Source organism: Nocardia sp. NPDC050793, assembly GCF_040654065.1.
In the GTDB taxonomy this organism is placed as follows: Bacteria; Actinomycetota; Actinomycetes; order Mycobacteriales; family Mycobacteriaceae; genus Nocardia.
This window is the reverse complement of record NZ_JBFAHG010000006.1, coordinates 229241-286911: the sequence shown is the minus strand read 5'-3', so window position 1 is coordinate 286911 and position 57671 is coordinate 229241. Positions and strand designations below refer to the sequence as shown.

51 protein-coding genes (2 of these 51 running past the window's edge) are annotated in these 57671 nt (G+C 67.9%); 16 read left to right on the top strand and 35 right to left on the bottom strand.

Features of this window, described 5'->3' with window-relative positions:
• The 7 genes from AB0H50_RS22670 to AB0H50_RS22640 all read right to left on the bottom strand — a co-directional run.
• Nucleotides 1-3043, bottom strand: the 5' portion of a protein-coding gene (locus AB0H50_RS22670; RefSeq protein WP_357455905.1) for an amino acid adenylation domain-containing protein. Its footprint begins 2000 nt before the window's first position; 3043 of the gene's 5043 nt are visible here — the first part of the coding sequence; it begins with the start codon at nt 3041-3043; its stop codon lies beyond the left edge, outside the window.
• A 41-nt stretch (nt 3044-3084) separates the two neighbouring features.
• Entirely contained in the window at nt 3085-7668 is a 4584-nt protein-coding gene (locus AB0H50_RS22665; RefSeq protein WP_357455902.1) for an amino acid adenylation domain-containing protein, read from the bottom strand.
• Between the two features lie 13 nt (nt 7669-7681).
• On the bottom strand, nt 7682-10798 hold the full coding sequence (gene nbtC / locus AB0H50_RS22660) for a nocobactin polyketide synthase NbtC (protein WP_357455899.1): 3117 nt from the start codon (nt 10796-10798) through the stop codon (nt 7682-7684).
• Nucleotides 10791-12113 (bottom strand): polyketide synthase, encoded by a 1323-nt coding sequence (locus tag AB0H50_RS22655; RefSeq protein ID WP_357455896.1) that lies wholly within the window; start codon nt 12111-12113, stop codon nt 10791-10793. Before AB0H50_RS22655 ends, nbtC begins: the two co-directional genes overlap by 8 nt.
• 28 nt (nt 12114-12141) lie before the next feature.
• Nucleotides 12142-12897 carry an alpha/beta fold hydrolase gene (locus AB0H50_RS22650; protein WP_357455893.1) on the bottom strand — a complete coding sequence of 252 codons (756 nt, stop codon included), beginning with the start codon at nt 12895-12897 and terminating at the stop codon, nt 12142-12144.
• 238 nt (nt 12898-13135) lie between these two features.
• Nucleotides 13136-14077, bottom strand: coding sequence for a methionyl-tRNA formyltransferase (locus AB0H50_RS22645; protein ID WP_357455891.1), 942 nt, complete (start codon nt 14075-14077; stop codon nt 13136-13138).
• Nucleotides 14078-14125: 48 nt separating this feature from the next.
• A complete protein-coding gene (locus tag AB0H50_RS22640) occupies nt 14126-15424 on the bottom strand; it encodes a SidA/IucD/PvdA family monooxygenase (protein WP_357455888.1) in 1299 nt (432 codons plus the stop codon).
• Between the two features lie 156 nt (nt 15425-15580).
• Between AB0H50_RS22640 and AB0H50_RS22635 the strand changes: the two genes are divergently transcribed.
• The 3 genes from AB0H50_RS22635 to AB0H50_RS22625 all read left to right on the top strand — a co-directional run bounded on the left by AB0H50_RS22635 (nt 15581) and on the right by AB0H50_RS22625 (nt 18481).
• Nucleotides 15581-16048, top strand: coding sequence for a hypothetical protein (locus AB0H50_RS22635; protein WP_357455885.1), 468 nt, complete (start codon nt 15581-15583; stop codon nt 16046-16048).
• Between the two features lie 99 nt (nt 16049-16147).
• Complete coding sequence (locus tag AB0H50_RS22630) at nt 16148-16855, top strand: siderophore-interacting protein (RefSeq protein WP_357455883.1); 708 nt, start codon at nt 16148-16150, stop codon at nt 16853-16855.
• Between the two features lie 996 nt (nt 16856-17851).
• Nucleotides 17852-18481 (top strand): helix-turn-helix domain-containing protein, encoded by a 630-nt coding sequence (locus AB0H50_RS22625; RefSeq protein WP_357455880.1) that lies wholly within the window; start codon nt 17852-17854, stop codon nt 18479-18481.
• Here AB0H50_RS22625 and AB0H50_RS22620 read toward each other — a convergent pair.
• The 5 genes from AB0H50_RS22620 to AB0H50_RS22600 form a co-directional block, all read right to left on the bottom strand.
• Nucleotides 18405-18764, bottom strand: coding sequence for a MafI family immunity protein (locus AB0H50_RS22620; protein ID WP_143861410.1), 360 nt, complete (start codon nt 18762-18764; stop codon nt 18405-18407). The two genes, AB0H50_RS22625 and AB0H50_RS22620, sit on opposite strands and share 77 nt — an antisense overlap.
• Nucleotides 18765-18780: 16 nt before the next feature.
• The gene (locus AB0H50_RS22615) at nt 18781-20157 is read right to left on the bottom strand and encodes an EndoU domain-containing protein (RefSeq protein ID WP_143861409.1); all 1377 of its coding nucleotides are present in this window, start codon (nt 20155-20157) and stop codon (nt 18781-18783) included.
• Between the two features lie 6 nt (nt 20158-20163).
• Nucleotides 20164-20481 carry a WXG100 family type VII secretion target gene (locus AB0H50_RS22610; RefSeq protein WP_357400934.1) on the bottom strand — a complete coding sequence of 106 codons (318 nt, stop codon included), beginning with the start codon at nt 20479-20481 and terminating at the stop codon, nt 20164-20166.
• Nucleotides 20482-20513: 32 nt separating this feature from the next.
• Nucleotides 20514-20840, bottom strand: a complete 327-nt coding sequence (locus AB0H50_RS22605; RefSeq protein WP_097245081.1) for a WXG100 family type VII secretion target — start codon at nt 20838-20840, stop codon at nt 20514-20516.
• Nucleotides 20841-21265: 425 nt separating this feature from the next.
• Nucleotides 21266-22354, bottom strand: a complete 1089-nt coding sequence (locus AB0H50_RS22600; RefSeq protein WP_357455877.1) for an IS630 family transposase — start codon at nt 22352-22354, stop codon at nt 21266-21268.
• 292 nt (nt 22355-22646) lie between these two features.
• Here AB0H50_RS22600 and AB0H50_RS22595 point away from each other — a divergent pair, with 292 nt between their 5' ends.
• Nucleotides 22647-24029 (top strand): hypothetical protein, encoded by a 1383-nt coding sequence (locus AB0H50_RS22595; RefSeq protein WP_357455874.1) that lies wholly within the window; start codon nt 22647-22649, stop codon nt 24027-24029.
• A gap of 123 nt (nt 24030-24152) precedes the next feature.
• Nucleotides 24153-24860, top strand: coding sequence for a siderophore-interacting protein (locus AB0H50_RS22590; protein ID WP_357455871.1), 708 nt, complete (start codon nt 24153-24155; stop codon nt 24858-24860).
• A 198-nt stretch (nt 24861-25058) separates the two neighbouring features.
• On the opposite strand, the gene AB0H50_RS22585 is transcribed toward AB0H50_RS22590, so the two are convergent.
• Together AB0H50_RS22585 and AB0H50_RS22580 are read right to left on the bottom strand one after the other, a co-directional pair.
• Nucleotides 25059-26795 carry an ABC transporter ATP-binding protein gene (locus tag AB0H50_RS22585; protein ID WP_357455868.1) on the bottom strand — a complete coding sequence of 579 codons (1737 nt, stop codon included), beginning with the start codon at nt 26793-26795 and terminating at the stop codon, nt 25059-25061.
• Complete coding sequence (locus tag AB0H50_RS22580; protein WP_357455866.1) at nt 26792-28642, bottom strand: ABC transporter ATP-binding protein; 1851 nt, start codon at nt 28640-28642, stop codon at nt 26792-26794. Before AB0H50_RS22580 ends, AB0H50_RS22585 begins: the two co-directional genes overlap by 4 nt.
• Nucleotides 28643-28910: 268 nt before the next feature.
• Between AB0H50_RS22580 and AB0H50_RS22575 the strand changes: the two genes are divergently transcribed.
• The 3 genes from AB0H50_RS22575 (at nt 28911) to AB0H50_RS22565 (ending at nt 30758) form a co-directional block, all read left to right on the top strand.
• Nucleotides 28911-29105: a hypothetical protein gene (locus tag AB0H50_RS22575; protein WP_357456142.1), complete on the top strand. Its 195-nt coding sequence runs from the start codon at nt 28911-28913 to the stop codon at nt 29103-29105.
• Between the two features lie 67 nt (nt 29106-29172).
• Nucleotides 29173-29625 carry a TIGR03667 family PPOX class F420-dependent oxidoreductase gene (locus tag AB0H50_RS22570; protein WP_357455863.1) on the top strand — a complete coding sequence of 151 codons (453 nt, stop codon included), beginning with the start codon at nt 29173-29175 and terminating at the stop codon, nt 29623-29625.
• A gap of 203 nt (nt 29626-29828) precedes the next feature.
• Nucleotides 29829-30758 (top strand): RluA family pseudouridine synthase, encoded by a 930-nt coding sequence (locus tag AB0H50_RS22565; protein WP_357455860.1) that lies wholly within the window; start codon nt 29829-29831, stop codon nt 30756-30758.
• Nucleotides 30759-30848: 90 nt separating this feature from the next.
• Here AB0H50_RS22565 and AB0H50_RS22560 read toward each other — a convergent pair whose 3' ends face one another.
• A complete protein-coding gene (locus tag AB0H50_RS22560) occupies nt 30849-31256 on the bottom strand; it encodes a hypothetical protein (RefSeq protein WP_357455857.1) in 408 nt (135 codons plus the stop codon).
• Nucleotides 31257-31630: 374 nt separating this feature from the next.
• Here AB0H50_RS22560 and AB0H50_RS22555 point away from each other — a divergent pair, with 374 nt between their 5' ends.
• The 3 genes from AB0H50_RS22555 to AB0H50_RS22545 all read left to right on the top strand — a co-directional run bounded on the left by AB0H50_RS22555 (nt 31631) and on the right by AB0H50_RS22545 (nt 35131).
• Nucleotides 31631-32374 carry a CPBP family intramembrane glutamic endopeptidase gene (locus AB0H50_RS22555; RefSeq protein ID WP_357455854.1) on the top strand — a complete coding sequence of 248 codons (744 nt, stop codon included), beginning with the start codon at nt 31631-31633 and terminating at the stop codon, nt 32372-32374.
• A 75-nt stretch (nt 32375-32449) separates the two neighbouring features.
• Entirely contained in the window at nt 32450-32845 is a 396-nt protein-coding gene (locus AB0H50_RS22550; protein ID WP_357455851.1) for a VOC family protein, read from the top strand.
• Nucleotides 32846-33022: 177 nt separating this feature from the next.
• Nucleotides 33023-35131, top strand: coding sequence for a hypothetical protein (locus AB0H50_RS22545; RefSeq protein WP_357455848.1), 2109 nt, complete (start codon nt 33023-33025; stop codon nt 35129-35131).
• A gap of 224 nt (nt 35132-35355) precedes the next feature.
• Here the strand turns inward: AB0H50_RS22545 and AB0H50_RS22540 are convergent, their stop codons facing one another.
• The 14 genes from AB0H50_RS22540 to rpsJ all read right to left on the bottom strand — a co-directional run bounded on the left by AB0H50_RS22540 (nt 35356) and on the right by rpsJ (nt 44679).
• The gene (locus tag AB0H50_RS22540; RefSeq protein ID WP_357455846.1) at nt 35356-37575 is read right to left on the bottom strand and encodes an MMPL family transporter; all 2220 of its coding nucleotides are present in this window, start codon (nt 37573-37575) and stop codon (nt 35356-35358) included.
• 28 nt (nt 37576-37603) lie between these two features.
• Nucleotides 37604-38047 carry an EXLDI protein gene (locus tag AB0H50_RS22535; protein ID WP_357455843.1) on the bottom strand — a complete coding sequence of 148 codons (444 nt, stop codon included), beginning with the start codon at nt 38045-38047 and terminating at the stop codon, nt 37604-37606.
• A gap of 262 nt (nt 38048-38309) precedes the next feature.
• Nucleotides 38310-39104, bottom strand: a complete 795-nt coding sequence (locus AB0H50_RS22530) for a phosphatase (protein WP_357455840.1) — start codon at nt 39102-39104, stop codon at nt 38310-38312.
• A 322-nt stretch (nt 39105-39426) separates the two neighbouring features.
• A complete protein-coding gene (gene rpsQ / locus AB0H50_RS22525; protein ID WP_357455837.1) occupies nt 39427-39696 on the bottom strand; it encodes a 30S ribosomal protein S17 in 270 nt (89 codons plus the stop codon).
• On the bottom strand, nt 39693-39932 hold the full coding sequence (rpmC, locus tag AB0H50_RS22520; RefSeq protein ID WP_011207272.1) for a 50S ribosomal protein L29: 240 nt from the start codon (nt 39930-39932) through the stop codon (nt 39693-39695). The genes rpsQ and rpmC overlap by 4 nt, the downstream gene beginning before the upstream one ends.
• The gene (gene rplP / locus AB0H50_RS22515) at nt 39932-40348 is read right to left on the bottom strand and encodes a 50S ribosomal protein L16 (RefSeq protein WP_357455834.1); all 417 of its coding nucleotides are present in this window, start codon (nt 40346-40348) and stop codon (nt 39932-39934) included. The genes rpmC and rplP overlap by 1 nt, the downstream gene beginning before the upstream one ends.
• Before the next feature lie 3 nt (nt 40349-40351).
• The gene (gene rpsC, locus AB0H50_RS22510; protein ID WP_357455831.1) at nt 40352-41158 is read right to left on the bottom strand and encodes a 30S ribosomal protein S3; all 807 of its coding nucleotides are present in this window, start codon (nt 41156-41158) and stop codon (nt 40352-40354) included.
• Nucleotides 41159-41557: a 50S ribosomal protein L22 gene (gene rplV, locus AB0H50_RS22505; RefSeq protein ID WP_062983231.1), complete on the bottom strand. Its 399-nt coding sequence runs from the start codon at nt 41555-41557 to the stop codon at nt 41159-41161. It abuts the gene before it with no gap.
• Nucleotides 41554-41835 carry a 30S ribosomal protein S19 gene (gene rpsS, locus AB0H50_RS22500; RefSeq protein WP_067785343.1) on the bottom strand — a complete coding sequence of 94 codons (282 nt, stop codon included), beginning with the start codon at nt 41833-41835 and terminating at the stop codon, nt 41554-41556. The genes rplV and rpsS overlap by 4 nt, the downstream gene beginning before the upstream one ends.
• A 15-nt stretch (nt 41836-41850) precedes the next feature.
• A complete protein-coding gene (gene rplB / locus AB0H50_RS22495; RefSeq protein WP_067785345.1) occupies nt 41851-42687 on the bottom strand; it encodes a 50S ribosomal protein L2 in 837 nt (278 codons plus the stop codon).
• A gap of 33 nt (nt 42688-42720) precedes the next feature.
• Entirely contained in the window at nt 42721-43026 is a 306-nt protein-coding gene (gene rplW / locus AB0H50_RS22490) for a 50S ribosomal protein L23 (RefSeq protein ID WP_011207266.1), read from the bottom strand.
• Nucleotides 43023-43697: a 50S ribosomal protein L4 gene (gene rplD, locus AB0H50_RS22485; RefSeq protein WP_357455828.1), complete on the bottom strand. Its 675-nt coding sequence runs from the start codon at nt 43695-43697 to the stop codon at nt 43023-43025. The genes rplW and rplD overlap by 4 nt, the downstream gene beginning before the upstream one ends.
• Nucleotides 43694-44359 carry a 50S ribosomal protein L3 gene (rplC, locus tag AB0H50_RS22480; RefSeq protein ID WP_357455825.1) on the bottom strand — a complete coding sequence of 222 codons (666 nt, stop codon included), beginning with the start codon at nt 44357-44359 and terminating at the stop codon, nt 43694-43696. Before rplC ends, rplD begins: the two co-directional genes overlap by 4 nt.
• Nucleotides 44360-44373: 14 nt before the next feature.
• On the bottom strand, nt 44374-44679 hold the full coding sequence (gene rpsJ, locus AB0H50_RS22475) for a 30S ribosomal protein S10 (RefSeq protein ID WP_003938093.1): 306 nt from the start codon (nt 44677-44679) through the stop codon (nt 44374-44376).
• Between the two features lie 605 nt (nt 44680-45284).
• On the opposite strand from rpsJ, the gene AB0H50_RS22470 reads away from it, so the two are divergent.
• Nucleotides 45285-45761 (top strand): hotdog fold domain-containing protein, encoded by a 477-nt coding sequence (locus tag AB0H50_RS22470; RefSeq protein WP_357455822.1) that lies wholly within the window; start codon nt 45285-45287, stop codon nt 45759-45761.
• 67 nt (nt 45762-45828) lie between these two features.
• Complete coding sequence (locus AB0H50_RS22465) at nt 45829-47025, top strand: lycopene cyclase family protein (protein WP_357455819.1); 1197 nt, start codon at nt 45829-45831, stop codon at nt 47023-47025.
• Between the two features lie 104 nt (nt 47026-47129).
• Here AB0H50_RS22465 and AB0H50_RS22460 read toward each other — a convergent pair whose 3' ends face one another.
• Genes AB0H50_RS22460 through AB0H50_RS22450 form a run of 3 tightly spaced genes read right to left on the bottom strand, consistent with a single transcriptional unit; the run spans nt 47130 to nt 49812 of the window.
• The gene (locus AB0H50_RS22460) at nt 47130-47984 is read right to left on the bottom strand and encodes an ABC transporter permease (protein WP_357455817.1); all 855 of its coding nucleotides are present in this window, start codon (nt 47982-47984) and stop codon (nt 47130-47132) included.
• A gap of 2 nt (nt 47985-47986) precedes the next feature.
• The gene (locus AB0H50_RS22455; protein WP_357455814.1) at nt 47987-48805 is read right to left on the bottom strand and encodes an ABC transporter permease; all 819 of its coding nucleotides are present in this window, start codon (nt 48803-48805) and stop codon (nt 47987-47989) included.
• 2 nt (nt 48806-48807) lie between these two features.
• A complete protein-coding gene (locus tag AB0H50_RS22450) occupies nt 48808-49812 on the bottom strand; it encodes an ATP-binding cassette domain-containing protein (RefSeq protein WP_357455811.1) in 1005 nt (334 codons plus the stop codon).
• A 459-nt stretch (nt 49813-50271) separates the two neighbouring features.
• On the opposite strand from AB0H50_RS22450, the gene AB0H50_RS22445 reads away from it, so the two are divergent.
• A complete protein-coding gene (locus AB0H50_RS22445) occupies nt 50272-51738 on the top strand; it encodes an aldehyde dehydrogenase family protein (RefSeq protein ID WP_357455808.1) in 1467 nt (488 codons plus the stop codon).
• Here AB0H50_RS22445 and AB0H50_RS22440 read toward each other — a convergent pair.
• Entirely contained in the window at nt 51715-52974 is a 1260-nt protein-coding gene (locus tag AB0H50_RS22440) for a TetR family transcriptional regulator (RefSeq protein ID WP_357455805.1), read from the bottom strand. The genes AB0H50_RS22445 and AB0H50_RS22440 overlap by 24 nt on opposite strands.
• A 130-nt stretch (nt 52975-53104) precedes the next feature.
• Here AB0H50_RS22440 and AB0H50_RS22435 point away from each other — a divergent pair, with 130 nt between their 5' ends.
• Together AB0H50_RS22435 and AB0H50_RS22430 are read left to right on the top strand one after the other, a co-directional pair.
• The gene (locus AB0H50_RS22435) at nt 53105-53917 is read left to right on the top strand and encodes an enoyl-CoA hydratase-related protein (RefSeq protein WP_357455802.1); all 813 of its coding nucleotides are present in this window, start codon (nt 53105-53107) and stop codon (nt 53915-53917) included.
• A gap of 247 nt (nt 53918-54164) precedes the next feature.
• Nucleotides 54165-55190 (top strand): SDR family oxidoreductase, encoded by a 1026-nt coding sequence (locus tag AB0H50_RS22430; protein WP_357455799.1) that lies wholly within the window; start codon nt 54165-54167, stop codon nt 55188-55190.
• An 80-nt stretch (nt 55191-55270) separates the two neighbouring features.
• Here AB0H50_RS22430 and AB0H50_RS22425 read toward each other — a convergent pair whose 3' ends face one another.
• Together AB0H50_RS22425 and AB0H50_RS22420 are read right to left on the bottom strand one after the other, a co-directional pair.
• A complete protein-coding gene (locus AB0H50_RS22425; RefSeq protein WP_357455796.1) occupies nt 55271-56293 on the bottom strand; it encodes an alpha/beta hydrolase family protein in 1023 nt (340 codons plus the stop codon).
• A 184-nt stretch (nt 56294-56477) separates the two neighbouring features.
• Nucleotides 56478-57671: the final stretch of an amino acid adenylation domain-containing protein gene (locus AB0H50_RS22420; RefSeq protein ID WP_357455792.1), read on the bottom strand. Its footprint extends 15531 nt past the window's final position; only the last 1194 of its 16725 coding nucleotides appear in the window; its start codon lies off the right edge, out of view; its stop codon occupies nt 56478-56480.

Genomic DNA, 57671 nt, shown 5'->3' with positions numbered 1-57671 from the left:
CGCCGAGTTCGAAGAACGAGTCGTCGGCGCCGATCCGGTCCCGGGTGAAGAGGGCGGCGTACAGCGCGGCGACGCGAATCTCGGTGGGCGTCTTCGGCTCCCGGTAGCTGCGGGCCACGGCGAGTTCGGGGGCGGGCAGCGCGCGCTTGTCGAGTTTGCCGTGCGCGGTCAGCGGCACTTCGTCGATGACGGTGAGCGCCGCGGGAACCATGTACTCCGGCAGTCGCGCGGCGACGAACGCGCGCACCTCGTCGAGGTCGAGTTCCGTCCCCGGCACGGGCACCACGTATCCGGCCAGGATCGGGCCGAGCGATTCGTGTTCGGTCACGATCACGACGCAGTGCGCGGCGCCCGGGTAATCGGTGACGGTGGACTCCACCTCGCCGAGCTCGATCCGATGCCCGCGCACCTTGACCTGTTCGTCGGCGCGACCGATGAATTCGATCTCGCCCGCGGCATTGCGGCGCGCCAAATCGCCGGTGCGGTAGAGCCGTTCACCGGGCAGGAAGGGGTCGGCGACGAAGCGCTCGGCGCTGAGGCCCGGCCGGTGCAGATAGCCGCGGGCCAGCTGACGACCACCCAGGTAGATTTCGCCGACGACGCCGTTGGGCACGAGTTGCAGCGCACCGTCCAACAGGTACGCGTAGACGTTCTGGTTCGGCAGGCCGATCGGCACGATCCCCGTGCCCTGCGGCCCCTCCACCGGTATGTGGGTCGAGCACACGACGGCCTCGGTGGGGCCATAGTGGTTGCGCAGTTCCGCGTCGAACTGGGTCGCGAACCGGTCGGCGACCTCGCCGGGCAGCGCCTCGCCACCGACCGGCACGTGCCGCAGCGTGCGCCAATCGTTGACCTCCGGCAGCACAAGGAACGTGGCCAGCATCGAGGGCACCATGTGCAGCACCGAAATGCCGTGGCGGGTCACCAGATCCGCGACGTAGGGGATGTCGCGGTAGGCGTTCGGTTTGGGCACGACGACCCGAGCGCCCGCCGTCAGCGTGACGTAGATGTCCAGCAGCGAGGCGTCGAAGCTCACCGAGGTCGACTGCAGCACCCGGTCGTCCGGGGTGAGGTCCCACTCGTCGTTGAAGCCGATCAGGTGCTCTGCGATGGCCTCGTGCGGGACCGGCACGCCCTTGGGTTTGCCGGTGGAGCCCGAGGTGTAGATGACATAGGCCGTGTTCGACGGGTGCAGCGGCGCGCGGCGGTCCATGTCGGACGGGTTGGCGTCGAGGCGATCTACGGCCTCGGCTTCCGCTGCCGCGAGTGCGTCGACATCGAGGACCAGCTCGGGCCGGGCGTCGGAGAGCAGGTACTCGATGCGGTCGGCCGGGTACGCGGGGTCGATCGGCAGATAGGCCGCACCGGCCTTCAGCACCGCGATGGACGCGAGGATGAACTCGACGGAGGTCGCCATGCGCAGCGCGACGATGTCTTCCGCACCGACGCCGCGGCCGATGAGCCAGTGCGCCAAGCGGTTCGCGCGCCGGTTCAACGCGTCGAAAGTGAGCTCGATGTCGTCGGAGGCCACCGCGACGTGCTCGGGCGCGGCGGCGACGCGGTCCTCGAGCATGGCGACCAGGGTGGTCGCCGGAGTCGGGACGAGCGGGCCGTGCGAGACGGCCAGCAGTTCGGCGCGGTCGGCATTGCCGAGAATGTCGATGTCGCGCAGGCGAAGTCGAGGGTCGCGCAGCGCGCTGTCGAGCAATTGCACGTAGTGGTCGAGGAATTGGGTGACCAGGTGCTCGTCCAGCGCGTCGACCAGGTAGGTCGCCTCGACCCGCGCGCCCGCGCTGTCGAGCACCACCATCAGGCCCAGCTCCTCCTGAGCGACCGCGCTGCCAAGCGGCAGTTCGGCGGATTCGACGCCCGCCAAGTCGAAACCGTTGGCCTCGCCACGCACGCTGAAGCTGAGCTGCACCAGCTGCGCCATCGCGTCGCGGCCCGCCACCCGCTCCGGGCCGACCTCGCGGACCACGCGGTCGATGCCGATCCCCTGGTGGCCGAACGCGCCGACACAGGCGGTGCGGGTCCGCTCCAGCAGCGCGGCGAAATCGGCGGACCCGTCCAGGTCGGCGCGCACCAGCACGGCGTTGCCGAAGTAGCCGATCAGGCCCTGCGCGCCCGCGCCTCGGTTGACCACGGGCACCGAGACGAGGAAATCGGTGGCGGCCGTGTACCGGTGGATCAGCGCTTCGAACGCGGCGAGCAGCACCATGAACGGCGTGGCCGAGTGCTCGCGCGCGAGCTCGGCGACCTGCGCCATGAGCTCCGGCGCGAGCGGCCGGGCGCGCCGGTCGGCGTTCTTGGACGGGCTGCTCACCGCCGCCTTGCTCGGCAGTTCGAGGCGTTCGGGCAGCGGCGTCAGCGTCTCGCGCCACCAGGCCAGATCGGCCTCGGAGCCACTGCTCGCGCCGACCTCGACGTCGACGTACTGGGCGCGCAGTTCCGGCAGGTCCGCGCCGCGGTAGGCGGCATTGACCTCGGCGAAGAACACCGGCCACGAGTCGTCGTCCCAGCCGACGTGGTGCACGACCAGGATCAGCACGTGCTCGTCGGCCGCGGTGCGCGCCAGCGTCGCGCGCAGCGGCAGGTCGGTGGTCAGGTCGAAGGGCCGCGCGAACTCGCGGCGGGCCAGCACCTCGACCCGCAGGTTCCGGCTCGCCTCCGGCAGCGCGCTGAGATCGTGTTCCTGCCAGAGCAATTCGGCGTCGTCGCGGGACACCTGGAACGGCTCGCCGTCCGCGTCGACGCCGTAGGTGGTGCGCAGCACCTCGTGCCGCGCGAGGACGGCGGCGCAGGCCGCGCGCAGCCGTTCGGCGTCCAGCGATCCGGTCAGCCGATAGGCGACGCACACGTTCAGCGTGGTGTCGGCCGGGTCGAGGCGCTGCACGAACCACATGCGCCGCTGCGCGTCCGACAGCGGGCTCGGCTCGCCACTGATGCGGGCGGGCACCGGTGCGGGCGCGGCCGCTTTCACGGCGTTTTCGCGCAACCGGCGCTGCAGCAACTGCTTACGACGCTCGAGAATGTCCTCTGACATGGTGGTCCTTCGATTCAGCTGACGGGCTAGGGGTTCCGGGTTCACGCGGGTGTCGCGGGAGGTCCGCCGACGGCGACGGGCGCGATCGCGCACGTCAGCGCGGCGACGGCGGCGTGCCAGATCTCGGCGAGCCGCGCCACGTCCGCGGCGGTGAACAGGGCATCGCTCCACCGCAGCAGGGTGACCAGCTGCGGCCCGGCGTCGGTGGGCTGCACGCCCGCGATGACGTCCATGGCGTACCGGAGCGGGAAATCGGGTTCGGGTGCGGTCGGCAACTGGGTGAACAGTTCCACCTCGTGGACCGGCGACCACGGCTTGCGCGCGACGGCTAGGTCCATCCGGCCGAGGTAGTCGAACAGCACCTGCGGCTCGGGGGCCGCGGCGAGTTCGGCATCGGCCTCGAGGTAACGCAGGACGCCGTAGTCGACACCGTTGTTCGGCACCGCGGCGAGCGTCGACGCGACGGAGTCGAGCAGGGCCCGCGCCGCAGCCGGATCCTGTTCCGCTGCTGCCACATCCACCGCGTCCGCGCCCGCGCCGAAGCGCGCGGGGAAGACGCTGGTGAACCAGCCGACCGTCTGCGCGGTGTCGACATCGGCGCCGAGCACCTGGTCTTCGCGGCCGTGGCCCTCCATCGCGAGGTACGCGCCGCCGGTGGCGTCCTGGCCGCGTTCGCGGCGCCAGGTGGCCATGGTCGCGGCCAGCGCCGCGAGCAGGAATTCGCGCACGCCGAGTTCGCCGGTCAACCCGTCGAGCACCGCCGCGGTCGTCTCCGGCGCGGTGAACAGCGGCTGCACCCGGTAGGAGGACCAGGTGTCGGTGCTCGGGTCCGGTCGCCTGGCGGCGAGCACCGGGTCCGGCGCGGTCGTCTGGGCGATCCAGTACTCACGCTGCGCTGCGACCTCCGCGCTGCCCGCGCGGGCGCGGGTCCGCTCGGCCCAGGTGCGATACGCGGTGTATTCGACCGGCGGCGTGAGTTCGGCCACCGGTGTGCCCGTCACGACCTGATCCCACGCCGCTGCCAGGTCCGCGCAGATGATGTGCCAGGACACCGGATCCACCGCGAGGTGGTGGATGTCGATCAGCAGCAGATCCGGCGCGTCGGCGCGGGTGAACCAGACCGCGCGCACCAGATCGCCGGTGAGCGGGTCGATCTCGTCGGCGACCGCTTGGGCGTGCACGCCGAGTTCCATCGGGAAGTTCTGGCCCGCTTCGATTTTCGTCAAGATCTCCGCGGCGCGCACGACACCCGGCTCCCGGGTGACGACGTCGTAGCCCGTCGCGGTCTCGACGAAGCGGGCACGCAGCATGTCGTGGCCGTCCAGCAGGGACTGGAGCACCGCTTCCAGGCGGGGGCCGTCCACGTCGGCGGGCAACTCCAGCAGGGTGTTCAGCGCCAGTCTGCGGTAGTTGCCGTACTCGTGCATCCAGGACAGGATCGGCACCTGACCGACCGAGCCGTACTCCGCGACGGTACCGGTCTGTTCGCCGCCCGCGCCCGCGTCGACGGCCGCCGCGAGCTCCCGGATCGATCCCGCGGTGAGCACCGCACGCGGGCTCGTGGCGATGCCCTTGCGGCGCAAGGCGTTCACCAGCGAGATCGCGACGATGCTGTCCAGACCCAGCTCGACGAGGTGGTCGTCGATACCGGGTTCGGCGCCGCCGGTCAGTTCGGCGACGGTCGCGCAGAGCGCGCGTTCGGTGTCGGTGGTCGGCGCGGTGGTCGGCGCCGCGCTGTCCAGCGCGGCGTTCGCGAGCGCCTCGAGCCTGCGCGCGTCGAGCTTGCCGTTACCGGTGACCGGCAGCGCGCCGACGGCCAGGATGCGATGCGGCACCATGTAACCCGGCAGCTTGTCGGCGAGTTCCGCACGCAGCCGGACAGATTCGATCTCCGCGCCGACCACGAAGCCGACCAGCACCGGTCCGCTCGGGCGACGCAGCACCAGGACCGCGGCCTCCCGCACGCCGGGCAGCGCGTGCAGCGCTGCCTCGATGTCGCCGATCTCGATCCGATACCCGCGGATCTTCACCTGATCGTCGGCGCGCCCCAGGTAGGCGAAATCACCAGAAGGCAAGCGCCGCACCAGGTCGCCGGTGCGGTACATGCGCTGACCGGGCCGGAACGGATCGGCCACGAAGCGCTCTGCGGTGATGCCCGGCTGGCCCGCGTAGCCGCGCGCCAGCTGGGTGCCGGAGAGGTACAGCTCGCCGATGACACCGTGCGGCACCGGACGCAGCCGGGAATCGAAGACGTAGCCGGTCATTCCGGTGGTCGGCGGTCCGATCGTTGGCGTCGCCTTCGGGTCCGACACCGACGCGACCACCGCTTCGACCGTGGTCTCGGTGGGGCCGTAGCAATTGTGCACGGCCGTGTTCGGCAAGGCGCACAGCTGCTTCCACAGCGGCACGCCGATGGCCTCGCCGCCGAGCGCGAGCACCGCGAGACCCGCGCCGCGCTCGTCGACCAAGCCCGCGGCGGCCAGCTGGGCGAACATCGACGGTGTGGTGTCGATCATGTCGATGCCGTGCCTGCCGATGCCGTCGACGAGACGCTGCGCGTCCCGCATCTCGTCGGCGTCGAACAGGTGGATCGATTGACCGTCCAGCAGGCCGATCATCGGCTGCCAGGACGCGTCGAAGCTCAGCGACCAGGCGTGCGCGATCCGCAGCGGCCTGCCGAGCCGGGCCGTCGCGGGCCGGTACACCCGGTCGCGGTGGTCGGCGAAGTAGGCGGCCAGTGCGGCATGAGTGCCCATGACGCCCTTGGGTTCTCCGGTCGAGCCGGAAGTGAAGATGAGGTACGCGCGCTGTTCCGGATGACCGGCCACCGGGGCCGTGAGCGCGGCGGAGTCGGTGACGACCGCGCCGAACGACTCGACGGGCGGCAGCGACTCGATCTTGTCGAGTGCGGGCACGCCCGCGCCGTCGATCAGGATCAGGCGCGGATCGGACTGCCGCAGGATCGATTCGATCCGCGCGGCGGGCAGCGTGATGTCGACGGGCACATAGGCCGCGCCGGCGGCCAGCACGCCCATGATCGCGATGATCGATTCCGCGGAGCGCGGCATGGCAAGGGCGACAACGTCTTCCGGACCGATGCCGCGCGCGGACAGCCCACCGGCCAGGCGCAGCGCGGCCTCGGACAGCTCGCGGTAGGTATAGCGCTCGTGCTCGGTGCTCAGCGCCAGTGCGTCCGGTGTCGCGGCCACCTGGCGGGCGAACAGCTCCGGCACCGTCACGCCGAGCACGTCGTCGGCGATGGCCGCGGGCGGCTGCGGCCGCTCCCCCGGCAACAGCACGTCGAGCGAATCCTGGCCCGCGTCACCGATGTCGGGCAGCTGACGCAGCACCTCGACCAGCCGCGCGCCGAGGTCGGCGGGCGAGATCTCGCCGAGCACCGCTTCGACTGCCTCCACCACGACGGCCAGTTCGCCGTCGAGCAGGTAGGAGACGACCGCCAGCGGGTAGTGGGTGAGGCTCTCCGACGCGGTCGGCCGGAATGTGGTGCCGTCCGCGGTGGTGATCGCCTGAAGGACGTCGGCGACCGGCGCGTTCTCGTACACGAAGAGCGTGTCGAACAGGGCGCCGCGCCCGGTGGCCCGCTGGATGGCGGACAGACTCAGATATCCGTTGTCGCGCATGGCCGCCGACGCGCGCTGCAACTGGGCGCAGCCGCGCGCCACCCCGCCCGCGGCCTCCAGCTCGTCGAGCCGGATACGCACCGGAATGGTGTTGATGAAGAGCCCGATCATGGTCTCCACACCGGCCAGCTCGTCCGGCCTGCCGGAGACCGTGGTGCCGAAGACTACGTCGCTGCGGTCGGTCAGTCTGCCGAGCACGATCGCCCACGCGAACTGGACGACCGTGTTCATGGTCAGTCCGTTCGCGCGGGCCCAGCGCTGCACCAGATCGGTGTCGGCGCGGTCGAGCGCCACCTTGTGGATGGTCGGCACGATCGTGTTCACCGCCGCGTCGGCGCGGTCGGCGAGAATCAGCGGGTCCACGTCGGCGAGGTAGCCGGCCCAGGTGTGCAGGGTGGCCTCGGCGTCGCGGGCGGCCAGCCAGCCGATGTAGTCGCGGTAGGGGCGCGGCGCGGGCAGCGCGGCGGCCGACCCGCCCGCCTCGTAGACCGCGAACAGCTCGCGGAAGAACACGCCCAGCGACCAGCCGTCCATCAGGATGTGGTGGGCGGTGACGATCATCCGCCGCGTCCCGTCCGGCAGCGCGACCACCGCGACGCGCAGCGCGGGGCCGCGAGACAGATCGAATCCGTGGCGCGCCTCGGAGGCCACGATCGCCTCGAGTTCCCTTTCGTCGGCGGTCCTTTCGAACCACGGCAGCTCCACCGAGCTGGGCACGATCTGCACCGGCTTGGGCACGTCGCGGTCCCAGAACGCGGCGCGCAGGTTGGCGTGCCGACGCAGGATCGCTTCGACGCTGCGGCGCAGCAGCGCGACGTCGACCGGGCCAGCGACCTCGATCACGAACTGCATGTTGTACAGGTCGTCGTCACCGGCCAGCTTGGCGAGCGAGAACAAGCCCTCCTGCAACGGGCTGAGGGCGAGCACGTCCTCGATCTGCGGGGGCGCCGCCTTGCGCTCGGACGCCTGCGTGGTCTCCGACATTCCAGCGGACTCCTCAGCCTTTGTTCTCGGACATCAGCGACACGACGTCGTCAAGGGACGCGCCGCCGAGGATGGCGGCGACCGGAAGGTCGCGGTTCAGTTCGGCCTTGAGCCGTTTGCGCAGGTCGAGCGCCTGCAGCGAGTCCATGCCCAGCGAGACCAGCGGGACCGAGCCGTCGATGGTCGCGCTGCCGTCGGAGAGCATGACCCGGTCCAGCTCCCTGCGGATGCATTCGGCGAAGCCCGCTTCGGGAGCCTGGGGCGCGGAAACCGCCGGAGCCGTGATGGTCTCGGCTTGCGCGTGTGCCGCAGGGGCAGCAAGCGGCGTGGACGTGGCAGGCGCTGTCGGCGTGGCAACCCGCTCGGCCAGCGCGTCCAATGCGGGCGCGAAAACCGGCTCCAGCCCGACGGTTTCGGTGACGCCGCGCAGCTTGGCCCAATCCGCCGCGAGCACGAGGCTGTTGGCGGAGGTGTCGGCCAGTCCGGCCGCCACCGCGTCGGCGGCGGCCATGGGCAGCAGCCCGGAGCCTTCGATCCTGGCCTCGACCGCCGCGTCCGCCGCCGCGGGCAGCACCCACAGACCCCACTGCACCGATGTGCACGCGCGGCCCTCGGCGCGCAGCCGCCAGGCCATGGCGTCGAGCATGCGGTTGGTGCCCGCGTACAGCGCCTGCCCCCAGCCGCCGAGGGTGGCGGCGAAGGACGAGCACAGCAGCACGGTCGCCGTCGGCGCCATCGGCAGGGAACGCAGCACCTCGCCGAAACCGACCACCTTGGCGGCGGCGGCCTGCGCCACGGCCTCGGCGTCGGAATCGGTCGCGGCGGAGTACACGTAGTCGACGGCCGCGTGCGCCAGCAGGGTCACCGGACGGTCCGCGTAGCGGGCGGCCAGCTCGGCGACGGCGGCGGAGTCGCCGATATCGCAGGCCAGCACGTCGATCTCGGTGTCGCCGAGCGCGCGAACGGCGCGCAGCCGCTCGGTCAGCGCGGCGGTCTCGCCGCTGCGGTTCACCAGGGTGATCCGGGCGGCGCCGTCGCGGACGAACCGCGCGCAGAACTCCAGGCCGACGTGTCCGGTGCCGCCGAGAATCAGCACCTCGGCGAGGTCGGGAGCGGCGGACGCCTTGGCCTGCTCGGCCACGCCGAGTCGCTTGGCGTGCAGCTTGCCGTCGCGCATCGCGAGTTCGGGCTCGCCCGCCAGGTGCAGCGCCTCCAGGATGCGATCGGCGGGCAGCTTCTGCTCCAGCGCCGGGTAGTCCGCGGGCAGGTCGATGCGGCGGAAGGCGACGCCGATGCGCTCCAGCGCGACACAGCGGAAGGCGGCACCGGCCGCCGCGGCGGCGAGCGCGGGAATCTCGTTCTCCCGCACCGCTTCCGCGCCCGCCGTCACCAGCCAGCACTCGGTGACGCGCGGACCGAGGGCCGTCAGCCAGCCCTGATCTGTGGCGAAGTCGGCGAAGTCGGCAACCGCGGCCGCCTCGTCGACGGCGCTGCTGGGCGGCAGCAGCACCACGACCGTGTCGGCCTGTTCGACGGGCGAACCGTCGAACATCGTCACCGTCGCGCCGTGCCGCTCGGCGCGCTCGCGCAACGCGGCGGCCAGCTCGGCGCAGCGGCCGTCGCGGTCGACGAGGGCTACGGTGCGCGGCGGCGTCAGCGTGCGCCGGGAGAGCCGAGTCCAGTTCTCCGCCAAACGGACCGGAGCGACCTCGGCCGGTCCCGCCGTCTCGTCGGCGGACCGGTACGGCGCCCACAGCCGCTTCGACGACATCTGGGTGTGCGGGAAGTTCGGCAGCGGAAGCCGGACGCCGGAGTCAGCCACCCGCAGGCTCTCCCACGGGTAGTTCAGGTCGTGCACGGCGACGGTCGCGAGGTTGCGGGTGAAATCGTCCAGACCGACCGCAGTGCGCCGCGAGGTGCCGAGCACCTGGAAGTCGCGCGGTCCGGTGGCCGGGTCGTCCGGCACGGTGGCCAGGTTCTCCTGCAGCGCCAGTTGCAGCGTGGGGTGTTCGGCGATCTCGATGAAGGTGTCGACCTCGGCAGTGGAGGCGACGACGGCGCGGTCGAACCGGACGCGGTTGCGCAGGTTCCAGTACCAGTACTGCCGGTGCGTGATGTCCGGTGTTATGGGTCCGCCGAGAGTGCCGCCGTAGCAGGTGATCTCGGTGGGCGAGAAGGTCGGCGCGCTCATCTCGTCGCCGAGCACCGACTCCATCTCCTTGCGGATCCTGATCAGGAACGTGGTGTGCGCCGGGTAGGCGACCTTGATCTCCTTGGCGAACTTCCCCGCGGCGTTGGCCATCGCCACCATGTCGGCGACGGTGTCCTGGTCGCCGGAGATGGCAAGGATGTGCGGCGCGTTCACGACGGCGAGCTCGGCCCAGCCGGAATGCCTGGCCAGCAACGCCTCGCACTCCTCGCGGTTCATGCCGAGCACGGCCATCGAGTACTGCTCGGGGTACACGATCTCGTCCACGAACCGCGCCCGGTGGGTGACGGCCAGCACCGCGTCGCGCCGAGTCATGACGCCCGACACCCAGCCAGCGGCTAGTTCGCCCTGGCTGTGGCCGATTGTCGCGACCGGCCGCACCCCGTATGCCTGCCACATGGCGGCCAAGCCGGACATGTGGAACATCAAGGCGGGCTGCACTTCCCAGACAGTGTCCTGGTATTCGCCCTCGTGGCCCAGCAGGTAGTGCAGTGGCGCGATGTGACCGTAGCGCTTCTCGTGGATCTCGACGCAGGCATCGACCTCGGCCCGGTACACCGGGGACGTCTCGTAGTAGGACCGGCCCATGCCCGGACGCTGGCTCCCCTGGCCGGGGAAGACGAAGCCGACGCGGCGCGGTGCGGCGAGTCCGACGGTGCTCACGACGGCCGGGTGCGGTGCGTCCGCAACGATGGCGCGCAGCGCGGCGAGCAACTCCTCGCGGGTGTGCACCATCGCCAGTGCGCGACGGCGGCGCGCGATCCTGGTGCGAAACAGCATGTCCGCCACGGCATCCGGCGTCACGCGGTCACGGCGCTCCAGGTAGGAGAGCACGGCCGCGGCCTCGGCGCGCAGCCCGTCGGCGGTATCGGAGGACAGCAGCACCGGAATGGCGCCGTCCGGGAGACGGTAGTCAGGCATCGATATCCTCCAGAACCGGCATGGCCAGGATGGCGTGCGCGTTCGTGCCCGCGACGCCGAACGACGAGACCGCGGCGTAGCGGACGCCCTCGTGCGCTTCCCACGGTTCGAGCTCGGTGGCCAGCCGCAGGCCGGTCGCGCTCCAATCCACCGCGGGGGCTGGGTCGTCCGCGTGCAGGGTCGGGGCGATGTGGCCGTTCGCGCCGCACAGCAGCACCTTGATCAGGCCGAGCATGCCCGCGGCGGCCTGGGCGTGGCCGACATTGGTCTTCACCGAGCCCAGCCGTGGTCCGCGCTCGGCATCGGCGCCGTAGGTGTTGCACAGCGCGGTGAGCTCCAACGGGTCGCCCACCGGCGTTCCGGTGCCGTGCCCCTCGACGAGGCCGACCAGGCTCGGGTCGATGCCTGCCGCGTCGATCGTCTTGCGCACCAGCGTTTCCTGCGCCTGCGCGCTCGGCACCGCGATCGGCGCACCCTTGCCGTTGTGGTTGATCCTGGTGGCCAAAACCCTGGCGTACACGCGGTGGCCCAGTTCGCGCGCCCGCGACTCGCGTTCCAGCACGACGACGCCCGCGCCCTCACCCCACAGGGTCCCGGTGGCGCTCTTGGAGTAGGCGCGCAGGTGACCGTCCACGGCCAGCGCGTTGTTCTTGGCGAATTCGTAGAACGCGGCGGGCGAACCCATCACGGACACGCCGCCCGCGAGCGCCCAGTCGCATTCGCCGGAGCGGATGGCGGCCGCGGCTTGGTGCACGGCGGTCAGCGACGACGCGCACGCGGTGTCCACGGTGACCGAGGGCCCGACCAGGCCGAGGCCGTGCGAGATGCGCCCGGCCACCGCGCCGAGCGCAGTGCCGACGGCTCGATACCCGTTGTACTCGTTGACTTCCGCGGCGCGCGGGCCGTATTCGGTGAACGAGGCGCCCATGAAGCAGCCCACCTCGTCACCCGCCAGCGCGCCGGGGTTGATGCCCGCGTGCTCGAGCGCGCGCCACGCCACCCGCAACGCGACCCGCTGCTGTGGATCCATGGCAACCGCCTCGCGCGGCGTGATCCCGAAGAAGTGCGGATCGAATTCGGTTGCCCCGGTGAGGAAGCCACCGGCATCGGGCACCGAACCCCAGCCTTCGCTGCGATGCAAGGAGAAAACGTCCCGCAGCGGCCATTCCCGATCCCGGGGGAAAGGCCCGATCAATTCCCGTGATTCGGCGAGTGCCGACCAGAAATCGTCCAGATTGTCGACGCCCCCCGGCGCCTCCACCGCCATACCGGCGATGACAATGTGATCTTCGTCCCCCGAAACAGCGCGTGCCATGCCAAACCTAACGTGCGAATTCGCGAAACTATCTCGCGGAAAGAACTTCGGACGTCAGCAATTCAGCGATGCCGTCCACGTGGTCGTTCAGATAGAAATGTCCGCCGTCGAAAAGGGTGACGGTGATGTCCTGCTCGCTGTGCGTCGCCCAGTCCTGCAAGTGCCGCGCCGTGACGTGCTCGTCGTCGGAGCCGCCCATGACGTGCAGCCTGGCGCGCAGCCGGACCTCCGGCTCGCAGACGTAGCGGTCGAAGGCGGCGTAGTCGGCCTTGAGCGCGGGCAGCGTCATTCGCATGATCTCGCGGCTGGACAGCACGTCCGCGCCGGTGCCGTTGAGCGCGGCCAGGTGATCGAGCAGCTCTTCGTCCTCCGTCGGATGCTGGGGCATGTCCACGACGTGGAACGGCGCGACCGCGCCGGAGGCGCCGAACAAGTCGACCTCGACACCCGCCGCCTCTGCCTGGCGGACGAATTCGAATCCGATCATCGCGCCCAGGCTGTGCCCGAAGACCGTGACCGGTGCGCCGCGGTGATACTCCGACTCCAGGAACGCGCCGAGCGCTCCGGCCGCCACCTCGGGCAGGGTCTCCGGCATCGGCTCGGCGGCCCTGTCCTGACGGCCCGGGTACTGGAAGATGATGACGTCGAAATTCTCGCTGAGCGCCTTGGAGAAGGCGCGGTAGGCGGAGGCGCCGCTGCCCGCGTGCGGAAACATCAGCAATGTCGGGCTCGAGTCCGAGCTCGGCTTGTGGAATTTGCGAATCCAACCAAGGGTTTTCGGCATTACACGGCTCCTGCATCACGGTATCGCTGCGATGGTCGTTCGGCCCGCCGTCGAAACACGGCAGGCCGCCAACGCCACCCAGCGACGTTAGCATAGGGTAACCTTACTGATGTAAGGCTAGGGTAACTTCGCCGCCCGGGATCGCGGCCAGCGAGCGGAAACGGCCGCGCGAACAGCCATCGAAAACGCGTGTGGGCCGCGAGATCTCTCTCGCGACCCACCTGTCAGCTCGTGCGGATCACTCCGGGGCGTCGGTCAAATACCCACCGCGCGCGAAGAATTCGGCAGCGGAGCGCTCCACCCCATCGGCCGTGCGCACGCGAGTGATCACCAGCGCGCGGTTGTTCCCGCGGAACGCCTCCGGCCCGCACACCACAGCGGCACCGTCCTCGTGCACCACGACACGACCGGCGGTACCGCCGTAGCAGCCCTCCGACACGGTGGCCGCGAGCACCTCGACCCGCTGACCCCGGTAGTAGCCGAAGGCGGGCGGATAAGGCGCGGACAGTGCGCGCACGAAGCGCTCCAAGTCCACGGCGGGCCAGCTCCAGTCGATGCGGCTGTCGCGATCGGATCGCTTGTGGAAGAAGGTCCGCTCGGCCTTGTTCTGCGGACGCCAGACCGCGGTACCCGAGCCGATGGCGTCGAGGGCCTCGTTGAGCGCCTCCGGAATCAGATCCATTCCGGCGAGCACCAATTCGGTGCCGGTCGCGGTCGGGCCGATCGGCAGCGACTTCTGCACGATGATGTCACCGGTGTCCAGACCCTCGTCCATGCGATGGATGGTCAGCCCGGTCTCGGACGCGCCGCTGATCAGCGCCCACAGCACCGGAGAGAACCCGGTGAATTTCGGCAGCAGCGAATCGTGCAGGTTCAGCGTTCCATGCGGCGGCAGCTGGTAGAGCTCCGGCGGCATCCAGGTGTACCAGCTGTTGACCACGATGATGTCGGGCTCGGCTCGCTTCACCAGGTCGATGGTCTCGGCGTCGGCGCGCTCGGTGAGGTGCACCGGAATGCCGTGCTCGCGCGCCAAATCCTCGACCGAGTCGCCCCAGATCCCCTTGTAGGAATGATCGCTCGCCGGATGGGTGACCGAGAGGACGACCTCGTGCCTGGAATCGATGAGAGCCTGCAAGGTCCGCCGACCCCAGGTCTGGAAGCCGAACGATACGACGCGCATGAGGTGCACCCTTCGTAGAAGTAAGCTGAGGCTATCCTATATTAAGAGCTAAAGTAGCTGACTGTTGTCTGCGACGCTCGCCTCGACCCGCACGCTGCGCGCAGGGCGTACCGTTTCGCTACGCAGCACGCGGTCCGAGAGTTCGCCCAGGCAGCTGAGATTCGGGAATCCGGGGCCCTGCGCCAGCGCGGCGAGGTTCGGCAGGTACAGCTTCGCGTCCAGGCCCTGCACGGCGAGGTCGTAGCCGATCGATGACTCGATCCTCGACTGAGTCAGCTGCCCGCCGACCGCGAGCTCCAGCAGGTCGGCGGCGTTGGCGTCGAACATCTCCAGGAACCACAGCGGTTGCCCGCCGGTCGCATCGATCACCAGATCGAAGTTGTGCACCTGGTCGGGGCGCATCTCGTTGCGCAGGGTGAGCGCGACACCCTCGCCCCGATCGGCGACCCGCACGACGCGGCCCTGCATGTGGTGCACCCGGTTGTCGGCGAGCAGGCTCTCCTGCACCCGCACCGAGAACACGCCGCGGTCGGTGCGGCGGATGACGTCCCTGCGCTCCTCCGCGCTCAGCGAGCCCCACTTGATCGGATCACTGAACAGCGAGTTCTCGAAATAGCTTTCGCCGCGGGTGTAGATGGTGGCCATCGGCGAGATCACCGAGATGGACAGCATGCCGTGGCGCACCAGCTCGTCCAGCGCCGAGCCCGCGGTCTCGCCGCCGCCGATGACGGCGGCGCGCGAGGAGACCGGCAGCTTGCGCTTGCCGGCGAGGTCCCAGAATTCCGCGACGCTGAGCACTTTCGGATGTTTGGCTAGCGCCTTCTCGCTGCGACCTGGGCCGGTGATCATCAGCGCGTCGGCGTCGATCTCGGTGGGGATGCCGTCGGCGTCGACCGAGGTGATCAGCCAGCCGTCGGCCGCGGCGGCGATGGAACGCACTGTGCCGAGGACGAGTTCGAAATCGACGCGCGCCGCGACCCACTGCAGGTACTTGGCCCAGACGTGGTGCTGCGGGCTCGGGCGGCCCCGGTCGATCCACTCGGCGTAGGTGCCCTGGTCGATCAGGAAGGAGGTCCAGCTGAACACCGCCATGGCTTCGTTGATCGCGCGGTTGTGGCCGCGCGCCCAGGTGGAGTGGTACGGGAAGCCCACGTCCTTCTCCGGGCTGGTGCCGAGCCGGTGCTGGCCGTCGGTCCAGCCGCCGCTCGGCAGCCAATTACCGCCCACCGTCTGCGCTTCCACCACGACGACCCGCGGTGCGGGCAGTCCCAGCTCGCGCAAGACGTGCGCCTTGGCGGCGACGGCCATCGCCTTCGGACCCGCGCCGATCACCACAAGTGTTTCCACCGGTTCTCCCACTCTCACATCGCGCGTATCCGTGTTCGCGCCCACATCGACCGAACCCCCGCCTTCATGTTTGCATAGGCTTACCTTACAGTGAACCGCAGTGTCGATCCCCACAGCGGGGAAACGCACCGGCACGAGAACGATGGGAAGTACTTCATGATCAGCACCCGAAAGAAGCTGGGCGCGGTGGCCTTTGCCGCGGCCGCCCTGGTCGGCACGTTCGGCACCGTCACCACCGCCGCGATCGCCGAGGCCGCGCCGATCACCGCGCCGCTGCGCATGAACGCGCCGAGCACCGGTGAGCTGCGCGCCAAGATGGCGGTGCTGTTCAACGCGGGCGCGCCGCGCGCCGCCCGCGCCGCCGAGCTGGAGAACGGCGAGGCCGGCCTGGCCACCTTCGACACCGCGGCCACCCTCATCGCCCTCGCCCCGGCGAGCTGGCGCTGGGACGTCACCGGCCCGGTGTCGGTCAATGGCGACACCCTGTCCGCGGTGCTGTACACCGCCACCGACGGCTACGAGCCGTGGACCTTCGATCTCACCTGGAAGCAGATCGACGGCACCTGGAAGCTGAGCCGCGAATCCGTCTGCACCATCGGCAACTTCGTCGGCCAGGGCTGCTGACCAGGTCCGTGCGCGATTCGGCCCCCGCCGCGGCGGGGGCCGACGTCGTCTCGGCACAGCTAGTGACATTCAACTCAGCTTAGGCTAACCTCACCTGCCATGGGCAGAGGTTTCAACGGCGTCATTGTGAAAGCGTGGGGCGGTCAGGACTACCGGCTCACCGTCACCGCGACGGAATACATCACGGACAAATACATTCGGCTCGGCTTCGACGCGGGCGGCCTGCTCGCCGACCATCCGGTGCACCCGACCCAGTGGATCCGCCTGTGGATCCCGGACCTCGAGACCGAGCAGTTGCACCACCGCGGCTACACACTGGTGGACCCCGATCCCGAAGCCGACAAGTTCTCCATCGAATTCGCCCTGCACGACGGCCCCGCCGCGCGCTGGTCCGTGAACGCGGCGGTAGGCGACATACTCGAAGCGTCGGTGCTCGGCTCCAAATTCGAACTCCCCGAAGCCACTCCGAGCGAATATCTGATGTTCGGCGACACCGCCTCACTGCCCGCGATCAACTCACTACTCGACGCGATCGGCGACATACCCGCCCGCGTCTGGCTGGAATGGCAATACGAATCCGATCAGACCCTGCCGGTCCGCAACAAGCCGCAGCACGAGGTCACCTGGCTGCAACGCATCGACGACGGCCGGTTGCTGCGCGAACAATCGCAGGAGATTTCCTGCCCCACGGACGCTTTCGCGTGGGTCGCCTGCGACGGCCACACCACCCGCTCGATCGTCAAGACCCTCAAGCAAACCCACAATCTGCCGAAGACCGCGATCAAGTCGCAGGCTTACTGGAAATAGGGGTCTCGCATTCGCTCCAGCATGGGCTGTTGGCGGACTCCGTCCGGCAGCACCGACTGTGCGTACCTCCGCATTTGCTCCGGTCATAGCGGGCTGTAGGCGGTTCAACCTACACCTCGGTTCTTGGCCCGGTTTGGATTTGGTGTTATGGATAGGCGAGCACGGCGGCAGCGGGATCAAAGTCGATGCAGCGCCGCCGCGTCCCCGCGTTGGGGTTAACGTTCCCAATGTCGCAGGCCCTGAAGAGGTTTGACCTGGGCTGGGCTCGGCTTAGGTGTTGCGTTCGGTTGACTGTTCCCAATGTTGCAGGTGTCCAAGAGGATTCGCCTACCCAGGTTTGCCTCGGAGCGGTGCTGGGCGCGTCGTGTGCCGTACCCGGCTTACCTACCGCAGTTGTGGTGCGCATGTTGGATTCCAGCGTGGTCGACCGGCTCTGGTTGCGTCTAGAGAGTGGAAAGCGGAAAGAGATCGGCCTGTCAACTCCCCAACCACCATTTGACTACCGTCGATAGAGAAATGGATTCGACGGTAGTCAAATGGTGGTTGTTCAAGATCAATTAGCAACCATTTGACTACCGTCGATTTTCAGGACTCCCGGCATTCCCACATATTGGGCCGGCACACCTGCTCTCGACAGCAGCGCAACCCCAACCCTCGCATACTTCCCGACAATCCCACCCCGTTACCCAGAGAACGCAACCACAGCCAGATGACCACGCCGGGAGTTACGCCCGCGCTCAACGACTGCGGGAGGTAAGCCGGGTACGGCTCCCAACGTGCCCAGCACCGTTCGAGGAATACCTGGGACAACCGCGCCTGCACTGACGAGGCGAAACCCACCGAACAACGTCCGACAACGCAACCACACACCCCACCGACGAAGTACCCCGCACCGGCACCGCGCGATAAGGCCCGTTGCCTGGCTAGTGCCTTGTCCGGGAAGGTTGATGCGGTAATCGCCGGGGTGGCGGGTTGAACCGGAGGCCTTGACCGGCGATGCTGCCGGTGGAGGTGATGCCGGTGGCTCGCAAGCCGGATGTGTTCGGCAGAGCGGTGACTCCGGAGGAGGGTCGCAAGCTGGCCCAGATCGCCCGGCGTAGCAAGGTGCCGGTGCGGATGCGGCGGGCGGTGGTGATGATGGCCTCGGCCCAGCATCAACCGGTCGGGGCGATCGCGAAGTTGATGCAGGTCTCGGAAGCTTATGTGCGGCAAGTGATTCACGACTTCAACGCGCATGGATTCGAGGCGCTGGACCCAAAATGGAGCGGGGGCAGGCCGGCGAAGACCACGTGGTCGGCGAGGCTGTGCATCCGCACCGTGGACTCGGCCCATCTCATCCGAAGGTCATTGACCAGCTTGTCGTCGCCGTCAAGCCGGTGCAGCGCCTCGGTGAGCTCCTGGCCGTGGGTGTCCATTGTCTCGTCGAGCTTGCGCTTCATCGCTTCCCAGGTCTCGTGCAGTTGCTTGGCCTTGTCCGCGTCCATGACCTCATCCTGCCCGGTCGCGCCCACCTGCTCACCCTCGAATCAGCGGCTTTCGCCATCCAGCTCTATTCGTGGCCCACATTCAACTCCGCAAGCACCCGCTCATAACTCTCTATATAAAACATGGAGGAATTTTCTTTAGGGTTTCCAAACAATGGCAGGAGATCAGCTAAGGCATCACGCTCGGCCGCGCTGACCAAAATTTGATCTTTCACCAGAGTGGCGCAAAGGTTATCGATCAACAACGTCCACTCGCCGACCTCACTGAAAGTCCGGTACTGAGCTAGCGCTTCGGGCCGAAGGCGGTCCGAGAACCGTTCTAGAAGTTCCCGGGAATCGTTGTTCAGCTTGGCTAATTTAGCCTTCTGCTCCGGAGTGAACTGTCGCCTTTTGCGTCGAGTGCTGGGCCTATCATCAGAATCCATCAGTGTCACCTAAGTTCTATTTGATCGGGTTGCCATTTGCGTCGTTCTTATACACGCCCGGACCACTGACCGGATAGCCCGTGATGATGTTGCCCGACGTGTCGACGACGACCTCTATGACAACACCATCCCGCGTACCAGTGACCAACCAAGTTCCGTGCTTCTGAAGAACAGGAACCTGATCGGGATTCTTAGCAACATCTTGAATGCTATTGATAATGTGGTCGTCCGTCCAAGTCTTATTGTCCGGGAATTCGGTCTTACCTGGTATGCCTGTCCCAGGCGCATGCCCTCCGCTGTTAACGTCGTCGCTCCCGTCTCCGTCGAGGATATGAATCTTCCTGAGCTCGGTGATAGAGATACTGCTCGGAACAGGCCCCGTAACCTTACTCCATTGGGAGCCAAGGCCGTTGGTTGGGTTCGCTGCGCTGGTCTTCCTCTTGAGCTCTTTGATACGTTGAAGATTGGTACGTGCAGGTCCGAGGTCTCGGGTCTTCTTGACGCCCGACGCAATACCCTTCGTATTGGTCCATTCGATGACGATCCCGCCGATACCTTCAGCCAGCTTCTTGGCCCTGTCACCGGTCAATGCTGCAGCAGCGTCCGGTCTGCCTAGCAAAGTCAGCCCGACGGCTCCCACTTCACATACGATCGTTACGCCGGCATCCTTCGCGGCATCTTCTAGCGCCTTGGTGATCCTATCCCGAAGGTCTATCAATGCGGCACGGTGGTCACCGCACGAACTGGCGAGTTCACCGCACGCATGTTGCAAATCAACGGCAGCGTTGTGGAGTTGCTTCAAGTCCTCCAGAACTGCGGTGATATCGTCGGACTTCTGGCCGTCGAACGTGCCGGGTAACTTTTGCAGCTTGGCGATATTGGTAACGATCACCTCGTCGGTGGCCATCGTTTCCCATATTCTGCGTGCCAAGTCGAGCCGATCGGTATTGCCATCTGGGACCGAAACCCCGAGCTGTTCAATCAACCCGATTGCAAGTTTGTCGACCAATCCTTGCCCAGGACCACCCGCTGAAGGGGGTGAAGTCTTCGCGACACCTTTGAGTAACGGGAGCGCTTTCGGAGGGTCATCGTTATTTGGGTTGTTGTCGGCCAGGGCGTGAACATAACCCAGGTTGGTGACAATGTCACTGTAATTCGCCAACGCGGTAACTAAATCAGCAGCGAGGTTGGTTAATTCACTGGCCCGGTCATCGTATGATCGAGACCAATCTTTGGCCGCAGCGAAGCTGCCACCCATCGTCTCGCATTCGATCAGGCCTCCCATCGCAAGGGTGAAAAAAGCATCAAACGCGCCTGCGGCATTAATGCAATCAGTGCCAGCGTCGTAAAACGTTTTCGGAGTAACTACAACTTCTTTATCGCTCGGTGCCACGAATTTTTACCGTAACCCCAACGTCCGCAAGTTCGTTTCCACCGCATCGATATAGCTTGTACGCGCATCCGCGGAGGCATCACGCATTGCCGCAATCCCCTCAGCGACCTTACCGGCAGCGGTCATCCACTGGGTAAACGCTTCGCTCTGCGCGGTAGCGGCTTCCCCCGACCATGTCTGATGCAGCGCGGCCATGCGCTGCTGCAGACCCTGTAACGATTCGGTAAGGAATCCCGAGAATCCCTGCATCCGGGCCGTAATCTGTTCCAGCTCATCAAGATTAACCCTATAGCCGTCCATCGGCTTGCCCTCCCGATAATTCACGAATCACGCGTAGCGTCACCATGTTCCGGCGATCAGGGAAGATCCAACGAACTGGTCCGCAGCGCGTTATTCGAATCAGTTTCGACATAGGCAGCGCTGGTCACACCCAACGTTTTCGCCATCGTCGCCAGTGACGCAAGCACTTTCAGTGCCCCCTGCTTAGTCTCATCCCACCCCTCGCGATACGACTGCGCCCGCCCGCCCTGCCATGACTCCAATAGCCGATCCACGTCCGCATCCACCGAATGCAAACCGCTCACCAACGTCTCTGACACTGCTTGAACGAACTTCCCCGCGTCGGAAACCTCGGTCGGGACTACCCAGAGCTCTGGACCGCCGTCACCGGCCGTCGTGGACATGGACGAACCCCCTATCGTGGATAGCGACTCAACGGACAATATATGACCGCCGTTGACCTCGACCAATCATGCTAGCGCCTTGCGATCCTCCAGGATGGCGAAAGGTGTTCTGACCTACGGTAATTCGACTCTTAAGTGTTGAGTTCTCAAGGTTCTGAAGCACCTACGTAACCGGAGTCTCAGCTGCGGGCCGGATCTCCGCGCCCGTGTGAACTCGCCTATCCTCGCCGCTGCGAGGTTCGGCACGGACCCTCCGTTGGCGCTGACCCGGTCCGGCGAGGTGTCGCGGTGCCTGTCTGCAACTCCACCGCCGGGCCGGTCGCTGGGCAAGCGGATGGCCAGCCAGCCGACGGATCGGTGCAGTTGGAGCTCTTGACGGTCATCGACGAGGGCGCGCCGGCAATTGCTCGCGCGCTAGTGCCTCGTCAAGCAACCTTCGGTAGGTAATCCGGCTGCCGGATCTTCGACCCGACGGCGAAGTCTCGGACGGGTCCGGCGTGCTGGTTGCGCCAGCGGATGTAGTCGCCGATCGCGTCGTCTTGTTCGCCGTGGCTGCGGTGGTCGGTGCCGTTGAGCGCGAAGTACCGCAGCGCGGCGAACTCGCACTCGATGCGGTTCAACCACGACGAATACGTTGGCAGGAACACCAACTCGATCGCGTTGTCCGCGCACCAATCGCGGACCTCACGGCGCTTGTGAACCGAGTAGTTGTCGCAGATCAGATACAGTTTCTCGCCCGGAGAACGCGCGCGAAGGGTTTTGAGGAAGGCCAGGAACTCCGTCCAGCGTTTCCGGTCCCGGATGCGGTAGTACAACTGACCGGTGGCCAAATCGAGAGCGCCGAACATGTGCCGCACGCCCTGGGTGCGATGGTAGGTGGCGCGCAACCGTTTCGGCTTGCGGCGAGTGAACCAGCCGCGGCCGGGACGCGGTTGCAGGTTCAAGGGCCCGAACTCGTCCACGCAGAGCACGCGCCCGTCGGCGGGCGGGTTGTCATAGAGATCGAGCACGCGGGCCATCTTCTCGGTGAATTCCGGGTCGTTGCTGGCCTTCCAGGTCTTGGTGGCCTGCCACGACACCCCGCAGGCTTTGAGGATCTGCCGCAGCGTCTCTTTGCTGATGTCAGCGATCCCGTTGGCCCGCAGCACATCCCGCAGTTTGGACAGACTCCACGTCGCAAACGGCCACCCCAGGTCACGGGGGCAGCACCGGGCGATCTGACAGATCCGATCACGCGTCGCTTGATCGGTCTTCGTCGGCCTGCCCCCGCTCCATTTTGGGTCCAGCGCCTCGAATCCATGCGCGTTGAAGTCGTGAATCACTTGCCGCACATAAGCTTCCGAGACCTGCATCAACTTCGCGATCGCCCCGACCGGTTGATGCTGGGCCGAGGCCATCACCACCACCGCCCGCCGCATCCGCACCGGCACCTTGCTACGCCGGGCGATCTGGGCCAGCTTGCGACCCTCCTCCGGAGTCACCGCTCTGCCGAACACATCCGGCTTGCGAGCCACCGGCATCACCTCCACCGGCAGCATCGCCGGTCAAGGCCTCCGGTTCAACCCGCCACCCCGGCGATTACCGCATCAACCTTCCGGGACAAGGCACTAGCCAGTAGGCCTGCGACTTGACCGGCCATGCGGAGACCTGGTGACGAACTCCGTCCGGCAGAGTGAAATCGGCGAACTCCTACCCTTCGGTCATCCCTGCGGACGATCCACTCGCGACCTGCTGCTGACGCGCGATGCTTCGATCGCGCGGCAGGCTGGAGCTCGAATCCGTTGTCCGAGCGGAAGCGAGGCGGGTATGTCGTTCATCGATGCGGTGATCGCCGTGGCGGCGATCGTGTGCGCGGTGGTGGTGATGTGCACCGCGCGAATCGGGCGTGCGCCCGCGCTGGGGCTGCTCGGCGCGGTGGCGCTCGTCGCGGCGGTCCAGTGGCTGCGCGAAGGGTTCTACTGGCAGTTCGTTCCGACGTACCTGCTGCTGGTGGCCACCGCGTGGTTCGTCATGATGCGACCGAGCGGGCGGGTCGGCGGGATCGCGGCGCGCGTGGGGGTCGGAATGCTCGTCGTCGCAGCGGCTTTCGCGTGGGTTCTGCCGCCGGTGCCGACGCTGCCCGCGCCGAGCGGGCCGTATCCGGTCGGCACCGAGACCTTCCGCTGGGTCGATCCGGACCGGCCGGAGACCGCGACGGACGACCCGGCCGATCATCGCAACGTCATCGCGCAGGCCTGGTATCCGGCCGCCGAGCTGACCGGAAGCGGCTCACGCTACCTCGACGGACTGGGCAGCCTGCCGGGGCGGGTGAGCCAGATCCCGAGCTTTCTCCTGCGCGGCTACGACCGCATCGACACGCACGGCGACGACCACGCGTCCGTGGCCCGAGACCGCGACCGCTGGCCGGTGGTGCTGTTCTCGCCGGGATACGGTGCGCCGCGCGCGTTCTACACCGGGCTGGTCGCCGACCTGGCCAGCCGCGGGTTCGTGGTCTTCGCCGTCGACCACCCCTACGAGACGGCCGTGGTCGAGCTCGCCGACGGACGCCTCGCGACGCCGGTGGACGACTTCCCGTCCGACGAGGCCGCCGGAGAGCGGTACATGAGCGAGCAGCAGGCGATCCGGGCGGCCGACCTGCGATTCGTCATCGATCAACTCGACCGGCCCGGCGCGCTCGGCTCTCGGCTCTCCGGCCATCTCGACACCGAACACGTCGCCGCCATCGGGCATTCGTTCGGTGGCGCCGCCGCAGCCGCCGCGGCCGCCGACGACGAGCGCATCCGCGCCGCCGCGAACATCGACGGCACCCTCTACGGCGACCTCCCCGAACGCCCACTGCGCCAGCCGTTCCTGCTGGTGGAGAGCGAGCACGCCGAGACGGGACACTCCGCGCAGTTCCTGGATCGCAATGCCGCGCTGCTCGGCGGGCTGCGTTCGGGTGGCTTTCGTTTCGAGGTCGGCGACGCCAATCACTACAGCTTCACCGATGTTCCGCTGTTCCTCTCCGGACCGGGCCGGTTCGCGGTGGCACAGATCATCGGCGGATCGCGCGGGCCGGTGGCGACGCAGCGGGCCACGGCAGACATCTTGGGGGCGTTTCTGAGCGGACCGCTCGGTGGATCACGCCAGGACGTTGCCGCGGCGGCCGCGGCGCACCGCGATATTCGGGGTGGACCCGTCGGGCGGTGATCGGCGGATCGCCCGGGCCGCGGTGGCAACGCAGCGGGCGACCGTGGACATCGCGACCGCTCCGGCCATGCGCGATCCGAGGACGGACTACGCTCGCAAGCGTGGGTAGGCTACCCTTACCCCATGGGACGAGGGGCAAACGGCGTAATCATGAAGGTGTGGCGCGCCGACGACTACCGACTGCGCGTGACGTCGACCGAGGCGATCACCGACAAATTCCAGCGAATCGGGTTCACCGCCGGCGGGTTGCTGGCCGACCACTCGGCGCATCCGACGCAGTTCATCCGGCTGTGGATCCCGGACGCGGAGACCGACAAGCTGCACCACCGCCCATACACGATCATCGATCAGGACCCCGCGAACGACCACTTCCACATCGAGTTCGCCGTGCACACCGGCCCGGCCAGCGCGTGGGCGCAGCAGGCGAAGGTCGGCGACGAGATCGAGGCGTCGGTACTCGGGTCGAAGTTCGAGCTGCCCAAGGCCGCTCCCAGCGAATACCTGGTGTTCGGCGACACCGCCTCACTGCCCGCGATCAACTCGCTACTCGACGCGATCGGCGACGCACCCGCCCGCGTCTGGCTCGAATGGCAATACGAATCCGACCAGACCCTGCCCGTACGCAACAAACCCCACCACCAGATCACCTGGCTGCAACGCATCGACGACGGACGACTCCTGCGCGAACAATCGCAGGAGATCACCTGCCCCGCAGACGCTTTCGCCTGGGTCGCCTGCGACGGCCACACCACCCGCTCGATCGTCAAGACCCTCAAGCAAACCCACAACCTGCCGAAGTCCCAGCTGAAGTACCTGGCCTACTGGAAGTAAGGGCACCTCCGCCTTCGCCCCGGCCATGCGCGGACTGAGGATGGACTCCGCCCGACAACGCGAACCGTGCGTACTCCGCCTTTGCTACGGCCATGAGCGGATTGTCGACGAGCTCCGTCCGGCAGGCGTAAGCCGGTGACGGAACCGATCGGGCCGCCGCGGAACACTCCGCGGCGGCCCGATCTCGTCCTCACCGCGTCACACCGCGGCCGCCTCCAACCGCCAGCCGGACGCGCGGCTGCGCTCGTTCCAGAAGTCGGCGTACCGACCGCCTTGCGCCAGCAGCTCGACGTGCGTGCCGCGTTCCACGATGCGACCGCCATCCACGAACAGGATCTGGTCCGCGTGCGCGATGGTGGCCAGCCGGTGCGCTACCACGATCACGGTCTTGCCTCTGGTGAGTTCGTGCACGCCGCGCACCACCACCGCCTCGCTGTGCGGGTCCAGCGCGCTGGTCGCCTCGTCCAGCAGCACGATCGGCGCGTCCTTCAGCAGTGCGCGGGCGATCGAGACCCGTTGCCGCTCACCGCCGGACAGCGCGGCGCCGCCCTCGCCGACGGCGGTGTCGTAGCCGTCCGGCAGGCGCTCGGCGATCTCGTCCACCCGCGCGGCCTCGGCGGCGCGGCGCACCTCGGCGTCGGTGGCCTCGGGGCGGCCGATCCGGATGTTGTCCGCCACCGACCGGTCGAACAGGTAGACGTTCTGGAAGACCAGCGACAGCTGGTCGAGCAGCGTCTCCGAAGGCTGATCGCGCACATCGTGTTCGCCGACCGCGACCCGTCCGGCGTCCACGTCGTAGAACCGCGCGGCCAACCGAAGCAGCGTCGTCTTGCCCGCGCCGCTGGGGCCGACGATCGCCGTCGTGGTCCCGGCGGGGACGCTGAAGGTGATGTCGGAGAGGACCGGTTCGCCCGGGCGGTAGCCGAAGCTCACGTTGTCGAAGATCACGGTCGGCACGCCCGGCGTCACCGGCGAATTCGCTTCGGGCAGCGACTTTTCGGCGAGCAATGCGGTGACCCTGTCGACCGCGGCGGCGGCCGAGCGCAATCCGTTGCCCAGCTGCGCGGCCTGATTCAGCGGCTCGATGAAGCGCGAACTCACCGCGATCAGCGCGATCGCGACGGCGACCGAGACGGCGCCGTCGGTCACCCTGGCGATCACCACATAGACCAGGACCAGGAACACGGCCTGCACGAAGAGCGCGAAGACGATCAGGCTCGGCACCGAGGTGAAGACCATCCTGGTGTTGGCCGAACGCTGCTGCCGCAGCGCGCCGTCCAGCGCCTTGTTGCCAGACCCGACCGCACCGAACGCGCGCAGCACCGGCTGTGCCTGCGCGAATTCCACCACGCGCGAATCGGCTTCGGCCGCGGCCTCGTGCATGCCGCGGTCGGCCCGATGGTAGGCGCGGCCCGCGAGGCCGTTGACGAGAAACAGCACCGGGGCGGCGAGCAGCATGGCCAGCGCGATCCGCCAGTCGACGAACAGCATGCCGACGGCGACGCCGAGCGGGACCACGATGCCGCTGACCACCTTGGCGATCAGATAGGCCACGGTGCCTTGGATTTCGCGCACGTTCTCCACCGTGACCCGCGAGAGCGGTCCCGCGCTGCGGGTTTCGAACCAGCCCAGCGGCAGCGCGTTCAGGTGATCACCGAGCCGGGTTTGCAGTCCGCGCTGCATGCCGACCGCGATGCGCAGGCCGAGCGAGGCTTGCAGGTAGCCGAACACCGCGACGGCGCCGACGGCGAGCAGCATCAGCAGCGCCCAGAACCAGGCGCGGCCGAGGTCGTCGTCGAACAGTGACTCGAGCACCGGCACCAACAGCAGATACCCGATCGCCTGACTGATCGCCTGCATCACGATCGCGACGAGCAAACGCGTTGTCAGCGGAGCGAATTCGGCGGGCACCAGTCCGAATATCTTGCGTATCATCGGGCTGCCTCACTTTCCACGAGCGAGACCGCGCCGATGGCCGCCTCGTTGATCTCCCAGAGCCGCTGGTAGACGCCGCCCGCCGCACACAAAGTGCGATGGTCGCCCTGCTCGACGAGGGATCCGTTCTCCAGCACCAGAATCCGGTCCACACCGGTGATGGTGTGCAACCGGTGCGCGATGACCAAGACAGTGCGCCCGGCCACAAGCGCAGCAAGCGCGTCCTGCACGGCCGCCTCCGACTCGGGGTCGGCGAAAGCGGTCGCCTCGTCCAGCACCAGCACGGGCGTGTCGGCGAGCAGCGCGCGGGCCACCGAAAGCCGTTGCGCCTCACCGCCGGAGAGCGTGGCGTCGACGCCGATCTCGGAGTCGTAGCCGCGGGGCAGCGCGAGGACGCGGTCGTGGATCTGGGCGGCGCGGGCGGCCCGCTCCAGCGCGGCGTCGTCGGCGTCGGGGGCCGCGAGCCGCAGGTTCTCCCGGACGGTGCCGCGGATCAGCCGCACGTCCTGGAAGACGAAACCGACGGTGCGATAGAGCTCCTCGCTCGGATAGTCGCGAATATCGCGGCCGCCGATGGTGATCCGGCCGGACCCGACGTCGTAGAAGCGCGGCAGCAGTTTGGCCAGCGTCGACTTGCCGGAACCGCTGGGGCCGACCAGCGCGGTGATGGTGCCCGGCCGCAGCTCCAGGTCGATCTCGCGCAGCACGTCGTGGCCGTCGCGGTAGCCGAACCCTACGGATTCGAAACGGACGAGGCCCGGCTCCGCGTGGCTCGGTCCGCCGGATTCCGTTGCGGCGGAGGCGAGTTCGGGACTCTGCTGCACCTCGTACAGGCGCTCGGCCGCCGCGCCCGCGGCGCGCAGCGCCTGTCCCCCGTAGCCGAGGCCGAGCAGCGCGCTGCCGAGACCGAGACCGACCAGCAGGAACGGCAGCACGTCGAGCGGGGCAAGCCAGTTCGCGCCGACGCCCGCCAATCCGGCGGCCACGATCACCAGCATCACGAACACCGGGGAGATCATGATGTCGGCCACCGCCTGGAGCCGGATCATCGGCGTCTTCCACCGGTCGAAGCTGTCGGCCTGGCCGTCGACGGCGTCTTGGAACTCGCGATGCGCCTTGCCCGCCTGCCCGAAGGCCCGCACCACCTGGATGCCGTCGACGAACTCGATGGTCGCCTGTTGCACCCGGCGCTCCCAGCGTGTGTAGACCGCGAGGCGGTCCATGCTCTCGCGATCCATCATCTTGCGGAAAGCCATGGCGTAGGCGAGCAGCGGCAGCAGCAGGACCAGAGTCAGCCGCCAGTCCACGGTGAACAGATAGCCGAGCGAAACCAGCGGCACGAGCAGCGCGCCGACGAACTCCAGCCGCGCGTGCGCCACCAGGTAGTGCAGCGCCTCGACATCGTCTTGCAGGTACTTCTTCACCTCGCCCGACCCGTGCTCGCCGAACCAGCCGAGCGGCACCCTGGTCAGCTTGGCGGCGAGCGCGCGGCGCACGGTGAGCTGGTAGCCGCCGTCCACCAGGTGCGTCCAGGTCAGCGCCGCCGCCTGCAGCAGGGCGCGCACCAGCAGCACCAGCATGGCGAGAACGAACAGCCGCCACACCCGATCGGTGTCCGCCGTGGCGTCGAGCAGCTCGCGACAGGCCTCGACGATCAGGATGAACGGCACCACGGTGCACACCGAGGCGATCGCCATGACGAGACTGGCGAGCGTCAGCGCCCCCTGCACCGGCGCGAGAATCTCCTTGCGCGCCAGCGCCTGCTGTTGCTTGCGTTGTTTCGCCACCGCCCGGGGCGGCCGGTTCCCCGTCTCCGCCGCTGCGCGCGGGGTGACCTCCACCGTCATATGTCCTCGCCTCTCGACGTTCTGGCGCGTATCGCCGGAATCCGCGCCCATCATCACACAAGAAGATAGGTAAGGCTAACTTTCCTTGGGTGGTGGAACGGCAGGCGAACGGGGGTCGACCGCAGGTTGCGGGCGGGAGACCCGGCTTGCCGCCGTCCGACGCCGCGTCGAAGGTTGCGTGAACGGCGCCCCGTCTCCGTTCCGGAACACCGGCTCGGGAACTACCTTTCCCCGTTATCTACCCGTCTCCAGAGTCGGAGTTGTGGAAATGTTTGTCACACAGATTGTTTCGGCCATTACCGATTGCCACGCCGATCCCGGGGAACTCTCCGCGCCCCAGGCCCATCGCGCGATGCAGATCCATCTGCAATGCTCCGTCGAACTGTGCCGGGTGCGCCGACGAGCGCGGCAGACGCTGGTCGAGGCGCGGCGCATGGTGCTCGACGAACGCGCCGAGCCCTGAACGCGCGATATTCGGACACACCAGCGCCGACCGGAATCGGCGTCCGCTCGACAGCGTTGACCAGAGCATGACCTCAACGGCATCCGATCGCCCCACCGCGCCCGTCGTCGACACCGGCACCGAATTCGGCGCCAAGGTCGCCGAACGCCTCGACCGCGAGCACGTCCTCTGGCTCACCACCGTCGGTCCTTCCGGGACGCCGCAACCGAACCCGGTGTGGTTCCAGTGGCGCGACGGCGAGTTCCTGCTGTTCAGCCAGCCGGACAAGGCCAAGGTGCGCAATATCGCCCGCAACCCGCGCGTCTCGCTGAACCTCAACAGCAACGAACACGGCGGTGACGTGGTGGTGTTGACGGGGACGGCGAGGATCATCGAGGAAAGGCCGTCCGACGACGAAATCGCCTCGTATACAGAGAAGTACACCGAGGGGCTGGCGGACATCAAGATGTCGGCCGACGAGTTCTACGCGGAATACTCTGTGCCCATTCGGATTACGCCGGATCGGTTGCGCGGCTTCTGATTCGGTCGTGAGCACCGGGCCGTTGCTGTCGGCAGGCAAGCGGCGGCGCCACATCACGCGGGTCCGGTGCTCGCCTGCGGACCGGCGTTCACCCTGGCCCGGTCCTCGACCGTTCCGGTTCTCGATCGTTGCGATGCCGCGACGCCTGAGCTCCGGCCGCCCGGTCGCGGCCGGTTGACCTGGGGCGATTAGAGTCGTCAGCGATGAGAAGAAGGCAGCAGCCGCCGCTGCCCAAGCGGTACGGCTTGGACCCGGCCCGGCTGAGACTGCCGGAATCGGGCGAGTGGGCGACGATTCGCGATCATCTGGTCGAGCGGCTCCCCCGTGTCGCGCCGGAACGGATCGATGAACTGCTACGCGCGGGCGAGATCGTCGACCTCGAAGGGCCCCTCACGCCGGACGCGCCGTACGTCCCCGGCGGAGCCGTGTGGTTCCACCGCGACCTGCCGGACGAGACCGACGTACCGTTCGACATCACCGTCGTCCACCGCGACGAGAACCTGCTGGTGGTGGACAAACCGCACTTCCTCGCCACCATTCCGCGCGGGCAGCACATCCGGCAGACCGCACTGGTCCGGCTGCGCCACGAATTGGATCTGCCCGATCTGGTGCCCGCGCACCGACTCGATCGGGTGACCGCGGGGCTCCTGCTGTTCGTCGTCGACCCGGCCCGGCGCGGGGCGTACCAGACCATGTTCCACAAGCGCGCGGTGCGCAAAGAGTACGAGGCGATCGCCCCTTATCGGCCCGAGCTGGACCTGCCGCGCACGGTGCGCAGCCGGATCGTCAAGGAGAAGCAGGTGCTCGCGGCCCAGGAGGTCGAGGGCGAACCCAACGCGGAAACCGTCGTCGACCTGCTCGAACACCGCGACGGGCTCGGCCGCTATCGGCTGCGACCGCTGACCGGCCGGACCCACCAGCTGCGCCTGCACATGAACGGCCTCGGCGTGCCGATCCTCGGCGACGATTTCTATCCGGTCCTCACCGACAAGCCGGTGCACGATTTCACGCGGCCACTGCAGCTGCTCGCCGCGTCGCTCGAATTCACCGATCCGGTCACCGGAGAGCCGCGCCGTTTCGAGACGACCCGAAGCCTCGCGGCGTGGACCGACCACGCCGCGTGGGCGGGCTGACAAAAGAAAGGAGGGCCGGTCGACGGAACAGGGGATGTCGACCGGCCCTGAGCGCTCGCGGTGGTGGCTACGTCACCGCGAGCGCGGCTCTCAGGAACCCATCCAGGCCAGCGGCCCGGCGCCGCAGGTGGCGCTGCCGGTGAGGGTGGGCTCGGCCACGTTCACCTTGATCTCGTACGCGAGGCCTTGCAGCGCGGACAGCGTGTGGGTGCCCGACTTCTTCGGCTTCCACTGGACGGTCGCCTCGCCGTTCACCGGCTTGACCGGGCTGCCCGGAATGACCAGCGCGTTGTCGTAGAACCAGACCTCGAACCAGTGGTTCACCTTCGCGGTGACCTGGTAGGTGCAGCCCGCCTGGAGGCTGTTGGACGAGACGGTGAGGTTGTCGATCGTCGCGGAAGCATAGGGCGCGGCCAATACCGCCGCGCAGCCCACTGCGGCCAGCGCCGTGAGGCCGGCGCCCAGCCGTCGACCGGCACGCTTCTTGGTTGCGCTCATGCCCGCGCCTCGCTCGCGCTCGGCTCCGGCGTGCGCGCGGCGCCCAGACATGTGATTCGCTCACTTCGTTCGCTCATGCCCGCGCCTCGCTGGCGCTCGGCTCCGGCATGCGCGATGCGCGCTGGCACATGATTCGCTCACTTCGTTCGCTCATTCGGAAACTCCTCTTCGAAACGCACGCGGGGTGCGCATGAGCGGACTGTATCGATCGTCCAGTTCCTCGCGGGCGGGTTTGGCGAAAAAACTGAAACATGTTTCATTCAGATTGGCCGACGGATAGCCTCGGCGCGACCGCGCCTGCCGGGAAGACCGGCACTGTGATCAGTCGCTCAACCAAGGGCGAACCGCGCGGGCCGGACCCTACACTGGGCCGGGTGCGTCAAACGGACCTCGAGGAAGCAGCCCCGGCCCGCGGCAAACTGCACGCTTATATCGATGTGGCGGTCGTGATCGTCGTCCTCGCGGGCACCAACCTGATCGCGCACTTCACCACCGCGTGGGCCAACATCGTCACCGTTCCCATCGCCGCGATCGTCCTGCTCGTCATGGTCCGCAGGCGCGGACTCGGCTGGGCCGAACTCGGGCTCTCCCCCAGGCACTGGCGGCGCGGATCGCTGTACGCCCTGGCCGCGGTCGGCATCGTGCTCGCGGCGGTGGCCATCGGTGCGCTGCTGCCGATGACGCGTCCGTTCTTCCTCGCCGACCGGTACGCCACCATCTCCGGCGCACTCATCGCGTCGATGATCGTCATCCCGCTACAGACCGTCATCCCCGAGGAACTCGCCTTCCGCGGCGTGCTGCACGGAACCTTGGATCGCGTCTACGGCGCGCGCGGGGTGTTCGCGGCGGGCTCGCTGCTCTTCGGCCTCTGGCACATCGCCTCGTCTTTCGGCCTCACGACCAGCAACCGCGGGCTCACCGGCTTCCTCGGCGGCGGCCTGGCGGGACAGATCGTCGGCATTCTGCTCGCGGTCGCCGCGACCGCCGCCGCCGGCGTCGTCTTCACTTGGCTGCGCCACCGCAGCGGCAGCCTCCTCGCCCCCATCGCCCTGCACTGGTCCGTCAACGGCGCGGGCGCCTTGGCCGCCGCCCTCGTCTGGCAGACGACAGTGGCCTAGGCCCGATGCCGTGCCGCGTCGCTTGGCGCGTCAAGCATGCTTCCCAGTCGCCGGCCGCGGTTCTAAGTTCGAGTAGTGCCTCTCGGACATCTCGGCATCAACGTCACGGATCTCGCCGCGTCGCGTGCGTACTACGACGAAATGATGCCCCTCGTCGACTACGAGCGTTTCCTGCTGGACGACACTCAGTTCGCCTACCGGCCCGCCCGCGGCAAAGTCGGCACCTATCTGTTCTTCTATCCGGCCGAACAGCCGGGATATTCGCGCGTGAAACCGGGACTGCAACACCTCGCCTTCATGGTGCGCACGCGCGCCGAGGTCGACGCGGTGCATTCCTGGGCGGCCTCGCGCGGCGACGAAATAGTCCATCCGCCGCGCGAATTCCCGGAGTATCCGCCGCCTTATTTCGCGACCTTCTGGATCGGGTACGACGGCGTGCTGCTGGAAGCCGTGTGCCATAAGGACGCTTGATCTTCGCCCGAAGGGCCCGCGCTACCTGGGCGGACACTCGGCGCTCTCGAGCGCTGCCGCCGTTCGCATTGACCGAGGCGGGCCGCCGGTTTAGTCTCATCGCGTTCACACATATGTTCGAGCACACTTGTCGACGCCGAGAAATCGGCACGATATCGGCTCCAGGGAAGGCTCGCGATGCCCGACGAACCGTCGACCGGCAATTCCGAGATAGCGGCACTGGCACAACGGGTCGCGACGGCGCGCGGGAAACTGCCGTTGCAGCACGACACCGCATTGGTCGAGGTGCTTTCCGACGCGGAGATCGCCGCGGAACGCGAACTCGCGGAATGGATCCGGGCGCAGCGGCGCGGTCAGCGGCGGCGCGCCATCGAGGACGAGCTGGCCGCCGAGAAGCTCGACCGGCGCACCACGGCCGCCCTTCGCCGCGCCGAGGAAGCGGACGCGCGCTGGCACCGACGCGCGCTGGCGGCCCGGCGTCGCGTCGCCAACCAGGACGCGCGGCTGGCCCAGCTCTACCGCCGCGCCGAATGGTCCTCGCGGGCGCTGATCGGCATCGTCATCCTCGGCATGGTGTGGGCCGGGGTGAACGTGCAGCACAACCTCGTCCCGAGCGGCGATATGTCGGATCCGCTGTACTGGCTCAGTTACGGCATCGAGGCGATGATCTCCATCCCGATCATCACCATCATGGTGGTCGCGACGACCGCCGCCCGCTGGGGACGGGAGCTCCCGCGCGGCAAGGTGATCGTCTTCGAGGCGGCGCTGCTCGGCACCACCGTCGCGCTGAACACCGGACCGCATCTGGCCGCGGGCGATCTCGGGCGAGCGGCCGAATACGCGATCGCGCCCGCGATGGTCGGCGTGGTGATCTGGTTGCACGCGTGGGTCGCCGCGCGGTACGCGCAGCTCATCGACAGCGTGCCGATCGTGGACGACACCGCGGTGCCGAAGTTGCGCGGGGCGTACGGGTCCGCGGAGAGGCAATGGGACACCGCCGGACTGGTCGTGGACTCGGCCGGTGGACCGAGCGCGATCGCGACGTCCGGCGCCGACACCACTGCCGGATTCCGGGCGGGCTATGTCGAGCCGCAGCCGCTCGAGAACACCAGGGGCGGGCCGACTTCCGTGCCCGCCGCCGACGCGGAGAAGCAGCCGCTCGACGGCCCCTACGCCGAAGCCGTTTCCGCCGCCACGAACTCCCCCGCCTCCACGGACACTCCGGTCACCTCGAACTCTCGCGCCTCCTCGAGCACTCCGCCGACCACGAACTCTCACGCCTCCACGAGCAGTCCGACCACCTCGAACTCCCCCGCCTCCAAGAACACTCCGCCCTCCACGGAGACTCCTGCCTTCATGGACGCTCCGACCGCTGCGGACACTCCGGCCTCCGAGGACGAGGAACCCGGACCGGACGCGACTACGGATGAAGCTTCGATGGCCGGGCTGTCGTACTTGGTCCCGCTCTCGTTGCTCACCGGCGGCCTCGCCGAGGAAGACGACGCTCCGCGGACACCGCGACGCAACGGATCGTCCAACGGCCGCTCGGCCCACACCGCGAACGACGCCGCCGCGCAGCCGGTCCACTTCGCGCAGACCCGGCTCCGACCGGTGAACGGCAACGGTCGCACGGCGCCGACCATGTGGGCGGGCTCCCATGCCCTGCAAACTATTTCGTACCCGAGCTCGGATGCCGCCGAAGGGACCGAGCCCGTGAACACCACGGACGCTGTCGATCTCGCCGAGTTCCAGGCCGTCCGCGGCGGCAAGCCGACACCCGCGCCCGATGAGCACGCGGTCACCGACGAAGCCACGCCGATCCTCGACCCCAATGACTCCGAACAGCCGGAACCGGCGCGGGCCCGAACCACCCGGCGGCACAACGCTTCCGGCGCGAAGTCCGGCGCTGACGACACCGCGCCGCGCGAGCGTGCCGAGGCAACCGCCGAACAGCTCACCTTGGAGCCCGAACCGGAACCGCAGCGTCCGCGCAGCACCGAGATCATCCTCGCCACCCAGCGCGCCATCGCCGAGGAGGACGCGGACGACGAGCTCGACCAGGAACCGGACAGCGCCGAGGACGAGGTCCGCTTGGTCGCACGGAACATCGCCGAGCAGGGTCTGTCCAAGCTGCCGGTCGAGCAGATCGCCGACATCCTCACCCTCGCCGACCAGTCCTGGTCCAGCGCGGGCATCGCCAAGGAGGTGGGCGTGTCCGGCTCCGCCGTGGCCCGCGTCATCGACTCCGCGCACAAGGTGCGCCGCCCGTACGCAGCCAGCAACTGAATCGTTGTCGCACGCCGAGATCTGTGCGGTCGCACTCGCCCGGCCCGCCGAACTGCGCATCCCGCATGGTCTCGATCAACTCCGCTGCGGTTTCGAAGCCCTCCTCCATTCGCCGCTGGCGATCACCGCCGAACACACAACCAGCGGCTGCGTCGATTACGCAGCGAACACCGAAAGGCTGTTCGTCGAAATACTTTCGACGAACAGCCCCTTCGGATCATGGTTCAGCTCTGCCAATTCCCGGTGGTAGACCGATCAGGGACCGCTTCCACTTGCCTGGCGTCAGCGGACGTCGTGTAGTACGCGGCACGCACGTAATCGACTTCGCCAGAACTACTTTCGGCTGACTTCGGAGCGCGATCACCGTGCCCCGGCCACCAAGCGCGATGGCCGAGGAGGGCGGTGATCGCCGGGGTGAAGAACATCGCCATGACGAAGGCGGCGATGCCGATGCCGACCGAGATCGCGAAGCCCATCTGGGAGAGCATGCTGTTGCCCGCCAGCATCATCGATGCGAAGGTGCCCGCCAGGATCACACCCGCCGCGGCGACCGTCGGCCCGGTGTGCCGGACGCTCAGCGCCGCCGCCTCGCGCGGGTCGCGCCCCTCCCTGGTCTCCTCCCGCAACCGGGCGATCATCAGGATGTTGTAGTCGGTGCCGAGCGCGACGACGAACAGGTACATGATCACCGGCAGCGTGAAGATCAGGCCGGAATCGCCCTGAATGTGCTGGAAGACCAGCACCGTTGCCCCGAGGGTCGCGGCGAAGCCGAGGAAGACCGAGGCCATCAGGTACCAGGGCGCGACCAGGCTGCGCAGCAGCAGGGCGAGCACCAGCATGATCAGGATGGCCGCCACCGGGAACACGATCGAGTAGTCGCGGTTCATCGCATCCTGGAAGTCCACGAACACCGCGGTGATACCGCCGACCGCCGACGTCGAGCCCGCGGGCGCCGCGTCGTGCGCCGCCGCGCGCAACGGACCGCGGACCGTGTCGAGCGCGGCATCGGATTCCGGCGCGTCAGCGAGGGTCACCTGGAAGTTCGCGATGGTCCCGTCGGCCGAAACCATCGGTTCGCCGACCGCGCCGACGCCGGGCACCCTGGCCAGCGCCCCGCGGTACCCCTGCAGCTGATCGGGCGTCAACGGCCCGTCCGGCGCGTGCAGCAGCACGTCCGACGGCTGGGTCGCGCCCGCAGGCATGCCCTTCAGCAATTCCTTGTTGTAGACCACGGATTCGGACGCGTCGGAGGTCGAGCCCGAGCCGAGGTCGAAGGTGGGATTGAACCCGATGGCGAAGACGCTCAACGCCACCAGCACACCGCCGGAGACGACGGCGAACACGCCGGGCCGCCGGCCCATTGCCGCGCCGATCGCGGTGAACCGCGCGCCCTTCGGCTCCACCCGCCACGCCTTGGACGGCCAGAACACCTTGGTCCCGAGCAGCGAGACGATCGCGGGAACCAGGGTGAGCCCGGCCACCAGCGCCCCCGCGACCGCGATAGCCAGCGCGGGCCCGAGCGCGCGGAACATGCCGAGGCTGGAGAGCGTCAGCGCCATGAAGGCGATGATCACCGCGCCAGCCGCCGAGGTGATGGCCTCGCCGACGCGGGTGACGGCGCTGACCATCGCGGTCTTGGCATCCTCACCCGCGCGCAGGCGTTCCCGGTACCGGAACATCAGGAACAGGATGTAATCGGTGCCGACGCCGAACAGCACCACCACCAGCATGGAGTTGACCGAGGCGTCCATCTCCAGGTCGAAGGCATTGGCGACCATGGCGATCAGGCTGCCCACGATGCTGGAGACACCGCCGATCACGACCACGGGAAGTAGCGCGATCACCGGACTGCGGAAGATGATCAGCAGCAGCGCCAGGATCAGCACGATGGTCGCCGCGCCGACGATGGCCAAGCCCCGCTCACCGGACTCGGTCTGGTCCAGCGTCTGCGCGGCGGCTCCGGTGATGCCCGCCTTCAGGTCGGTGTCGCGCACCTGCTCTTTCAGGTTGTCGCGCAGGCTCTTCACCGCGTCGCCCTGGGTCTTGTCGGAAGCGTTGGTGACCTTGGTCATCTGCACCGCGATGACCTGGATCAGCCGGTTGTCCGAGGGTGGCGTCGCTTGAATTCCGGTGACGCCCTCGATGTTCTTCCCGCCGAGCGCCGCTGCCGTTGCGACGACCGCGGTCGAGTCGTTCTCGGTCAGCGCGGCGCCGTCCTCGCGAGCGAAGACGATCAGCGCCGCGGGCGGAGAATTCTGCGGAAATGCCTTCTCCTGCAACTCCATCGCCTTGATCGACTCGTAATGCGATGGCAGGAATTTGGATTGGTCGGTGGTCGAGGTGAATTCCGGGGCGGAAGCCACCACCGCGATCGCGGCGATCAGCCACACGCCGATCACCTTCCACGGATGGTGGACGACGAGGCGCCCGAGTCGGCCGAACATTTGGTTCCTTTCGTTGGCCTGGATCGGCTCAGATATCGAGGTCTTGGGAGGATCCGTGCTCGGCGATATCGGCGACGGTGCGGTAGACCTTCGCGGGCACCAGTTCTCGCACCTCTTCGACCGAATCCACCACGGTGACGGTGAAATCGCCCCAGCCCTGGTCGCCGAGGCCGATCATGTTGCGCCAGTTCTTCCAGTCCAGGCTCAGGTTGGTGAAGACCGCGAAGTCGGACCAGTCCGAGAACTGGCGCTGCACCACGTATTTGCCTTTACGGCTCTGGTAGACGCGCACCACCTCCATCCCGTCCTTGGCGACCCGGCGTGCTTCGATGAGCCGACGCCCGTGGAAACGCTGGGTGCGGCCGCCGCCCGGCCCGGCCTTCAGCACGATCTCCTGGAGATCGCCGGCCTTGTGGATGTCGATGGAATCGCCTTCGGCCGGTGCGAAAGCTGGGTGCTGATCGTTCGTCATGATGTCCCCGTTTTTCATTCGTCAATGCGCATGCAGGCATGGTTCAACTACCGGCGGGCCCCTCATTCGGTCCGTCGTAGCCGGGCGCTGTGCGGTTGTGGATGACGTCGTGCGCGTTCACCCGCACTCGGTCTCGAGACACTATAAGTAGATGTATACGTATAACGCAAGTGCCTCGCGATCAGGCGCGATACGCGAACGAGCGGAGTGACATGGTGGCCAACCCCGGCGGCTCATCCGCCGCAAGGATTGCCGACCTCGGCTACATGAGCTGCGCGCGGTGCAGGAGGTAGGCGGTGAGCGGCTCGTAAAGCGGCGGAGCTAGGCCGTCATCGAGGGGGACGGTGACCGCGATCTTGCCTTCGTCCTGGCCTGCGAAGAGCGCCGGATCGTTGCAGTCGGCGAAGCCGACGGTTTCGATGCCCGCTTCACCCGCCGCACCCGCCCAGCCGTGATCCGCGACGACCAGTCGCGGGAGTTCGCTGTCGAGGCTCGCGAGCATGGCCCGCATCGGCTCGGGGTCGTGCGTGTGCCGCCACCGCCCATCCGTGCCGACCAGTGCGGCGACGCCAGAGTCATAAGCGATTTCGCGATGCGGGGAGGACTCCCAGAGCCGGGATTCGTACGACCAGCCCGCCGCGGGTGTGAGCACGGTGCAGCCGGCGGTTCGCAGCGCATCCTCGATCGCCCGGTACACGCCGAGCAGAGTCTCCGGATGCCCGGTCGCCAGCAGCACCGTCGCGCGGTCGGCGGCCGCGGCGCCGAGGCGCTCCCCCATCGCGTCGAGCGCGTCGAGCGTGAGATCCGGATCGATGGTGTCGACACCCCGCGTATGTTCCGGATTCGGATCGACCCCGCACCGCCGCGCCATCATCGCCAACGTCTCGTCGAACGACCAATCCCGCAACCGCAACCCGAACAGATACCGCGGGTCCTTGGCCGCCATCCGCCCGTAATGCCGCAGATTCCCTTCCCGCGGCGTCGCCACCTCCCCGGCGATGCCACAGCGCACCAGTTGCGCCCGCAGCGCCGCCCGCGACACCCGCTCCGATCCCATCGCACCCCTCCGAACTAGCTGAGCCGCAGGTCTGGCACGGTCCGGTATCCACCGGCCAATGGACAGCCCGCCACTCGACGCAACGGCCGATCACCGAGTACGTTACCCGCGACAATCAGCCGTCAAGCGGGTTCCGCCGTCGAGATTCACGCGTTGTCCAACCCTCACGCGCACGAACAGCGCACCTGCCGCAGGCCGCGGACGCGCCAGCCTGTTCTCGAAGTCGTTCACCTGGCGCACGGGAACCGGCACCCGAGTACGGCGAAGGCCCGCTCCCCGGATGGGAAGCGGGCCTTCGAGATTCATGCCGCGGAGCGGGGAATTACTTCGCCTTCTCCAGGACCTCGACCAGACGCCAGCGCTTGGTGGCCGACAGCGGGCGGGTCTCCATCAGCTGAACGCGGTCGCCGATGCCGGCGATCTCGTTCTCGTCGTGGGCCTTGACCTTCGAGGTGGTGCGGATGATCTTGCCGTAGAGCGGGTGCTTCACCCGGTCCTCCAGCTCCACCACGATGGTCTTGTTCATCTTGTCCGAAACGACGTAGCCGATCCGCACCTTACGACGGTTGCGCTGCACAGCGTTCTCACTCATGCCGCATCTCCCTTACCTGCGGGTCCGGTGGCCAGACCGAGCTCACGCTCACGCATGACCGTGTAGATGCGCGCGATCTCGTGACGAACGACGCGCAGACGACGGTTGTTGTCCAGCTGACCCGTCGCCATCTGGAAGCGCAGGTTGAACAGCTCTTCCTTCGACTCACGCAGGCGGGAGACGAGTTCCTCTTCGGTGAGCTCGCGGAGCTCTGCGGCCGGTGTACCGGTTGCCATCAGAACTGCTCCTCCCTGGTCACGATCCTGCACTTCATCGGGAGCTTGTGCATCGCGCGGCGCAGCGCCTCGCGAGCGGTCTCCTCGTTGGGGTAAGACAACTCGAACATGACCCGACCGGGCTTCACATTCGCGACCCACCACTCTGGCGAACCCTTACCGGAACCCATGCGGGTCTCGGCGGGCTTCTTGGTGAGCGGACGGTCCGGGTAGATATTGATCCAGACCTTGCCGCCACGCTTGATGTGGCGAGTCATCGCGATACGCGCCGACTCGATCTGCCGGTTGGTGACGTAGGCAGGCTCGAGCGCCTGGATACCGAATTCACCGAAGGCCACCGACGTGCCGCCCTTGGCCATGCCCGAACGGCTCGGGTGGTGCTGCTTGCGGTGCTTGACCTTGCGAGGCATCAGCATGCGTCAGCCCTCCTGCTTTTCTGCCGGGGCGTCCGCCACCGCAGTGGCGGCGGAGCGCCCGGCCTCGACACCGGTCGCGGTGGTGCCGGCGGAACCGGAACGACGCGGGCGGCTCGGCCGCTCCCGGCGCGGACGATCGCGATCGCCCGCCGGAGCGCTCGCGGCGGTCAGCTCACGCTTGCCACCGACGATGTCGCCCTTGTAGATCCAGACCTTCACGCCGATGCGACCGAAGGTGGTCTTGGCCTCGTAGAGGCCGTAGTCGATGTCGGCCCGCAGCGTGTGCAGCGGCACCCGACCCTCACGGTAGAACTCCGAGCGCGACATTTCGGCGCCGCCGAGGCGGCCCGAGCACTGCACACGGATGCCCTTGACGTTCGGCGAACGCATGGCCGACTGGATGGCCTTGCGCATCGCGCGACGGAACGCCACACGGTTGGACAGCTGCTCGGCCACACCCTGGGCAACCAGCTGCGCGTCCGACTCGGGGTTCTTGACCTCGAGGATGTTCAGCTGAACCTGCTTGCCGGTGAGCTTCTCCAGCTCGGCGCGGATGCGGTCGGCTTCCGCGCCGCGGCGGCCGATCACGATGCCCGGACGCGCGGTGTGGATGTCCACCCGCACGCGGTCACGGGTGCGCTCGATCTCGACCTTCGAGATGCCCGCCCGCTCCATGCCGTTGGCCAGCAGCCGACGGATGGCGACGTCTTCCTTCACGTAGTCCGCGTACTGCTTGTCCGCGTACCAACGCGACTTCCAGTCGGTGGTGATACCGAGGCGGAAGCCATGGGGGTTGATCTTCTGTCCCATTTACTTTGCCCCTCCCTTCCGGCGGCTGCGAGCAGCACCGGCAGTGGGCACGCTCTCGACCTCGATGGTGATGTGGCTGGTGCGCTTGCGAATCCGGAACGCGCGGCCCTGGGCGCGCGGCTGGAAACGCTTCATGGTGGCGCCCTCGTCGACGTAGGCCGTCGAGATCACCAGCGTGGCCGGGTTCAGGCCGAGGTTGTTCTCGGCGTTGGCCGCGGCGCTGGCGACGACCTTGGCGACCGGCTCGCTCGCGGCCTGCGGCGCGAACTTCAGGATCGCGAGAGCGTCCTCGACCCGCTTGCCGCGGACGAGGTCCACGACACGGCGAGCCTTCATCGGGGTGACGCGCACGTGCTTCGCGGTCGCCCGGGCAGTGGGGTTCTGAGTCTCAGTCGTCATCGCCGCTTGCTCTTCCGGTCTTCCTTGACGTGGCTCTTGAACGTCCTGGTCGGCGCGAACTCACCGAGCTTGTGCCCGACCATGGACTCCGAGACGAACACCGGGACGTGCTTGCGGCCGTCGTGCACCGCAAAGGTGTGCCCGATGAAATCCGGGATGATGGTCGAACGACGCGACCAGGTCTTGATGACCTGCTTCGTGCCCTTCTCGTTCTGCACGTCCACCTTCGCGAGGAGGTGGTCGTCGACGAACGGGCCCTTCTTGAGGCTGCGTGGCATTTCTTACCTCCTCCTTCAGCGCTTCTTGCCGGTCTTGCGACGGCGGACGATGAGCTTGTCGCTCGGACGGTTGGGCTTGCGGGTGCGGCCTTCCGGCTGACCCCACGGCGAGACCGGGTGGCGACCACCGGAGGTCTTGCCCTCACCACCACCGTGCGGGTGGTCGACGGGGTTCATGACGACACCACGGACCGTGGGACGACGGCCCTTCCAGCGCATACGGCCGGCCTTGCCCCAGTTGATGTTCGACTGCTCGGCGTTGCCGACCTCGCCGACGGTGGCGCGGCAGCGCACGTCGACGCGACGGATTTCACCAGAGGGCATACGCAGCGTGGCGTAGGGGCCTTCCTTACCGAGCAGCTGGATGCTCATGCCCGCGGAACGGGCCAGCTTGGCACCGCCGCCCGGACGCAGCTCCACCGCGTGGATGGTGGTACCGGTCGGGATGTTGCGCAGCGGCAGGTTGTTGCCCGGCTTGATGTCGGCCGTCGGGCCGGACTCGATCGGGGTGCCCTGCTGGATACCCTTCGGCGCGATGATGTAGCGCTTCTCGCCGTCCACGTAGTGGAGCAGCGCGATGTTGGCGGTCCGGTTCGGGTCGTACTCGATGTGCGCGACCTTGGCCGGGATGCCGTCCTTGTCCAGGCGACGGAAGTCGATCAGACGGTAGGCCCGCTTGTGACCGCCACCGCGGTGGCGAGTCGTGATGCGGCCGTGGGCGTTACGACCACCGGTCTTGGTCAGCGGACGAAGCAGCGACTTCTCCGGGGTGGACCGGGTGATCTCGGCGAAGTCCGAGACGCTGGAGCCGCGGCGGCCCGGCGTTGTCGGCTTGTACTTGCGAATTGCCATGAGTTCTTCTCTGCTTTCTGGATTCCCGTCCGCTTACGCGACCGGGCCTCCGAAGATCTCGATGGGCTTGCTGTCGGCCGAGATGGTCACGAGCGCGCGCTTGGTGTTCTTGCGCTTGCCGTAACCGAAGCGGGTCCGCTTGCGCTTGCCCTGACGGTTGGCGGTGTTGACGCTGGTGACCTTCACACCGAAGACCTTCTCGACGGCGATCTTGATCTGCGTCTTGTTGGAGTCCGGGTGCACCAGGAAGGTGTAGGTGCCTTCCTCGATCAGTCCGTAGGACTTCTCCGAGATGACCGGCGCCAGCAGGATGTCGCGGGGGTCGGCGATGGTGGTCACTTGCTCTCCTCCTGTGCCGCCTCGGCGGGACCGTGAACGAAAGCGTTCAGGGCCTCGACGCTGAACACCACTTCGTCGCTGTTGAGGACGTCGTAGGTGTTGAGCTGATCCGGGGCGATCGGCTGCACGTTCTGCAGGTTCGCCACGCTCTTCCACGCGGCGATGTCCTCGCGGCCGACGACGACCAGGAACTTCTTGCGGTCCGACAGCTCGGCCAGGAAGGTCTTGGCGGTCTTGGTCGACGGGGTCTGACCCGCGACCAGTTCGGTGACCACGTGGATGCGCTCGTTGCGGGCCCGGTCCGACAGGGCGCCACGCAGGGCAGCGGCCTTCATCTTCTTCGGGGTGCGCTGGCTGTAGTCGCGCGGCTGCGGGCCGTGCACGGTGCCACCGCCCGCGAACTGCGGCGCGCGGGTCGAACCCTGGCGGGCGCGACCGGTGCCCTTCTGGCGGTACGGCTTCTTGCCACCACCGGAGACCTCGCCGCGAGTCTTGGTCGCGTGCGTGCCCTGACGGGCCGCGGCCAGCTGTGCGACGACGACCTGGTGCATCAGCGCGATGTTGGCGGTCACGTCGAAGATCTCCGCGGGGAGGTCGACGGTGCCGTTGGTCTTGCCGCCGATCTCCTTGACCGGCAGCGTCAGGTTGGCCTTCTTCTCGAGGCTGGTCATGCGTGCGCACCACCCTTCACGGCGCTCTTGACGATCACGACGCCGCCCTTGCGACCCGGGATCGCACCCTTGATCAGGAGCAGGCCGTTCTCGGCGTCCACCTTGTGAACCGACAAGTTCTGGGTGGTGACGCGGTCGTTACCCATCCGACCCGACATGCGCATGCCCTTGAACACGCGGCCGGGGGTGGCGCAGCCACCGATGGAACCCGGGCGGCGGTGCACGGCCTGCGCACCGTGCGAGGCACCCTGACCACGGAAGCCGTGGCGCTTCATGGTGCCCGCGAAGCCCTTACCCTTGCTGGTGCCGGTGACGTCGACGTAGGCGCCCTCTTCGAACACGTCGGCGTTGATCTCCTGGCCGACCTCGAAGGTGGAGGCGTCCTCGACCCGGATCTCGACGACGTGGCGACGCGGGGTGACGCCGGCCTTGGCGAACTGGCCGGAGGTCGGCTTGTTCACCTTGCGCGGGTCGATGGCGCCGAAAGCGACCTGGACGGCGCTGTAGCCGTCGCGCTCCACGGTACGGATCTGGGTGACCACGTTCGGGCCCGCCTTGACGACGGTGACCGGAACGACGCGGTTGTTCTCGTCGAACACCTGGGTCATGCCGAGCTTGGTGCCCAGGATGCCGGCCGCAGGCCGGTTCTTGTTGTCAGTCATGTCTCGAGTCCCCGTCACTGAATGTTGACGTCGACGCTGGCCGGCAGATCGATGCGCATGAGCGCGTCGACCGTCTTCGGCGTCGGGTCGAGGATGTCGATGAGGCGCTTGTGCGTACGCATCTCGAAGTGTTCGCGCGAGTCCTTGTACTTGTGCGGCGAACGGATGACGCAGTACACGTTCTTCTCGGTCGGCAACGGCACCGGGCCCACGACACGGGCCCCGGTGCGGGTCACCGTCTCCACGATCTTGCGCGCAGACGCATCGATCGCCTCGTGGTCATAGGCCTTGAGCCTGATGCGGATCTTTTGTCCCGCCACGCTAAGTGTCCTTTTCTCCGCTTTCCTTCGTGATCCGGAAGCCGGGCTTCCGCACCACCCTCATTTGCACAGCCCGAACCACGAAGACGTCTCAGCCCGAGTAGGTCAGGCCCGGAGGAGGCAGCCTGCGTAATCGCAGGGCCCCCGCTCGGGCAAGATCCGACGCAGTGGAGACCACGACCGGGGCACGCCCGATCCTCGCCGCTGTTCATCTGTCATGGTTCTCCGGTCCACGCGGTCGGGCGTGTCGCCTTCCCGCTTATTCCTCGGCCCGGATCGAAAACTTCATCTCAGGCTCGGAACAACGTCCCGGACGTACTAACACCGGAACCCGGTGAAGCACACGATTGGGTACTGCTCGCCTCACCGATCACGCCCCGTTTCATCCGAAACAGGCACGACCTCGTGCAAGGCAACCCGAACAGTATGCCCGAGACCCCCAACCCACTTCAAATCGCCCCCGCTGTCGCCCCGATCACCCCCGCGCGTCCCCCAACTTCGCAGGTCTTCCGCACGCTTCGCAGAGGTTGGAGCCCCTGCGAGGCGTGTGAAGACTCTGCGAGGACCTATGGAGTACGGAACTTACTTTTGAGTAAGATAGCGGCATGAGAAAAGAGACCGCGACGTTGCGCGGGTGGAAGAAGCTGCCGGACAACCGGCTGGGGCATGCGCTGTTCTCGCTGGGCATGGTGGCGCGGGTGCCGTACTTCGGCACAGTGCTCCCCAGCGTCGTGCGGCTGGAGCCGGGGCTGTGCGAAGTGACCTCGCCGAAGTGGTTCGGCATCCACAACCACCTGGGCACCTTCCACGCCATCGCGGCGTGCAACCTGGCCGAGGTGGCCATGGGCATGCTCAGCGAGGCCACGGTGCCGACCACGCACCGCTGGATTCCGAAGGCGATGAACGTGCAGTACTTGGCCAAGGCCGAGACGGGGTTGCGCGCGGTGGCGAAGCTGCCAGAGATCCCGGACTTCACGCAGGTCACCGAGGGCCGGGATCTGGTGGTGCCGGTGTCGATCTACGACAAGCATGGGCTCGAAGTGGTCCACGCGGACATCACCACATGGGTAACGCCGAAATAGTGGAGTTGGCCACTGCTGAACCCATGATTGGTTGCACCGGGATCAGCGCAGCGGATTGAATGCGGATATGAGTGACGGTGCGGTCCGGGCGGCCGATCTGTGCGTCGTCGGGCTCGGCCCGACCGGACGGGCGCTGGCCCATCGCGCGACGCGGGCGGGGTTGCGGGTGATCGCGATCGACCCGCGGCCGCAGCGGCTGTGGCCGCCCACTTTCTCCTGCTGGGTCGACGAGCTGCCGGAGTGGTTGCCGCCCAGCGCGATCGGGGCGCGCATCGAATCACCGACGGTGTGGACGAAGACCGAGCACCGCATCCCGCGGCCCTACTGCGTGCTGTCCAAGCAAGGTCTCTACGACGCGCTGCCCCTCGACGACGCGCAGGTGATCGCCGGGCGCGCCACCCGCGTCGACGCGCACGAGGTCGAACTGGCCGACGGCACGGTATTGCGCGCCGCGACGGTGTTCGACACCCGTGGCCTGCCCACGCTCGGGCAGCGCAGGGCGGCCAGCGCGCACGGCATCTTCGTCGACGAGGAGACCGCCGCCCCGATGGTCGGCGCAGGCGAGGGACTGCTGCTGGACTGGCGGCCGGAGAACGGCGCGGGGCCCGGCGAGCCGCCGTCGTTCCTCTACGCGGTCCCGATCGGGGACGGCACGGTGATTTTCGAGGAGACCAGCCTCGGCCTTCGCGGCGGTATGCCGCAACACGAACTGCGCAAGCGGACATTGAATCGGCTTGCCGCCCACGGCATTCGGCTCACCGGCGCGGAACCGAGCGAGGCCGCCCACTATCCGCTGGATCAGCCGCCGCCGAAGAAGGGCGTTGCGCGGGCGGTTCCGTTCGGATCGCGCGGCGGCATGATGCACCCCTGCACCGGCTACAGCGTGTCCGATTCGCTCGCCCTGGTCGACACGGCGGTCGACGCGCTGCGCACCGGCCGCGACCCGATCGACGCGCTGTGGCCGTGGCGGGCGCGGCTGGTCTATTGGATGCGCATGCGCGGCCTGTGGGGCCTCGGCAGGCTGACCACCGAGCAGTCGATCGCGATGTTCGACGCGTTCTTCACCGAGTCCGAACGCGGACAGCGCGCGCTGCTGTCCGCGCACGACGACTACGCCGCGCTCGGCGCGGTGCTGTTCAACACCGTCTCGCACACCTGGCCGTTCCGCTGGCGCTTCGACCTGGTCGGCTGGACGAACCGCAACCGCTGGGCCGGTTACGAGTTCGCCCGGCCGCGCGAGCCGATGGCCACCGAGATCGAGTAAGCCACGCGGACCGACGGCAAAGGCCCTCGGTCGGCGCCACCCCCGGCGGCACCGGATCGAGGGAAGGCGAAGCCGAGGGCCAGGCCGACGAACCCGATTGCCGATCAGGCGGTTTCGGCCGCCCTGCGGTAACCGCGAACCGCGGGCCAGGCGAACACGACGATCAGGCCGACGGTCCACGCGATCGTTTTCAGCAGCGGCTCCGCGACCGGCCCACCCGCGGAAAGCCCGCGCATGGCGTCGATGGCGGTGCTCATCGGCTGATTGCCGACCACGTCTTGCAGCCAGGTGGGGTAGGCGAACACCGGGACGAATCCGGTGTTGAAGAACATCAGCAGCGTGTTCACGATCGTGATCAGGCTGACCAGCAGCACGCCCTCGGTGAGCGTCGCGAGCGCCGTGCAGAGCACCGCGAAACCGACACCGAACAGCACCGGGATGCCGATCAGCGCCAGCGCCGCCAGCGGTCCCTGATCGAAGCGGAAGCCGAGCGCCATACCGACCAGGATCACGAACAGCGTCGTGATAAGCACACGCACCGCTTCGGCGAGCAACCGTCCCGACAGGCTGGCCGCGCGGTTCATCGGCATGGTCCAGAACCGGCTCAGCAGGCCGGTGGCCTTCTCCACCTTGAAACCGAGCGCGCTCACCACCGCGCCCGACATGGCCGCCACCAAGGTGATCAGCGGAACCTGGCCGTAGATGGCGTCCATGCCGGTGTTCCTGGTGATCGTCGAGCCGAGCACCACGTCGAACATGAGCAGGGTAAGCGCCGGATAGATCAGCGTCTGGATGGTGGTCGCGGGATCGCGCATCCAGCCGATCAGCAGTCGCTTGCACTGCAACAGGCTGTGCTGCGCCCAGGTGCCGATCGCGTGCTCCGAGCGCGCGGCCACCGTCGGCAGCGGTGCGAATCCCGCGCTCTGCTCCTCGGTCCCGGACTCCGTCGTCTGCGTCACGATCACGACCGCCTCACACTCGCCCACACCGCGAACGGCGTGAACACCACCGTCAACCCGATCAGCCACACCAGCGGCACCCACAGCACACCCCAGCTCACCCCGTCGCCTGCCATATCGCGCAGCGCGAAGGAGAACTGCGAGATGGGCTGGTTGCGCACGAACGGCTGGATCCACTCCGGGAAGCTGCTCTCCGGCACGAACCCGCAGGACAGCATGCCGAAGATCAGCGTCGGCAGCGTGAGCGCCTGACTGAGCTGCTCCGGGCTCTTTGTGAGGCTGCCGAGACCGTCCGCGCCGACGGCGAGCACGGTGCCGATGGCCAGCGAGAACCCGCAGAACAGTACGGCCTGGCCGAAGCCCGCGCTGAACTCGAAACCGATCAGGTATCCGAAGAGCAGCGCGCCGGTCAGCGAGGTGACCGAACGGACCAAGCCCGCGCAGATCCGCGACGTGAGCGGAACCAGCGTGCCGATCGGCATGGTCTGCAGTCGGGTGCTCAGGCCGGTCATCGCCTCGAACGCGGCGAGCTGCGCGTTGGAGAGCATGGTGAACGCCATGGTCTGCAGCACGATGATCGGCATGACGAACTGCGCGTAGTCGATGCCCTGGAGCTTCATCACGAAGCGCAGCGGCAGATAGAAGCCGAGGGTGAACACCAGCGGCGTCACGAAGGCGACGATCAACTCGCCCTTGGTGGCCATGGTCTTCACCACGCGCCCGGTCAGCGCCCGCCACTGCGCGAACGAGGACGGCTGGGCGACGGGTAGCTCGGCGAAGAGTTCGGCCGCCTCGGGGGTGGCCGGTTCGGTGGCGCTCACGGTCACGAGTGACCGCCCGAGTGGCCGGTGAGGGAAAGGAAGACGTCGTCGAGCGATGGCCTGCGCAACGCGATGTCGGCCAGCGCGACGCCCGCGCTGTCGAGCCTGCGCAGCGCCTCCGACAGCGTGGTCGCGCCGTTCGGCGCCGGGAACGAGAGCCGGTCGCTGCCGTCGAGTTCGGCGGTGACGGCGGCGGGCACCAGATCGCCCAGCGCGTACGCGGCGGTCAGCACCTGCTTCGGGTCGAGCGGGACCACCTCGCAGTAGCTGCCGCCGGTCTTCTCCTTGAGTTCCTCGGCGGTGCCTTCGGCGATCACCGTGCCCTTGTCGATGACGATGATGTTGTCGCTGAGCACGTCGGCTTCCTCGAGGTACTGCGTCGTCAACAGCACCGTGATGCCCTGGTCCTTGAGCACGTTCACCAGATCCCAGACACCTTGACGGCTGCGCGGATCCAGACCGGTGGTCGGCTCGTCGAGGAACACGACCTCGGGGCGCACGACGAGACCGCAGGCGATATCCACGCGGCGGCGCATGCCACCGGAGTAGTGGCGCACCGCGCGCTTGCCCGCGCTCACCAGATCGAATTCCTCGAGCAGGGTGTCGGCGCGCTTGCGGGCCGCCGACTTGCCCAAGCCCATCAGCCTGCCGAAGAGTTCGAGGTTCTCGCGGCCGGAGAGGTTCTCGTCCAGGGCGGCGTACTGGCCGGTCATCATGATCGAGCGACGCACGCCCGCCGGGTCCTCGCAGACGTCGTGGCCCGCGACGACGGCGGTGCCAGAATCCGGGCGCAGCAGCGTGGAGAGGATCTTGACCGTGGTGGTCTTTCCCGCGCCGTTGGGTCCCAGGATGCCGAGCACACTCGCCTTCTCGACGGTGAAGCTGATCCCTTGCAGTGCGTGCACGTCGCCGAACGACTTGCGGACGTCCTCGACGCGGACCGCTGGATCGCGCTCGGTCAATTCTGGCTGGCGCGCCGGCGATTCTGCTTGGTTCAAGCTCGGCATCAACTCTCCACTATCGGGGCGGGGCGGCGATTCGATCGCCGGACGCACTGGAGTACGTCGGGGTGGTGATCCCTGCCGCTTGGCGTGATGTTACCGGCATCTCGCGTCCTGGACCGACGACCAGTCCATACCCAGACGCAGGGCCGAATAAGTGTGGGATTCATCACATTAGAAGCCGCTCCGCAGTACGGCGCAGTATCGATCCTGGTCGAGGCATGGCAAGGGCAGTGCAGGGGCGGCGGCACAGCCTTGTCGGCCGGGGACGCCGACCATAGTCTGCTAGACGGGGGCATACACGCACTCACTCGTCTGTGGCGGGACCGCGCTGGGAGCCGGTCCGTCAGGGGTCGGCTCGATTCGGGTGGGGGCACGGCGGGTCGAGACTGCGAAGAGGTAACCATGGCCGAGTCCGCGCAGCCACGCTTGGCGGCGCATCCGGGAGGATCGGGCCGATCGAACGTGCTGATATCCCATGATCCGCGCACCGGAGAGGTGGTCGGAAATTACGCCGTGATGGGGGCGGGCGAGCTGAATCGCACTGTCCGTGCCGCGCGCGCCGCCGAAAGATGGTGGACCAATTTGGGTTTCGGCGCTCGCAAGCGCTGGCTGCTCGACTGGAAGCGCAGCATCGCAAGGCGGGCAAGCGAATTGGTAGAGCTGGTCTCCGAGGAGACCGGAAAACCAGAGGCGGACGCGGCGATCGAAGTGATGCTCGCGGTCGAGAATCTGGATTGGGCCGCGCGCAACGCCTCTCGCGTGCTGCGGCGGCGCAGGCTCGGTTCGAGCTGGCTGAGCCGCAACCAACAGGCCTCGGTGGGTTATCTGCCGCTCGGCGTCGTCGGCGTGCTCGGGCCGTGGAACAACCCGGTCTTCACGCCGATGAGTTCGATCGCCTACGCCATGGCGGCGGGCAACGCGGTGGTGTTCAAGCCGCACGAGCTGACCACCGGCGTCGGGGTGTGGCTGGCCGAGAGCTGGGCCGAGCTGGCCCCGAGTCAGCCGGTGCTCCAGGTGGTGACCGGGGACGGCGTCACGGCGGCCACGCTGTGCCGGGCCAAGCTGGACAAGATCGCCTACTCGGGCTCGGAAGCCGGTGCGCGAGAGGTGATCTCGCTGTGCGCCCAGACCATGACACCCGTGGTGGTCGAGCGCGGCGGCAAGGGCGCGATGGTGGTACACGTCGACGCGAAACTCGAAGAGGCGGCCGAGGCCGCGGTGTTCGGCGCGATGGCCAACGCGGGCCAGAACCCCTCCGGTGTGCAACGCGCCTACGTCGCGGATTCGGTGTACGACAACTTCCTCGACCTGGTGGCCGCGGACGCCAGGCGGCTGCGCCCCGGCGCGGACAAGCGCGCCTCCTACGGGCCGATGATCCTGGAAGCCCAGGTCGACGTGGTGCGCAAGCAGGTGCGCGACGCGCTCGCCAGGGGCGGGCGCGCGGTGGTCGGCGGACTGGATTCGATCCGCGAGCCCTACGTCGAGCCGATCGTGCTCGCCGAGGTGCCCGAGGAGAGCATCGCGATCACCGGAGAGGCGATCGGGCCGGTGCTGATCGTCAACCGGGTGGCGAACATCGAGGAGGCGGCCAAGCGCATCAACGCCACCGGCAACGGCGTCGCGGTGTCGGTGTTCACCAGGGACGTGCACAGCGTGGAGTCCTTCGCCGAAACGCTGCGCGCAGGCGTGGTGACGATCAACTCGACCACCGCCCACCACAGCATCCCCGCGCTGCCCGTCGGCGGCGTCGGCGAATACGGCCAGGGCCACAGCCACGGCGCGCACGGGCTGCGCGAGTTCAGCAGGACGCTCGCCGTCGCGCGCAAGCGCTACCGAGCCCCGATGAACCTGGCCACCTTCGACCGGCACCACCGTCATCTCCGCACGGCCAAGGCGATGTTCCGGCTACGCCACGGACGCCCGGGCTGAGCCGAGCAGCACCGCTTCCATCAGCGCCGTCACGCGGGCCAGCTGAGCAGGCCTGGCGTCGAAGCGGATGAGCCTGCCGATGTCGATGACCTGGCCGATGGCGGCGTGCACGCGGAAGCGGGCCTCGACCGGGTCACCGTCGAGCAGGTTGGCCCATTCCAGGACGTTCTGGCGCTGGATGGCGCGCAGCTTGTGCTGCTCGGCCTGCGGCAGGTTGCTGAACTCGGCGTAGTAGACCGGCATGATCTCCGGGGTGGCGAAGGTCAGCTTGGCGTAGCGCGCGGCGATGAGGCGCGCCGCGTCCGGCCGGTTCGTCGCCTCGGCGAGCGCGTCGGTCATGGCGACCGAGACCCGGTCGCCGGTGCGATGGAAAGCCGCGGCGAGGAGATCGGACTTACTGCTGAAGTACCGGTAGACACTGGAGGCGTTGATGCCGACCGCGGCGCCGATCTCCTCGATGCTGGCCTCGTGATAGCCCTGGCGGCCGAAGATGCGGATGGCCTCGGCGAGCAGCTGTTCGCGCTTGGAGGTGACCGGAAGGCCGCGCGCCGCCGGACCCTGCTCCGGTTGTGTGGGAGCGGGCGGCAGTTCGGCGCGCAGTACCGACCAGCACATCTCGCGCAACAGCGGAAGCAGCCGGGCGCCGCTCAGCGCCGTGCGGTGCGCGGAGATGCTGGCCACCACGCTGAGCACCGAGGCGGCGAGCACCCGCAGGTCGTCCTCGGAGGCGTCGGGGCGCAACTCTGCGATGGGCGCGGCGATGGTGGCGTTGAGATCGTCGTAGATCTTGCGGATCCGGATGCGATCTTCGCGTTCGAGGTAACGGCGCTCCCACCGGTAGAGCCCCGCCTCGCGGCGGATGTCGATGGTGTGTTCGGCGAGCGCCTTGATCAGGCGCTCGAGCCGCGGTTCGGGGTCGAGCTCGGGATCGTCGGCGTTGCGCGCGACGGTGAGCAGGTGGCGCGCGCCCTCCTCGGCGGCGGCGACGAGCAGCGCGTACTTGTTCGCGAAATGCCGGTACAGCGCGGGCCCGGAAATGCCCACGTCGGCGGCGATTTCGTCGACGCCGACCGGGTAGTACCCGCGCTCGCTGAAGGCGCGCGCGGCGGCACGGATGATCTGGGCCTTGCGGTCCTTGGGGCGGCGGCGCACCCCGGCGTTCTCCTGGCCCGTCCTACCCCGGCTCGGTTCGGGCCGCGCGGGCGCGAGGTCTACCTCGCCGTGTTCCGCGACCATGCACTCTCCGTTCTGGGACGGCGCCGCCTGGTTGACAGCGCCGGACAGTCCACATAAGTTAACCACAATTCGCAAAGTTAACCACCATTCATGGTCCGGCGTCCGCCGAATCGCAGACCAGGAGCGAAAAATGAGCAATACCGATTCCGCACCCGCCGCGGCGGCCACCGCCGGCTTCACCGCGGTGCAAGACGGCAAGGTACTGCGTATCACCCTCACCAAGCCCAAGCGCAAGAACGCCATCGATTACGACACGATGGTCGCGCTGGGCGACACCTTCCTGGCGGCGGCCGAGAACCGATCGGTGCGCGCGATCGTGCTGACCGGCGAGGGAGGCGACTTCTGCACCGGCGCCGATCTGGCCGCGTCCCCCGCCGAGGCGCAGCGCGGCATCACCGCCGACCTCGTGATGGACGCGGCCAACCGGCTGGTGAAAGCCATCGTCGGCGCGCCGGTTCCGGTCGTGGCCCGGATCAAGGGCGCGGCCGCGGGCGTCGGCGTCGGCATCGCGCTGGCCGCCGACCTGGTGTACGCGAGCGAGGACTCCTACCTACTGCTGGCGTTCATCAACATCGGCCTGATGCCCGACGGCGGCGCGGCCGCGCTGGTAGCCGCCGCGGCCGGACGCCCGCTGGCCGCGGAGATGGCGCTGCTCGGCGAGCGGCTGCCCGCCCCCGCCGCGAAGAGCGCCGGACTGTTCACCGCCGTGCTGCCCGACGACGAGCTCGACGCGGCGGTGGAGGCCGCGGTCGCCAAGATCGCCGCCGGCCCGCGCCGCGCGCTCGAGCTCACCAAGAAGGCGCTCAACCAGGCCACCCTGACCGCGCTCGACGCGGCGCTCGCGGCCGAGAAGTCCGGCCAGACCGAGCTGCTCGGTTCCGCCGATTTCCGCGAGGGCGCCACCGCGATGCTGACCAAGCGCAAGCCGGTCTTCGCGGACTGAGTCCTCCCGGCGGCGCGGCGATCCCGTGCCGCCGGAGAAATCCCGGGCACAGCGAAGTGCGCGGGATCGGTCGTTCGCGGGTCGCCAACCGGTAGCTCGGGCCCGCGAACACCACCCACGCTGCCGGACGAAGTCCGTCCGAAGCCCCGCGCACGGCCGGAGCGAAGGCGGAGGTACGCCCACCCCGTCCGCCGCAGTGTGATCCCGGGCACAAACCGTGCGGCTCGGGCGACTATGTTGGTCGGCTATGGCTTACCTGGTTACCGGAGCAACTGGGTTCATCGGTCGTTTCCTGATCCCACAGCTGCTCGAGCGTGATGCGGACATCCACGTGCTGGTCCGGCCCGGTCAGCAATCGGCCGACCGGTTCGCCTGCTGCGCCAGGGAATGGGACTCGGGCGAACGGGTGCGCCCGGTCCGCGGCGATCTCGGCGCGCCGAATCTCGGCATCGACAGCAACTGGCTGGCACAGCATCGCGGTGCCATCGACCACGTCTTCCACCTGGCCGCGAGCTACGACCTGACCGAGCGCGGCGCGGGCACCCGCAACGTCATCGATGCCGCCGAGGCCCTGGAAGCCGGTCTGCTGCACCACATGTCGACCGTCGAGGTGGCGGGCTCCTACGAGGGCGTGTTCACCGAGGACATGTTCGACCACGGACAGACGCTGACAACTCCCTTGCAACAGGCCAAGTTCGAGGCCGAACGCATCGTCCGCGACTCGAAACTCGACTGGCGGATCTATCGCCCTTCCATCGTCATCGGCCATTCCCGGACCGGCGAGATCGACCGCATCGACGGTCCCTACTACTTCTTCCGGCTGCTGCGGATGGCCGCGCAGCTGCCGCGCATCCTTCCGGTGCTGGTGCCCAAACTCGGCGAAACCAACATGGTCCCGGTGGATTTCGTGGCGCGGGCGCTCGACCACATCGCCCACCGGGCAGGCCCAGCGTCGAGCACCTACCACCTCGTCGATCCGCGCCGGATGAGCGCGGTCGAGGCGCTGAATCTGTTCGCCGACGAGGCGGGCTCGCCGCACCTGGTGGAGGTGATGCCCAAGCGCGCCATGAACATGGTGCTGCGGGTGCCAGGCGCCAATTGGATGCTGCCGCGCGTCGGCGTCCCATTGGATGTGCTCGAGCACAGCGAGTTCACCTGCTGGTTCGACGCGGCCCGCGCGGGCGCCGCGCTCGATGGCACCGACATCAAGGTGCCGCCGCTGGCCGGGTACGCCCCGCTGATCTGGAAGTACTGGATCGAGAACTGGGTGTGAGCTCGACTCATCCCGCACAAACGACCGCCCCGGTCACACCGAGTGTGTGACCGGGGCGGTCGAGGGAGAATCGGGCGGGCTCAGAGACCGAGGCCCTTGGCCAGGACCGGCCACGACCGCGGGAACTCGTCGTTCCAGTAGCCCCACGAGTGGGTGCCGTCCGGACGGAAGTTGAAGGTCGCCGGGATGCCCAGCTCGTTCAGGCGGGTCTGCAGGTTGTGCGTGCAGTAGTTGGTGCCCGCCTCGATGACGCCGCCGATCAGGATCTGGTTGGCAAGACCGTAGGCGCCGGGCAGCGCGTACTCGCCGTTCAGCGTGTCGTGCTGGCCGGGAAGACCGGTGCCGGTGGAAATGTAGAGCTCGAGACCGCGCAGGCCTTCGGCGTTCACGTACGGATCGTTCTTGACCCACGCCTCCGAGCCCATCGGGCCCCACATGTTCTCGGTGTCGCCGCCGCCCCAGGTCTCGACGGTGAGCTTCACGAACTCGGAGCCGACCGGGTCACTGGTCTGCGCGCAACCGCTGTAGGCCGCGGCCGCCTTGTACAGGCCGGGCTTGGCGATCGGAAGCGCGAGCACGGTGGTGCCCGAGGTGGACAGGCCCGCGATGGCGTTCACGCCGTTGGTGCCGAGCGCGCCGTCGACCAGCGGCGGCAGCTCCTCGGTGAAGAACGTCGTCCACTTGTTGCGGCCAAGCGTCGGGTCGTCCTCGATCCAGTCGGTGTAGTAGCTCCACTTGCCGCCGATCGGCTGGATCACGTTGACGTTCTTGTCCTTCAAGAACTCCAGCGCTTCCGAGCGGGCCACCCACGAGGCGTCGTCCTCGCCGCCGCCCGCGCCGTTGAGCAGGTACAGGGTCGGCCGCGGCACCGACGCGTCGGCCGGACGCTGCACGTCGATGAGGATGTTCTCGTCCATCGCGGCCGAGTACACGTGCAGCCGGATGTTGCGGGAATCCTTGACCTCAGCCTTGACGATCTTCGAACCGTCGGAGGAGGTCGGGTTGGCCAGCAGCGCCTTCGAGTCGATGATCGGGTCAGCCGTAGCCGAGGATGCGCCGAGTCCGGACACGAGTCCCGCGAACACCGCAGCGGTCGCGATCATCGCCGCGGCACGCGTGCCACGGCGCCGGTTGTGTCGACGTATCAATTTCGCACCTTCACTTCGTATCGGGATCACGGATGGGCTTCCCCTGGCCGCCGGATGTTCGCGCGGTTGGCGCCACGCCCGACCATACGGCCTGTGTAGTCGTCAGACCAGGGATCTTTGTTACCTTGCCGTTGCCTCATCATGCCCGACCAGCCGAATTGCGATCCTCACCGGCCCCTGGGAGCCGTGACGAAAGTCTCGGGCCGATCTCGGCGAGCGCCTCCGGGGAGGTCATCTGGTCGTGCGTTGCCTGAATCGGGTGATCGGCGACGACGCCGTCGACGAACGGTTGCCACTTGTTCGCCGAGGTCGCCGGGTCGATGCCGTGCACCAGGTTCTCGCCGAGGATCCGCGCACTGAAGTACTCCAGCCTGCCCCGGAACACGCCGGGCCGGTGCTGGGCGATCAATTCCGCCGAGCGCACCGCGCTGCGGTAGATGCGGCGCAGCCGTTCCTGCGTCAGCACGGCCAGCTCCGGCGGGATGGTCGCGTGCAGCGCGGCGAGCGAAGCGTCGCTGAGATCGTGCACGTCGCCGTCGCCGAGCAGGTCGTCGGCGCCGATGCCGATCTCGGCGAGCGCACCGCGCAGCGCCGTGCGGAAATCCGCGACGCCGATGTCGTGGTGGCTGTCCAGCATGGCGAGCAGCGCCACCCGCTCCCCCGCCGCCTGCAGCCGGACCGCGACCGCGTGCGCCAAGATGCCGCCGAGCGACCAGCCGAGCAGGTGGTACGGGCCCTGCGGCTGGACCGAGCGGATCTCGGCCAGGCAGCGCGCCGCCATCGCGTCCAGCGACTCGGGCAGGTAGTCGTCCTCGGAGAGCGCGGGCGACTGGAGTCCGATGATCGGACGCGACCGGTCCACGTGCGGCACCAGACCCGCGTAGCTCCACGACAATCCGGCCATCGGATAGAAGCAGAACAGCGGCTCGGCCGCGCCCGTGCCGCGGATCGGCAGCAGCGGGCCGAGCGCGGCGGCCGAATCGGCCGCGTAGTCGACGCCGTTCTCCTGCGCGGTGCTGATCTTGGCGGCCAGCGCGGCGACGGTGGAGTCGGTGAAGAACCACTGCACCCGCACCTCGGCGCCGGTGAGCGCGCGCAGCCTGCCGACAACGCGGGTCGCGACGAGCGAGTTGCCGCCGAGATCGAAGAAGTCGTCGTCGGCGCCGACGGTGTCCACGCCCAATACCTCGGTGAAGACCGCGGCGACGGCCTGCTCCATCGGTGCCACCGGTGCGCGGTAGTCGCGGGCCGCGAGCTCGGGCTCCGGCAGCGCCCTGCGGTCCAGCTTGCCGCTCGCGTTGAGCGGCATCGCCGTGAGCGGCACGATCGCCGA

Coding starts and splice junctions, on each gene's coding strand:
- AB0H50_RS22665 (WP_357455902.1), bottom strand. CDS start 7,668: ATGTCGGAGACCACGCAGGCGTCCGAGCGCAAGGCGGCGCCCCCGCAG.
- nbtC (WP_357455899.1), bottom strand. CDS start 10,798: ATGCCTGACTACCGTCTCCCGGACGGCGCCATTCCGGTGCTGCTGTCC.
- AB0H50_RS22655 (WP_357455896.1), bottom strand. CDS start 12,113: ATGGCACGCGCTGTTTCGGGGGACGAAGATCACATTGTCATCGCCGGT.
- AB0H50_RS22650 (WP_357455893.1), bottom strand. CDS start 12,897: ATGCCGAAAACCCTTGGTTGGATTCGCAAATTCCACAAGCCGAGCTCG.
- AB0H50_RS22645 (WP_357455891.1), bottom strand. CDS start 14,077: ATGCGCGTCGTATCGTTCGGCTTCCAGACCTGGGGTCGGCGGACCTTG.
- AB0H50_RS22635 (WP_357455885.1), top strand. CDS start 15,581: ATGATCAGCACCCGAAAGAAGCTGGGCGCGGTGGCCTTTGCCGCGGCC.
- AB0H50_RS22630 (WP_357455883.1), top strand. CDS start 16,148: ATGGGCAGAGGTTTCAACGGCGTCATTGTGAAAGCGTGGGGCGGTCAG.
- AB0H50_RS22625 (WP_357455880.1), top strand. CDS start 17,852: ATGCTGCCGGTGGAGGTGATGCCGGTGGCTCGCAAGCCGGATGTGTTC.
- AB0H50_RS22620 (WP_143861410.1), bottom strand. CDS start 18,764: ATGGATTCTGATGATAGGCCCAGCACTCGACGCAAAAGGCGACAGTTC.
- AB0H50_RS22605 (WP_097245081.1), bottom strand. CDS start 20,840: ATGTCCACGACGGCCGGTGACGGCGGTCCAGAGCTCTGGGTAGTCCCG.
- AB0H50_RS22595 (WP_357455874.1), top strand. CDS start 22,647: ATGTCGTTCATCGATGCGGTGATCGCCGTGGCGGCGATCGTGTGCGCG.
- AB0H50_RS22590 (WP_357455871.1), top strand. CDS start 24,153: ATGGGACGAGGGGCAAACGGCGTAATCATGAAGGTGTGGCGCGCCGAC.
- AB0H50_RS22585 (WP_357455868.1), bottom strand. CDS start 26,795: ATGATACGCAAGATATTCGGACTGGTGCCCGCCGAATTCGCTCCGCTG.
- AB0H50_RS22580 (WP_357455866.1), bottom strand. CDS start 28,642: ATGACGGTGGAGGTCACCCCGCGCGCAGCGGCGGAGACGGGGAACCGG.
- AB0H50_RS22575 (WP_357456142.1), top strand. CDS start 28,911: ATGTTTGTCACACAGATTGTTTCGGCCATTACCGATTGCCACGCCGAT.
- AB0H50_RS22570 (WP_357455863.1), top strand. CDS start 29,173: ATGACCTCAACGGCATCCGATCGCCCCACCGCGCCCGTCGTCGACACC.
- AB0H50_RS22565 (WP_357455860.1), top strand. CDS start 29,829: ATGAGAAGAAGGCAGCAGCCGCCGCTGCCCAAGCGGTACGGCTTGGAC.
- AB0H50_RS22560 (WP_357455857.1), bottom strand. CDS start 31,256: ATGAGCGCAACCAAGAAGCGTGCCGGTCGACGGCTGGGCGCCGGCCTC.
- AB0H50_RS22545 (WP_357455848.1), top strand. CDS start 33,023: ATGCCCGACGAACCGTCGACCGGCAATTCCGAGATAGCGGCACTGGCA.
- AB0H50_RS22540 (WP_357455846.1), bottom strand. CDS start 37,575: ATGTTCGGCCGACTCGGGCGCCTCGTCGTCCACCATCCGTGGAAGGTG.
- AB0H50_RS22535 (WP_357455843.1), bottom strand. CDS start 38,047: ATGACGAACGATCAGCACCCAGCTTTCGCACCGGCCGAAGGCGATTCC.
- AB0H50_RS22530 (WP_357455840.1), bottom strand. CDS start 39,104: ATGGGATCGGAGCGGGTGTCGCGGGCGGCGCTGCGGGCGCAACTGGTG.
- rpsQ (WP_357455837.1), bottom strand. CDS start 39,696: ATGAGTGAGAACGCTGTGCAGCGCAACCGTCGTAAGGTGCGGATCGGC.
- rpmC (WP_011207272.1), bottom strand. CDS start 39,932: ATGGCAACCGGTACACCGGCCGCAGAGCTCCGCGAGCTCACCGAAGAG.
- rplP (WP_357455834.1), bottom strand. CDS start 40,348: ATGCTGATGCCTCGCAAGGTCAAGCACCGCAAGCAGCACCACCCGAGC.
- rpsC (WP_357455831.1), bottom strand. CDS start 41,158: ATGGGACAGAAGATCAACCCCCATGGCTTCCGCCTCGGTATCACCACC.
- rplV (WP_062983231.1), bottom strand. CDS start 41,557: ATGACGACTGAGACTCAGAACCCCACTGCCCGGGCGACCGCGAAGCAC.
- rpsS (WP_067785343.1), bottom strand. CDS start 41,835: ATGCCACGCAGCCTCAAGAAGGGCCCGTTCGTCGACGACCACCTCCTC.
- rplB (WP_067785345.1), bottom strand. CDS start 42,687: ATGGCAATTCGCAAGTACAAGCCGACAACGCCGGGCCGCCGCGGCTCC.
- rplD (WP_357455828.1), bottom strand. CDS start 43,697: ATGACCAGCCTCGAGAAGAAGGCCAACCTGACGCTGCCGGTCAAGGAG.
- rplC (WP_357455825.1), bottom strand. CDS start 44,359: ATGACTGACAACAAGAACCGGCCTGCGGCCGGCATCCTGGGCACCAAG.
- AB0H50_RS22470 (WP_357455822.1), top strand. CDS start 45,285: ATGAGAAAAGAGACCGCGACGTTGCGCGGGTGGAAGAAGCTGCCGGAC.
- AB0H50_RS22465 (WP_357455819.1), top strand. CDS start 45,829: ATGAGTGACGGTGCGGTCCGGGCGGCCGATCTGTGCGTCGTCGGGCTC.
- AB0H50_RS22450 (WP_357455811.1), bottom strand. CDS start 49,812: ATGCCGAGCTTGAACCAAGCAGAATCGCCGGCGCGCCAGCCAGAATTG.
- AB0H50_RS22440 (WP_357455805.1), bottom strand. CDS start 52,974: ATGGTCGCGGAACACGGCGAGGTAGACCTCGCGCCCGCGCGGCCCGAA.
- AB0H50_RS22435 (WP_357455802.1), top strand. CDS start 53,105: ATGAGCAATACCGATTCCGCACCCGCCGCGGCGGCCACCGCCGGCTTC.
- AB0H50_RS22430 (WP_357455799.1), top strand. CDS start 54,165: ATGGCTTACCTGGTTACCGGAGCAACTGGGTTCATCGGTCGTTTCCTG.
- AB0H50_RS22425 (WP_357455796.1), bottom strand. CDS start 56,293: ATGATCGCGACCGCTGCGGTGTTCGCGGGACTCGTGTCCGGACTCGGC.